The organism is Streptomyces sporangiiformans (assembly GCF_005768555.2).
GTDB classification, from domain to species: Bacteria; Actinomycetota; Actinomycetes; order Streptomycetales; family Streptomycetaceae; genus Streptomyces; species Streptomyces sporangiiformans.
Genome location: NZ_VCHX02000095.1, coordinates 1 through 57,209 on the forward strand (window position 1 = coordinate 1; position 57,209 = coordinate 57,209).

47 protein-coding genes, 1 tRNA gene and 1 pseudogene (1 of these 49 running past the window's edge) are annotated in these 57,209 nt (G+C 70.3%); 21 read left to right on the top strand and 28 right to left on the bottom strand.

Going from position 1 to position 57,209, the window contains the following annotated elements:
* From FGD71_RS10610 to FGD71_RS10620, 3 genes are all read right to left on the bottom strand, one after another.
* On the bottom strand, positions 1-2,862 hold a 2,862-nt coding region (locus FGD71_RS10610), incomplete at its 3' end, for a non-ribosomal peptide synthetase (RefSeq protein ID WP_119100159.1).
* An 86-nt stretch (positions 2,863-2,948) separates the two neighbouring features.
* The gene (locus FGD71_RS10615) at positions 2,949-6,827 is read right to left on the bottom strand and encodes an SDR family NAD(P)-dependent oxidoreductase (RefSeq protein ID WP_119100160.1); all 3,879 of its coding nucleotides are present in this window, start codon (positions 6,825-6,827) and stop codon (positions 2,949-2,951) included.
* Entirely contained in the window at positions 6,824-7,609 is a 786-nt protein-coding gene (locus tag FGD71_RS10620) for a thioesterase II family protein (protein ID WP_240436508.1), read from the bottom strand. Before FGD71_RS10620 ends, FGD71_RS10615 begins: the two co-directional genes overlap by 4 nt.
* 656 nt (positions 7,610-8,265) lie before the next feature.
* On the opposite strand from FGD71_RS10620, the gene FGD71_RS10625 reads away from it, so the two are divergent.
* A complete protein-coding gene (locus FGD71_RS10625; RefSeq protein WP_119100161.1) occupies positions 8,266-9,027 on the top strand; it encodes an AfsR/SARP family transcriptional regulator in 762 nt (253 codons plus the stop codon).
* Positions 9,028-9,264: 237 nt separating this feature from the next.
* Here the strand turns inward: FGD71_RS10625 and FGD71_RS10630 are convergent, their stop codons facing one another.
* Positions 9,265-10,830, bottom strand: coding sequence for a tryptophan halogenase family protein (locus tag FGD71_RS10630; protein WP_119100162.1), 1,566 nt, complete (start codon positions 10,828-10,830; stop codon positions 9,265-9,267).
* A gap of 350 nt (positions 10,831-11,180) precedes the next feature.
* Between FGD71_RS10630 and FGD71_RS10635 the strand changes: the two genes are divergently transcribed.
* Entirely contained in the window at positions 11,181-13,472 is a 2,292-nt protein-coding gene (locus tag FGD71_RS10635; RefSeq protein ID WP_119100163.1) for a S9 family peptidase, read from the top strand.
* Positions 13,473-13,552: 80 nt separating this feature from the next.
* Here the strand turns inward: FGD71_RS10635 and FGD71_RS10640 are convergent, their stop codons facing one another.
* A complete protein-coding gene (locus FGD71_RS10640) occupies positions 13,553-16,540 on the bottom strand; it encodes an AfsR/SARP family transcriptional regulator (RefSeq protein WP_119100164.1) in 2,988 nt (995 codons plus the stop codon).
* A gap of 385 nt (positions 16,541-16,925) precedes the next feature.
* Positions 16,926-17,294, bottom strand: a complete 369-nt coding sequence (locus FGD71_RS10645) for a hypothetical protein (protein ID WP_119100165.1) — start codon at positions 17,292-17,294, stop codon at positions 16,926-16,928.
* Between the two features lie 287 nt (positions 17,295-17,581).
* On the opposite strand from FGD71_RS10645, the gene FGD71_RS10650 reads away from it, so the two are divergent.
* The 3 genes from FGD71_RS10650 (at position 17,582) to FGD71_RS10660 (ending at position 20,251) form a co-directional block, all read left to right on the top strand.
* Positions 17,582-18,475 carry a 4'-phosphopantetheinyl transferase family protein gene (locus tag FGD71_RS10650; protein ID WP_119100166.1) on the top strand — a complete coding sequence of 298 codons (894 nt, stop codon included), beginning with the start codon at positions 17,582-17,584 and terminating at the stop codon, positions 18,473-18,475.
* 136 nt (positions 18,476-18,611) lie between these two features.
* Positions 18,612-18,935, top strand: a complete 324-nt coding sequence (locus FGD71_RS10655) for a 2Fe-2S iron-sulfur cluster-binding protein (RefSeq protein WP_119100167.1) — start codon at positions 18,612-18,614, stop codon at positions 18,933-18,935.
* Positions 18,935-20,251, top strand: coding sequence for an NAD(P)/FAD-dependent oxidoreductase (locus FGD71_RS10660; protein WP_119100168.1), 1,317 nt, complete (start codon positions 18,935-18,937; stop codon positions 20,249-20,251). Before FGD71_RS10655 ends, FGD71_RS10660 begins: the two co-directional genes overlap by 1 nt.
* Before the next feature lie 212 nt (positions 20,252-20,463).
* On the opposite strand, the gene FGD71_RS10665 is transcribed toward FGD71_RS10660, so the two are convergent.
* Positions 20,464-20,540 (bottom strand) — tRNA-Thr (locus tag FGD71_RS10665).
* A 255-nt stretch (positions 20,541-20,795) separates the two neighbouring features.
* Between FGD71_RS10665 and FGD71_RS10670 the strand changes: the two genes are divergently transcribed.
* The 3 genes from FGD71_RS10670 to FGD71_RS10680 all read left to right on the top strand — a co-directional run bounded on the left by FGD71_RS10670 (position 20,796) and on the right by FGD71_RS10680 (position 23,474).
* Positions 20,796-21,932, top strand: a complete 1,137-nt coding sequence (locus FGD71_RS10670) for an ABC transporter ATP-binding protein (RefSeq protein WP_119100169.1) — start codon at positions 20,796-20,798, stop codon at positions 21,930-21,932.
* A 214-nt stretch (positions 21,933-22,146) separates the two neighbouring features.
* Positions 22,147-22,629 (top strand): hypothetical protein, encoded by a 483-nt coding sequence (locus tag FGD71_RS10675; RefSeq protein ID WP_119100170.1) that lies wholly within the window; start codon positions 22,147-22,149, stop codon positions 22,627-22,629.
* A 113-nt stretch (positions 22,630-22,742) separates the two neighbouring features.
* Positions 22,743-23,474, top strand: a complete 732-nt coding sequence (locus FGD71_RS10680; RefSeq protein ID WP_119100231.1) for a nucleotidyltransferase family protein — start codon at positions 22,743-22,745, stop codon at positions 23,472-23,474.
* Positions 23,475-23,559: 85 nt separating this feature from the next.
* Here the strand turns inward: FGD71_RS10680 and FGD71_RS10685 are convergent, their stop codons facing one another.
* The 6 genes from FGD71_RS10685 to FGD71_RS10715 form a co-directional block, all read right to left on the bottom strand.
* Positions 23,560-25,440: a DoxX family protein gene (locus FGD71_RS10685; RefSeq protein ID WP_119100171.1), complete on the bottom strand. Its 1,881-nt coding sequence runs from the start codon at positions 25,438-25,440 to the stop codon at positions 23,560-23,562.
* Between the two features lie 143 nt (positions 25,441-25,583).
* Positions 25,584-26,528 carry a 23S rRNA (guanosine(2251)-2'-O)-methyltransferase RlmB gene (gene rlmB / locus FGD71_RS10690; protein ID WP_119100172.1) on the bottom strand — a complete coding sequence of 315 codons (945 nt, stop codon included), beginning with the start codon at positions 26,526-26,528 and terminating at the stop codon, positions 25,584-25,586.
* Between the two features lie 80 nt (positions 26,529-26,608).
* Positions 26,609-28,009 carry a cysteine--tRNA ligase gene (cysS, locus tag FGD71_RS10695; protein WP_119100173.1) on the bottom strand — a complete coding sequence of 467 codons (1,401 nt, stop codon included), beginning with the start codon at positions 28,007-28,009 and terminating at the stop codon, positions 26,609-26,611.
* Positions 28,010-28,326: 317 nt separating this feature from the next.
* Complete coding sequence (gene ispF, locus FGD71_RS10700; RefSeq protein WP_119100174.1) at positions 28,327-28,857, bottom strand: 2-C-methyl-D-erythritol 2,4-cyclodiphosphate synthase; 531 nt, start codon at positions 28,855-28,857, stop codon at positions 28,327-28,329.
* On the bottom strand, positions 28,847-29,602 hold the full coding sequence (gene ispD, locus FGD71_RS10705; protein ID WP_119100175.1) for a 2-C-methyl-D-erythritol 4-phosphate cytidylyltransferase: 756 nt from the start codon (positions 29,600-29,602) through the stop codon (positions 28,847-28,849). The genes ispF and ispD overlap by 11 nt, the downstream gene beginning before the upstream one ends.
* Before the next feature lie 298 nt (positions 29,603-29,900).
* Complete coding sequence (locus FGD71_RS10715) at positions 29,901-30,383, bottom strand: CarD family transcriptional regulator (protein WP_003953493.1); 483 nt, start codon at positions 30,381-30,383, stop codon at positions 29,901-29,903.
* Between the two features lie 743 nt (positions 30,384-31,126).
* On the opposite strand from FGD71_RS10715, the gene FGD71_RS10725 reads away from it, so the two are divergent.
* Positions 31,127-31,834 carry a copper chaperone PCu(A)C domain-containing protein gene (locus tag FGD71_RS10725; protein ID WP_119100177.1) on the top strand — a complete coding sequence of 236 codons (708 nt, stop codon included), beginning with the start codon at positions 31,127-31,129 and terminating at the stop codon, positions 31,832-31,834.
* A 176-nt stretch (positions 31,835-32,010) separates the two neighbouring features.
* Here FGD71_RS10725 and phoP read toward each other — a convergent pair whose 3' ends face one another.
* Entirely contained in the window at positions 32,011-32,682 is a 672-nt protein-coding gene (gene phoP, locus FGD71_RS10730) for a two-component system response regulator PhoP (protein ID WP_010985401.1), read from the bottom strand.
* Positions 32,683-32,687: 5 nt separating this feature from the next.
* A complete protein-coding gene (gene phoR, locus FGD71_RS10735; RefSeq protein ID WP_119100178.1) occupies positions 32,688-34,055 on the bottom strand; it encodes a two-component system sensor histidine kinase PhoR in 1,368 nt (455 codons plus the stop codon).
* A 287-nt stretch (positions 34,056-34,342) separates the two neighbouring features.
* Here phoR and phoU point away from each other — a divergent pair, with 287 nt between their 5' ends.
* The gene (gene phoU, locus FGD71_RS10740; RefSeq protein ID WP_119100179.1) at positions 34,343-35,020 is read left to right on the top strand and encodes a phosphate signaling complex protein PhoU; all 678 of its coding nucleotides are present in this window, start codon (positions 34,343-34,345) and stop codon (positions 35,018-35,020) included.
* 159 nt (positions 35,021-35,179) lie between these two features.
* Positions 35,180-35,332 (top strand): hypothetical protein, encoded by a 153-nt coding sequence (locus FGD71_RS47335; RefSeq protein ID WP_162931088.1) that lies wholly within the window; start codon positions 35,180-35,182, stop codon positions 35,330-35,332.
* A 114-nt stretch (positions 35,333-35,446) separates the two neighbouring features.
* Here the strand turns inward: FGD71_RS47335 and FGD71_RS10745 are convergent, their stop codons facing one another.
* Both FGD71_RS10745 and FGD71_RS10750 read right to left on the bottom strand, forming a co-directional pair.
* Positions 35,447-36,460: an ABC transporter permease gene (locus FGD71_RS10745; protein WP_119100180.1), complete on the bottom strand. Its 1,014-nt coding sequence runs from the start codon at positions 36,458-36,460 to the stop codon at positions 35,447-35,449.
* 40 nt (positions 36,461-36,500) lie between these two features.
* Entirely contained in the window at positions 36,501-37,541 is a 1,041-nt protein-coding gene (locus tag FGD71_RS10750) for a substrate-binding domain-containing protein (protein WP_162931089.1), read from the bottom strand.
* 286 nt (positions 37,542-37,827) lie between these two features.
* Between FGD71_RS10750 and FGD71_RS10755 the strand changes: the two genes are divergently transcribed.
* Positions 37,828-38,589 carry an ATP-binding cassette domain-containing protein gene (locus tag FGD71_RS10755; RefSeq protein ID WP_162931090.1) on the top strand — a complete coding sequence of 254 codons (762 nt, stop codon included), beginning with the start codon at positions 37,828-37,830 and terminating at the stop codon, positions 38,587-38,589.
* 165 nt (positions 38,590-38,754) lie between these two features.
* Here the strand turns inward: FGD71_RS10755 and FGD71_RS10760 are convergent, their stop codons facing one another.
* Positions 38,755-39,060: a hypothetical protein gene (locus FGD71_RS10760; RefSeq protein ID WP_240436510.1), complete on the bottom strand. Its 306-nt coding sequence runs from the start codon at positions 39,058-39,060 to the stop codon at positions 38,755-38,757.
* Between FGD71_RS10760 and FGD71_RS49635 the strand changes: the two genes are divergently transcribed.
* A complete protein-coding gene (locus FGD71_RS49635; RefSeq protein WP_276147132.1) occupies positions 39,053-39,184 on the top strand; it encodes a hypothetical protein in 132 nt (43 codons plus the stop codon). The two genes, FGD71_RS10760 and FGD71_RS49635, sit on opposite strands and share 8 nt — an antisense overlap.
* Positions 39,185-39,349: 165 nt before the next feature.
* On the opposite strand, the gene FGD71_RS10765 is transcribed toward FGD71_RS49635, so the two are convergent.
* Positions 39,350-39,880 carry an META domain-containing protein gene (locus tag FGD71_RS10765; RefSeq protein ID WP_240436514.1) on the bottom strand — a complete coding sequence of 177 codons (531 nt, stop codon included), beginning with the start codon at positions 39,878-39,880 and terminating at the stop codon, positions 39,350-39,352.
* A 178-nt stretch (positions 39,881-40,058) separates the two neighbouring features.
* Positions 40,059-40,820, bottom strand: a complete 762-nt coding sequence (locus tag FGD71_RS10770) for a phosphoglyceromutase (RefSeq protein ID WP_119100182.1) — start codon at positions 40,818-40,820, stop codon at positions 40,059-40,061.
* Positions 40,821-41,058: 238 nt separating this feature from the next.
* Here FGD71_RS10770 and FGD71_RS10775 point away from each other — a divergent pair, with 238 nt between their 5' ends.
* Positions 41,059-42,375: an MDR family MFS transporter gene (locus tag FGD71_RS10775; protein ID WP_119100183.1), complete on the top strand. Its 1,317-nt coding sequence runs from the start codon at positions 41,059-41,061 to the stop codon at positions 42,373-42,375.
* Positions 42,376-42,482: 107 nt separating this feature from the next.
* Here FGD71_RS10775 and FGD71_RS10780 read toward each other — a convergent pair whose 3' ends face one another.
* Complete coding sequence (locus FGD71_RS10780) at positions 42,483-42,932, bottom strand: spore-associated protein (RefSeq protein ID WP_119100184.1); 450 nt, start codon at positions 42,930-42,932, stop codon at positions 42,483-42,485.
* Positions 42,933-43,323: 391 nt separating this feature from the next.
* Here FGD71_RS10780 and FGD71_RS10790 point away from each other — a divergent pair, with 391 nt between their 5' ends.
* On the top strand, positions 43,324-44,265 hold the full coding sequence (locus tag FGD71_RS10790) for a Vgb family protein (protein ID WP_119100185.1): 942 nt from the start codon (positions 43,324-43,326) through the stop codon (positions 44,263-44,265).
* Between the two features lie 23 nt (positions 44,266-44,288).
* Here FGD71_RS10790 and FGD71_RS10795 read toward each other — a convergent pair whose 3' ends face one another.
* The gene (locus tag FGD71_RS10795) at positions 44,289-44,765 is read right to left on the bottom strand and encodes a DUF2000 family protein (RefSeq protein ID WP_420878263.1); all 477 of its coding nucleotides are present in this window, start codon (positions 44,763-44,765) and stop codon (positions 44,289-44,291) included.
* Positions 44,766-44,814: 49 nt separating this feature from the next.
* Here FGD71_RS10795 and FGD71_RS10800 point away from each other — a divergent pair, with 49 nt between their 5' ends.
* The gene (locus FGD71_RS10800) at positions 44,815-45,642 is read left to right on the top strand and encodes a helix-turn-helix transcriptional regulator (RefSeq protein WP_119100187.1); all 828 of its coding nucleotides are present in this window, start codon (positions 44,815-44,817) and stop codon (positions 45,640-45,642) included.
* 20 nt (positions 45,643-45,662) lie between these two features.
* Here the strand turns inward: FGD71_RS10800 and FGD71_RS10805 are convergent, their stop codons facing one another.
* From FGD71_RS10805 to mshA, 3 genes are all read right to left on the bottom strand, one after another.
* Positions 45,663-47,378, bottom strand: a complete 1,716-nt coding sequence (locus FGD71_RS10805; RefSeq protein ID WP_119100188.1) for a glycosyl hydrolase family 28-related protein — start codon at positions 47,376-47,378, stop codon at positions 45,663-45,665.
* Between the two features lie 138 nt (positions 47,379-47,516).
* On the bottom strand, positions 47,517-48,008 hold the full coding sequence (locus FGD71_RS10810; RefSeq protein WP_119100189.1) for a type III secretion system chaperone family protein: 492 nt from the start codon (positions 48,006-48,008) through the stop codon (positions 47,517-47,519).
* A gap of 124 nt (positions 48,009-48,132) precedes the next feature.
* Positions 48,133-49,470 carry a D-inositol-3-phosphate glycosyltransferase gene (gene mshA / locus FGD71_RS10815; protein WP_119100190.1) on the bottom strand — a complete coding sequence of 446 codons (1,338 nt, stop codon included), beginning with the start codon at positions 49,468-49,470 and terminating at the stop codon, positions 48,133-48,135.
* A gap of 225 nt (positions 49,471-49,695) precedes the next feature.
* Here mshA and FGD71_RS10820 point away from each other — a divergent pair, with 225 nt between their 5' ends.
* The 3 genes from FGD71_RS10820 (at position 49,696) to FGD71_RS10830 (ending at position 53,602) form a co-directional block, all read left to right on the top strand.
* Positions 49,696-50,556 (top strand): class I SAM-dependent methyltransferase, encoded by an 861-nt coding sequence (locus FGD71_RS10820; RefSeq protein ID WP_119100191.1) that lies wholly within the window; start codon positions 49,696-49,698, stop codon positions 50,554-50,556.
* A 295-nt stretch (positions 50,557-50,851) separates the two neighbouring features.
* Positions 50,852-51,937 (top strand): C40 family peptidase, encoded by a 1,086-nt coding sequence (locus tag FGD71_RS10825; protein ID WP_119100192.1) that lies wholly within the window; start codon positions 50,852-50,854, stop codon positions 51,935-51,937.
* Between the two features lie 363 nt (positions 51,938-52,300).
* Positions 52,301-53,602, top strand: coding sequence for a PP2C family protein-serine/threonine phosphatase (locus FGD71_RS10830; RefSeq protein WP_119100193.1), 1,302 nt, complete (start codon positions 52,301-52,303; stop codon positions 53,600-53,602).
* A gap of 114 nt (positions 53,603-53,716) precedes the next feature.
* Here FGD71_RS10830 and FGD71_RS10835 read toward each other — a convergent pair whose 3' ends face one another.
* From FGD71_RS10835 to FGD71_RS48705, 3 genes are all read right to left on the bottom strand, one after another.
* Positions 53,717-54,043, bottom strand: coding sequence for a DUF2516 family protein (locus tag FGD71_RS10835; protein ID WP_420878265.1), 327 nt, complete (start codon positions 54,041-54,043; stop codon positions 53,717-53,719).
* 150 nt (positions 54,044-54,193) lie between these two features.
* Positions 54,194-54,787, bottom strand: a complete 594-nt coding sequence (locus FGD71_RS10840) for a hypothetical protein (protein WP_119100194.1) — start codon at positions 54,785-54,787, stop codon at positions 54,194-54,196.
* 140 nt (positions 54,788-54,927) lie between these two features.
* Entirely contained in the window at positions 54,928-55,506 is a 579-nt protein-coding gene (locus FGD71_RS48705; protein WP_240436511.1) for a helix-turn-helix domain-containing protein, read from the bottom strand.
* Positions 55,507-55,725: 219 nt separating this feature from the next.
* Here FGD71_RS48705 and FGD71_RS10850 point away from each other — a divergent pair.
* Together FGD71_RS10850 and FGD71_RS10855 are read left to right on the top strand one after the other, a co-directional pair.
* Positions 55,726-56,227, top strand: a pseudogene (locus FGD71_RS10850) (NUDIX hydrolase).
* 303 nt (positions 56,228-56,530) lie between these two features.
* Positions 56,531-57,209, top strand: partial view of a class I SAM-dependent methyltransferase gene (locus tag FGD71_RS10855; protein WP_119100195.1) — the 5' portion only. Its footprint extends 155 nt past the window's final position; only the first 679 of its 834 coding nucleotides appear in the window; the start codon lies at positions 56,531-56,533; its stop codon lies beyond the right edge, outside the window.

The window sequence follows — 57,209 nt, forward strand, 5'->3', positions numbered from 1 at the left end:
CGCCGACGGCACCATGAACTCCGGCAACCGCCCCGCCACGAACTTCCGCAACTCCGGAACCGACACCCCAGCCGTCAGATCGACGTGCAGGTCGCCGATGCTCTCGGCGGCGCCGGGGTCGGTGCCGATGACGCCCACCGGGACGACGTAGCCGACGAGTTGTTTGGCGCCGGCCCGCTCGTGGACGGTCACCACTGCCTGGGCCACACCCGGGTGGGCGCTCAGGGCCGCCTCCACCTCGCCCGGCTCGATCCGCAGACCACGGATCTTCACCTGACCGTCGCCACGACCGACGTACTCCAGACGCCCCTCACGATTCCAGCGCGCCAGGTCACCCGTGCGATACATCCGCGACCCCGCCGGACCGAACGGATCCGGCACGAACCGCTCCGCCGTCAGCCCCGCCCGGCCGTAGTAGCCGCGTCCGACCGCACCGGCGACGTACAACTCGCCGACCACGCCCGGCGGCACGGGGACGAGCCCCGGGCCCAGCACATAGGCGCGCATGTTGCCCAGCGGCTCGCCGATCGGGACGCCGTGCGAGGCGTCCCAGTCCTCGCCCGCGTCCACCGTGAACGTACCGGCGTAGAAACTCTCGGTCTGGCCATAGCTGTTGACCACGCGCACGCCAGGGAAGGCCTTGCGGGCCCGCTCCACCAGCGACGGCGGCAGCGCCTCGCCCGCGAACACCAGCGTGTCCACACTCGTCTTGCCGACGATCTGGTCGAGCACCTCGGAGAAGACCGAGGGGACCGAGCTGATCACGCTGCCGAGCCAGCCCTCGCGCTCACCCAACTCCAGGACGTCACGCACCACTTCGACACTGCCGCCGGTGGTCAGCGCCGTCATGATCTCGAACACCGACACGTCGAAGTTGATGGACGTGCCCGCCAGCATCCGGGAGCCCGGGCCCACTCCGACGACGGTGGCGAGGCGCAGCACACCGTTGACCACGCCGTGGTGGGTGATCGCCACGCCCTTCGGGGTGCCCGTGGAGCCCGAGGTGTACATCACGTACGCCAGGTTCTCGGGACGCAGTTCCACCCCGAGGGCGTCCCCTGCGGGACGCGCGTCCCCGGCAGGACCCGCGTGTGCGCCGTCCAGGTCCAGATCGTCCAGGAAGACGGAGGGTATGTCGTGCTCCGGCAGCACCGGCGCGGTCTCGGCGTCGGTCAGCAGCAGCGCCGGGCGGGCCTGATCCAGCACCACGCTCAGCCGTCGGCTGGGGAATCGCGGGTCGATCGGCAGGTACGCGGCGCCGGACTTCATGATGCCGAGCATCGCCACGACCAGATCGGCCGAGCGCGGCAGCGCGAGCCCGACCAGGGACTCCGTGTCCACGCCCCGTTCCAGCAGGGCCCGCGCCAGGCGGTCGGCCCGCTGGTCGAGCTGCCGGTACGTCAGCGACACCTCGCCGCACTGCACGGCGAGCGCGTCCGGTTCCACGGCGAGCTGCTGCTCGAACAGCTCGGGGACCGTCAGCTCCGGCGTCGGCGCCGCCGACCCGGCGAACCGCGCGAGCTGTTCGCGCTCGCCCGGCAGCAGGACGTCCACCGACCCGACCGACCGGCCCGGATCGGTCGCGAAGGCCCGCAGTATGCGGAGGAAGCGTGCCCCGATGTGCTCCACCGTGCCGCGGTCGAAGAGGTCGGTCGCGTACTCCAGGACGCACCGCATGCTGTCGTCGGCGGGGTCGACGGCGAAGTTGAACTCCAGGTCGAACTTGGCGGTGCGGGTGGGAACAGCCTCCAGCGCGCCCGTCACGCCCGGCAGGTCCAGGTCGATGCGGTCGCTGCTCTGCCAGGTGAACATCACCTGGAACAGCGGGTGGTACGCGGTGGAGCGCTCGGGGTTGAGCAGTTCCACCAGCCGCTCGAACGGCGCCTCCTGGTTGTCGTACGCGGACAGGGCCTTGTCCCGCACCCGCCCGAGCACCTCCTCGAACGACGGGTTGCCGGACAGATCGGCGCGCAGCACCCATGTGTTGACGAAGAAGCCCACCAGGTCGAGGAGCGCCTCGTCGGTGCGTCCGGCGACGGTGTTGCCGAGGGGAATGTCATCGCCCGCCCCCAGGTGGTGCAGCAGGACGACCAGTGCCGCCTGCATCACCATGGGTGTCGTCGCGCCGTGCGCCCGGGCCAGTTGTTCCGCCGCCGCCAGCAGTTCCGGTTCGACGGCGAACTCCACCATGTCGCCGCGGTGGCTGATCACCGCGGGGCGAGGCCGGTCGGTGGGCAGCTGCAACTGCTGTACCGCGCCCGCGAGTTCGTCCTGCCAGTAGCGCAGCTGGGCGGCCAGGACGCTCTCGGGGTCGCTCTCGTCGCCGAGCACCTCGCGCTGCCACAGCGTGTACTCCCGGTACTGCACCGGCAGTTCGGGCCAGTCAGGCGCCTGCGACCCGAGGCGCGCCGCGTACGCGTCCGCCAGGTCCCGGGTGAGCGGCTCCATCGACTCGCCGTCGGCCGCGATGTGGTGGATGTTGAGGACCAGCACGTACTCCTCCGGTCCGGAGCGCACCACCGTGGCGCGGACCGGGATCTCGGAGGAGAGGTCGAAGGTGTGGGCGACCGCCCGCGACACCGCGGCGTCCACCTCGTCGGGTCCGGCCTCGACGAGGGGGACGTCCACGCGCAGTTCCTCGGCCGGCACGACCCGCTGCGCCGGCACTCCGTCGTCGTCGACGACGAACACCGTGCGCAGGCTCTCGTGCCGGACCACCACGTCGCGCAGCGCCGCCGCCAGCGCGTCCATGTCGAGCTTTCCGTGCAGGCGCGCCAGGAACGGGATGTTGTACGTCGCCGACGGCCCCTCGAAGCGGTCGATGAACCACAGGCGCCGCTGTGCGAAGGACAAGGGGATCACTTGGTGTCTACTCCTCGATCAGTCGTCCTGCCCAGACGGCTGCTCGGCCGCAGGACACCACTGGTGACGGGCTGTCGGTAGGCCGGTCAGCCGGCCTTGTGCTGTTCGATCACCGCGGCCATGCCCTCCACGGTCGGTCGCTCGTAGAGCTCCTGCGTCGTGACGCGCACGCCGAGCTTCTGGTCCGTGAGGGCGAGCAGCCGGGTGGCCCGCAGCGAGTTGCCGCCGAGCTCGAAGAAGGACTCGTCCCTGCCGATCTCGGGGCGGGCCAGGGCATCGGACCAGATGAGGGCGAGGGCGCTCTCCAGCTCGGTCTGCGGCGGCGTGAACCGCCTGGCCGGCCGGTCCGCGGCGGAGTCGAGCAGGAGCTGGGCGGCGTCCACGGCGCCGTAGGCGTCTCGCGGGATGCGGGAGACCTCGGCGACGCGCACCGGCACCGGGCAGTCGGCGGCGCTCGCGGCGACGGCCGCCCGCAACGCCTCCTGGTCGGCGCCGTCGGCGACGAAGGCGAGGAGGACCTCGCTCACCCGCAGTTGCTGCGGCACCAGCTCCTCGACCATCGCCGGATTCCTCAGATCCAGGCCGATGACCGTGTAGGGGCCGGGCAGCGCGGCCGCGTCGAGGAAGAGCCGCAGGCCGGTGTCCGGGTCGATGGTCCGGAAGCCGCGGTGCTCGGCCGCCGTGGACGACTGGCCCCGGTTCATGCCGACGCCGGTCCACATGCTCCAGGCGAGAGTGTGCACCTGACGCCGGCGTTCGTGGTGCCAGTGCTCGGCGAAGCCGGTGAGGAAGCTGTTGGCCGCGGCGTAGGCACCGAAGGAGTGCCCGCCGAACTCGCCGTTGACGGAGCCGAAGAGCACCAGCGACGCCTTCGGCCGCGTCTCGAGGATCTGGGCGATGGCCAGCGTGCCGGAGACCTTGGCGTGGTACTGCTCGGCGTAGGTCTTAGCGGTCTCGTTCACGAGGGTGTGCTGTTCGAGGTCGGCCCACTGCCCCGTGGGGTCGGCGGCGGCCAGGTGCAGTACGCCGTCGAGGGGGCGGCCCCAGCGGTCTTCTGCCGAGGCGACCGCGGTGTGCAGCGCGGCCGCGTCGGCGACGTCGAGCTGCTCGTAGACGACCTGTCCGAGGCGGGACAGTTCGGTGAGCCGGGCGGCTTTCTCGCCTTCGGCGGGCGAGCGGCCCACCAGCAGCAGGCGGATGCCGAAGCCGGCTACGAGATAGGCGGCGATGTCGTGGGCGATGCCGCCGAGTCCGCCGGTGACCAGGTACAGACCGCCCGGGGTCACGGGCTGCCCGGCCGGGCTCGCCGCGGCCCCCGCGGTGTCCTCGGTGTCCTCGGTGAGCGGGACCAGCTTCGGCTCCAGACGGCGTCCCTGGCGTGCGGCGACCAGCCCGGTGCGGTCGCGGTCGGCGAGTTCGGCGTGGACGGCCCGCGTCCAGGTGCCCGGATCGGCGGGCAGGTCGAGTTGCCGGACCGGCAGGGGGGCGGCCTCGCTGATCGCCGTGCGGACGAGACCGGGCAGGGCGCAGACACCCAGGTCGACGCGATCGCCCGGGCGTGCGTACATCGCGCCCGAGGTGAGGACGAGAACCTGCGGGTGCCCGAACTCCCCGTCGGCGAGCGCCGCGATCAGCGCGGTCAGCTCGGCGGTGGCGGCCGTCAGGCGTTCGGCGGGCTCCCCTTCGAGGGACAGCGGCAGTGCGTGGACGACGGAGGAGATCTCTCCGTGCTGTGCGGTGACGGCCGCCAGCAGCCGGCGCAGTGCCGCGCGGTCGGCGGCCGGCACGCGGTAGCGCACCGGTGACTGGGCCGCGAACACGTCACCCCTGCGGACCGCGACGACCGCCCCGTCGATGTCCAGGCGGTCCAGGTCGTCGTCCTCGGCGAGAACGAGCCGGACACCGGAGGCGCCGTTCTCACCGGCGGTCGTGCCCGCGTTCCCGGCGAGCTCCACCCACTGGCGCCCGAAGAACCAGGTGTCGTCTGCTGGTTCCTCGGCCGCGGCCCCGGTCACCCGGTCGGCGAACCGGCCGGCCCGGAAGTCGGCGACCAGCGCGGCCCGCTGGATCTTCCCGCTCGCGGTTTTCGGGAACTCCGCCTCGGTGACCGGGACGATCAGGTCGGGTGCGATCCCGGACTCGCGGACCAGGACGGCCCGTACCTCCTCGGTGGTCCGCGCCAGGGCGCCGGTGTCCCAGCTCACGGGTACGAAGAAGACGACGAGCTGGTCGGTGGCGGCACCGGGCTCGCGGACGCCCGCGGCGGCCGAGAAGGTGACGCGCACCCCGTCCACGCGCTCGACGACGCTCTCCAGCTCGTGCGCCATGTAGTTGATGCCGCGGACGATGATCTGGTCCTTCAGGCGGCCCGCGATCACGACCTCGCCGTCACGCACGAACGCCATGTCGCCGGTGCGGAACCAGCCGTTGTCGTCGTACGCCTCCCGGTTGGCCTCCTCGTTGCCGAAGTAACCGGCCATGACGGTGCGTCCGGTGATGCGCAGCTCGCCCATCCGGCCCTCGGGCAGCACCGTGCCGGAGTCGTCCACAACGCGCAGGCGCACGCCGGGGATCGGCCGGCCGACGCGGGACAGGACGACGGCGTCCGGGTCGCCCGGGTCGAGGTGGCGGATGGTGCCGGTGAGCGAGGCCGGGTCGATGGCGACGGTGCCGGCCGTACGGTCGTCGAGTGTCTGCCGGCTGTAGGTGACGCCGGAGCAGGTCTCGGACATGCCCCAGCACGGGGACATCGCGTCGGCGGGCAGCCCGTGCGGGCCCAGGAGTTCCAGGAACCGGTGGCTGGTCGAGGCGATCACCGGCTCGCCGGCGTTGCTGATCTCGCGCAGACAGGACAGGTCCCAGGAGCGTTCCCGGATCTCGTCCGCCCGCTCGTTGACGAGTGCGAAGGCGAAGTTGGGGGCCCAGGTGTTCGTCGCGCGGTAGCGGTCGGCCCAGTCGAGCCAGAGCAGCGGATCGGCGAGGAAGTGGTCGATCTTGGCGTTGACGTGCAGACAGCGCAGGAACACGTCGCGGACGTTGTAGTAGGCGACCGTGACGTGGTCGAACGGCATCCAGATGAGGCTGATGTCCTCGCCGGTGAGCCCGCAGTGCTGCGCGACCGCCATCGACCGGGCCACCACGCTCGCGTTGGTGTGCTGTACGCATTTGGGCACACCGGTGCTTCCGGAGGTGAGCAGGTTGAGCACCGGGGAGTCCGCCGTCGCCGGGAACCAGTCCTGGTCCGCGGGATGCCCGGCGAGCTCCTCGACCGTCAGGATGCGTACGTCCGGCTCGTCCCAGAGCTCCCGCACACCGGACAGGGCGCCCTCGGTGGCGGCGTCGGTGACCAGGACCGGGCGGCCGAGCAGATGCCAGGCACCCCGCAGCTTGCGGTTCGTCTCGTTGGCGGAGGTGTACGTGGTCGCGACGGCGACCGGGGTCGGCACGAAACCGCCGAGGACACAGGCCCAGAACGCGGTGAGGTAGCCGCGGTTGTCGTCGAACACGAACAGCGCGGCGTCGCCGGGCCGCAGGCCCGCGGCGCGGAAGCCGCCGAGGACGTGCTGGGCCTCGTCGAGCAGCTCCGGGTAGGTCTTCAGGACGTCGTCGTGGCCCGCGGTGATGTAGACCGTGCCCTTGTCCGGGGCCAGCTCGGCCGCCAGCCGCAGGCCTTCCTGGAGCGTGGTGGGCGCGCCGTCCGGGATGTCGATGTCTCCGCCGTACAGGTCGGCCGCGGGGAGGGCCGCTTCGTCCGCGGCAACCATGTCGGCCACATCGTCCGCGGCGGCCACCGGTGCCTCGGCCGAGCCCGGCCCCGGCTCCGGCCGTGGCACGGCCCGCACCGGCTCGGCCGCCCGCACGCCCTTGCGGGCGACGGCGGCCGCGTCGTCGACACCGGGTACGGCCCTGGCCGCGTCGGCAAGAGCCTGCAGGACGTCCTGTCCGAGCACATCGGGGGAGGTCATACGCTTCTCCGGTTCGTCGCGGGCGTCAGCACCTTGCGTCCGATGAGGGAGACCACCTCTGAGGACAACTCGAGGAAGTAGAAGTGGCCGCCCGGGTAGAACTCCGTACCGAACTCCCCGGTGGTGTGGTCGCGCCACCGCTTGACCTCGTGCAGCGGGGCCCGCGGGTCCGACTCGCCGGAGAGCACGGTGATCGGGCAGTCGAGCGGGGCGCCCGGCTCCAGGCGATGCCGCTCCCAGAGCGTGAAGTCCGCCCGCAGGGTGTAGAGCATGGACTCCATGACGTCGTCGTCCTCGGCGATCTCGGGCTCGATGCCGCCGAGTTTCAGGATCTCGGCGCGGAAGTCGTCGTCGGACAGCTCGTGCAGCCGGCGGACCTCGGATGCCCCCGGGGCCGGCTGCGCGGAGAGGAACAGGTGCTCGGGGCCACGGCTGCCGCGCGCCCGCAGCGCCCTGGCCAGCTCATACGCGAGGGTGGCGCCCGCGGAGTGCCCGAAGAAGGCGTACGAGCCGTCGAGCACCGGGCGCAGGGCGTGCGTGAGCACGCCGATCAGGGGACCCACTTCGGTGAACGGGTCCTCCGCGATGCGGTTCTGACGGCCCGGCAGCTGTACGGCAACCAACTCGATCTCCGGCGGCAGCAGTTCGGCCCAGTCGGCATAGGCGGGGGCCCCGGCACCGGCATGCGGGAAGCAGATCAGCCGGTGGGTGGCTCCCGGTCGTCTCGCTCGCCAGATGTAGGGGCTCTCGGGGGCCAGTTCCTGACTTTCCAACGGCATCATCTGCGGGCTACTCCTCGCTCGACTCACGCAGCCCGGGGCCACTCGCCATGGCGAGGCCGGCCCAGCACGCCGCTCAGTACGGCGGCGGCCTTGTGGCGGCGGTGATTCGGCAGCGTGATTCTGACAGCGGTGATCTGACAGCGTGATCTGACAGCGGTGATTTTGATCGGAAACCTGTGGAACGCGCGGCTCGTAAAAAAGGGGCGGAAGAGGGTCACGCCACCGTCGGCGACATCATTTCCCAGGCAGAAAGATTCAGCAAAGACGCCATCGCCATCAACGTATACGCTCCCCCCGTCGCGAAAAACTGTCAGTGCCGGGCCGGAAATCAAGCCCGCATGACGTCCCATACCTTCAGCCCTGCGAGCGGCCCGAGTCAAGCATCTTCAGCGCACCCGGGGACCGCCCGCCACGGCGCCCGAGCGCGCATGGAACCAGCTCCACAACCAATTCGACACAAGCACCGATACGGACCGGAGAACGGTGTCCTGCCGACAGGACACCGGCCGAGTCCCCCGGCATCCGCGGGATCATGAACTCGGCCTCATGGGCACCGACATGGATGTCGGCATGGCGTCATGGACACCGAAGCAGTCCCGGGCTAATTGATGGTGCGCAACACGGCGCTCTTCCCTGCGGATCTACGAGGTATTTCAATGGAGTTCGGCATTCTGGGACCCGTGTCCGTGCGGGCCCGCGGAGCGGAAATGCGACTGGACGGGGAGAAGCAGCGAACGGTCCTGGCGGCGCTGCTCATCGCCGAGGGCTCCTTCTTCCCGGACGCGGAGCTGAGCTGGTTCCTGTGGGGCGACCGTCCGCCCGCCACGCACACCGCGCAGATCTACAACTACGTCTCGCGGCTGCGCAGAACGCTCGGGCCCGAGGTGGGCATCATCCGCCGCCCGCACGGCTATCTGATGCGGATCGGCGCCGCCTCCTTCGACCTCCTGCGGTTCCGTGACCTGGCCGGACAGGGGCAGTCGGCGATTCTCGCCGGGAAGTACGAGGAGGCCGGGGACCTGCTGCGCGACGCCCTCACGCTGTGGCGCGGGCCGGTACTCGCCAACGTCTCGGAACACCTAGCGGGTTCGGAGGGACCCCCGCTCGAGGAGGCCCGGATCTCCGTACTGGCCGGACGCGTCGAGGCGGACCTCGCGGTCGGCAGACATCCGCAGGTGCTGCCGGAACTGACCCGGCTCGTCGCCCAGTACCCTCTGCATGAACGTTTCCGCGCCCAGCTGATGACGGCGCTGTACCGGTGCGACCGCCAGGCCGAGGCGCTGGCCCTCTACGACCACGGCAGGCGGCTGCTGGGCGACGAACTCGGCGTCGCGCCCGGGCCGTTGCTGCGCGAGATCCACCGCGCCATCCTCGCCTCGGACCCGTGTCTGCACCGCCCCCTGGACCAGTGGCACTGAGCCACTCGGCCACCCAGCCACTGAGCCACTCGGCCACTCAGCGGCTCGACCACTCGGTCACTCACCGGCTCAGCCAATCGGCCACTCAGCCACCCAGGGGCTCGACCACTCGATCACTCAGCAGCTCAGCCACACAAGGGCTCGACCACTCGGTCACTCAGCGGCTCAGCGGCTCAGCCACTCGACCACTCAGCCGCTCAGCCGCTCAGCCGCTCAGCCACCCAGCCACTCAGCCACTCAGCCACTCATCAGGCTCATCTGAGTGATGTACTCGTACGGCGTGGGCAGCGTGCCGACCAGGCCCTGCGCCTCGTCCCGTACGGCGGCGAACTCCCTGCGTGCGGCCGTGTCGTCGACCAGTGTGATGGCCGTCGACGGGCGCAGCGGGATCGCCCCGGTGCCCAGCAGCAGGGAGGCGTAGGCGTGCGGCGGCAGCCCCTGGTGGTACGGCGGGACGAGCTCCGCGCCCGGCGGACGCACCCGCCAGCGGGCGATGCGCTCCGCGAGCGCGTCGGGCACGGGCCGGGTCTTGGCGTCCCGCCAGTACTGCGTGTGATCGCGCGCGGCACCGTGGTAGTGCAGCGCCAGAAACTCCCGCGCCCCGTCCATCACCCGGCTGACGGAGGCGTTGTAGCTGTCCCGCAGTTTCGGGTGCCAGTCGGCGGCCGGGAAGTGCCGGACGAGCTGTTCGAGCGCGTGATGGACGAAGGAGGCCCCGGTCGCCTCCAGCGGCTCCACGCGGCCGCCCGGCGCCCCCACCGCCACGCAGTTGTGCTGCCACGCGCGCAGGCTGCGCCCGACGAGCAGCGGGGCATGGTCGGCCTCGACGCCGGCTGCCTCCGGCCCGACGGACTCGCGCAGCGTGCGCTCGGCCTCCTCGGGCGTGCAGTACTCCCGCGCGTACACGTATCCCGTGCCGATCCGGCTGAACAGCGGGATCGTCCAGATCCACCCCGCCCCCCGCGCGGCCACCGTCGTGTACGGCGGGATGCCGCGCGCCTTCATACGGGTGGGCACCCGCAACGTGACCACGCTGTCGTTGGGCAGTGTGTCCTGGTAGGACACGTAGGGCACCTTGAGCGCCTTGTGCAGAAGCAGGCCCCGGTCGCCGGTGCAGTCGACGAACAGGTCGCCGTGGATCTCCCCGTGCTCCTTCGTGACCACGTGCTCGATCCAGCCCCGCGCGTCCAGGCGCACCTCCAGGACTTCGTCGGCGAGGTACCGCACGCCCCGCCCCACCGCGTACCCAGTGAGGTACCGGGCCAGCGCTCCGGCCTCGAAGTGATAGCCGTAGGGGCCCGCGGCACCACCCCACCCGGCCGGCGCGTCATCCGGTCCGGCCGACGCATCACCCAGCCCCGCCGGCGATCCGCCCAACTGCCGTGGGCTGCGTCCGGCGTCGCACAGCCACGCCGCGACGAAACAGTCCCGGTCGAACCGCCCGCTGGGCCCGTTGTGCAGCCACCACTCGGTCAGGGGGAAACCGCCCACCTCCCGCGTGTCCTCGAACGGAAGGTAGAAATGCTGCTCGGGGCGGTTCCAGTCCTGGAAGCGGACGGCGAGCTTGTACGTGGCGTCACAGGCCGGCATCCAGTCCTCTTCCTCGAGGCCGAGGAAATCGAAGAAGCTCCGGATGTCACCGAGGGTCGTCTCGTCGTTCTCCGCGGCGGCGCTGCCGGACTCGTCCTCGACCAGCGTGACCGAAATCCGCTCGCGGAATGCCGCCTTCAGATACGCGGCGGTCATCGAGCCCGCGATGCCTCCGCCCACGATCACGACGTTTTCCGGGTTCTGCGTACTCACGACAGCACCTCAGTTCCTGTGTTCACTTGTGACGCAGTCCAGTTTCCGGCTCAGGCGGTAACTGTGGCATTCACTTCTATGCGGCCTCTACATCAGCGGCGCCTCGCGCAATTCTTCGGCGAGGGCCGGAGACTGACGCTTTCCTGACGTCCGCCCGATGTCCTGTCGACAGGACATCGGGCGGACGCCGGGCAGCTGACTGGTCAAGGGCGGGGTGCGGTGGCGATGATGACGAAGCCGGTGATTCCCGGACCGCCCCGCCAAGGAAACACGCCAAGGAAACACCGAGGAATTTCGCCGTTTCTCCCACGGCATCCCGGATTCAATATCCCCGAAGGAAGGGCATACCCATGCACAGGAATCCACTTGATGTGCAGGCCTATCGGACGGCGGAGCGGCTGCTGCGACACCACCGCAAGGAACTCGTCCTCGGTGACAAGGTGACGCCGCGGTGGATCGAGGACGGCGCCCGCTTCTGGTACACGTCGAACACAGCCGCCGGGAAGCGATACGTCCTCGTCGACCCGAAGGCGGGCACCCGGCAGGACGCGTTCGACCACGAACGTCTCGCGGTGGCGCTCGCGGCCGCGTCGGGACAGGACGTCGACGCGGCGGCACTGCCGCTCCCGGCGATCCAACCGACCGCCGACGCCGTCGAGTTCGACGCCTTCGGCGAGCACTGGCGGTGCCGCCTGGCGGACTACGTGTGCGAGAAGGCGGAGGGCGACGCTCCCGGCAACCCGCTCGAGGCGGCCGCCCCGGACCGCAAGCACGCGGTCTACCGCGCCGGGCACGACCTGCGCGCCCGCTCCCTGGACGGGACCCGGGACTGGGCGCTGACGTCCGACGGCACCGAGGACCTGGACTACGGCGCCAACCCGGACTACCTCATGTACTCCACCCTGCTGACGAAGCTCGGGCTGCCGCACCTGCCGCCCGCCGTGGCCTGGTCCCCCGACTCGACCCGGGTCCTGACCCACCGCACCGACCAGCGCGACGTCCGGCGTACGCACCTGGTGCGGGCCGCGCCCGCCGACGGCGGCGAGCCCGCCCTGCTGTCCCCGCGCTTCCCGGTGCCCGGCGACGAGCGGATACCCCTCGCCGAGTTCGTCGTGCTCGACGTCACGACCGGCTCGGTCACCGCCGCGCGGGCGGAGCCGGTGGCCATGTCGATGATGTCGCCGATCTTCCAGAAGTGGGCCTGGTGGGCCGAGGACGGCTCGGCCGTGTACTACCTGAGCCGGACCCGGGACGCGCACACCCTGAGCCTGCACCGGCTCGACCCGGCCTCCGGCGCCGTGCGGACCGTCCTGACCGAGACCGGCCCGACCCGTGTGGAGCCCGCCCAGCAGCAACTGCAGCCACCCATGGTCAAGGTCCTGGCCGGCGGGAGCGAGGTGCTGTGGTACTCCCAGCGCGACGGCTGGGGCCACCTCTACCTGTTCGGGGCGGAGAACGGCGAACTGCTCGCCCAGGTGACCTCGGGCCCCTGGGGTGTGCAGGAGATCCTGCACGTCGACGAGCGGGAGCGCGTGGTCTACTTCCTCGCCTCCGGGCTCGTCGAGGAGGACCCCTACCGCCGGTCGGTGTGCCGGGCCGGCCTGGACGGCTCGGGATTCACCCGGCTCACCGACGACGGCCTCGACCACGCCGTCACGGTCGCGCAGAACGGCGCGTACTTCATCGACTCGGCGTCCACGACCGGCACCGCACCGGTGATCACCGTGCGGGACTGGACCGGCCGCGTGCTCGTCGAGCTGGAGCGCGCCGACATCACGCGCCTGGAGGAGGCCGGCTGGAGCCGGCCCGAACGGTTCCGGGTGACCTCCGCCGACGGCAAGACCGATATCTACGGACTTCTGTATCTCCCCCACGGTTTCGACCCCACCCGGCGCTACCCCGTGCTCGACACTCCGTACGGCCTGCCGACAGCGAGCCGGGTGAGCCCGTCCTTCGACCCCGGCTACTACGGATACGAGGCCGAGGCCCTGGCCGCGCTGGGCTTCGTCGTGATCGCCGTGGACGGCCGGGGCTCCCCCGGCCGCGACAAGGCGTTCCACGACGCCTCGTACGGCAACCTGGGCGACGCCTGTGGCCTCGCCGACCACGTCGCGGCACTGCGCGAACTCGCCGCCACGCGGCCGTGGATGGACCTGGACCGCGTGGGCGTCACCGGCATGTCGTCGGGCGGGTACGCCGCCGCGCGGGCACTGCTGCGCCACCCGGACGTCTTCAGCGTCGGTGTCGCCGAGTCCGGCATGCACGACTTCCGGCATCTGGAGCCAGGCCTCGCCGAGGCGTACCACGGCCCGTTCGACGCGGAGGCGTATGCCGCCCTCTCCAACGCGGAGTCGGCGGACCGGCTCTCCGGGAAGCTCCTGCTGATCCACGGCGGCCTCGACGACCGGGTCCCTCCCCAGGTGACCCTGCGGCTCGCCGAGCGGCTGATCGCCCACGGCAAGGACTTCGAGCTGGTCATGGTCCCGGACGCCGACCACATCTACTTCGGCTACGAGCACTACGTGACCCAGCGCAAGTGGGACTTCCTGGTCCGCCACCTGCTGAACGCCGAACCGCCCGCGGACTACCGGCTCCCGCCGGTTCCGATCGACATGGAGGCGCTGGCGGAACTCTTCGGGTAAGCCTCCCGCGGTGCGAAGAGTGCCCGTGACCTGGATGCCCTCCAGGTCACGGGCACTCTTCGCGTACGCGCGCCAACGGGTCAGCCCACCAGGGCGCCCAGCGCCTGCTCCGCCCGCTGCTCCAAAGCCGACGCCCCGACCACGGCGAACTTCTCCTGGGCGGCGCGCAGATGGCGGCGAGCCGCATCCACCCGCCCCAGCCGGCTGCTCACATCGCCCAGCACCAGGCTGATCTGACCGGCCACCAGCGGGATCCTGCAGTCCTCCGCTATGTCCAGCGCATCGGCCAGCGTCGTCTCGGCCGCCTCCGCGTCCCCCTTGCCGAGACGGGTCTCACCGAGCCCGAGCAGCGCGTACGCGAGGCCGATCATGTCGGACTTCTCCTTGACGATCCGCACCGCGCGCAGGAACGCCTCCTCGGCCGCCGGCAGCTGTCCCAGGGCGAGATGGACCCGGCCGAGCCGGTGCACCGCCTGCGCCAGGACGCGCGTGCTGTCCGCGTCCCGCTCCGCGATCCGCACCGCGTCCACGGCGAACTGCATCGCCGACTCCGGCCGCCCCCGGTCGAGTTCGGTCTCCGCCATGTTGTGCAGGGTGTGCGCCTCGCAGTAGCGGTCGCCGACGTCGCGGAATATGGGCAGGGCCTCCGCGAAGCGCTCCATCGCGCTGTCCAGCTCGCCGCGCATGCGTTCGCTCGTCCCGATGGACCGCATGACCATCGCCTTGCCGTGGTCCTCCTGGGCCTCCTCGTAGAGGCGTAGCGCCTCCATGAAGTGGGCGATGCCGTTCTCCAGCCTGCTGTGGCCCAGTTCGAGGGAGCCCAGGAGGTAGCGCATCGCCCCTTGGCCGCGCAGGTCGCCCGCCGTACGGGCCGCCTCCAGTGCGTCCTCGCAGCATCTGCGGCAGTCCTCGCTGTAGTTGCGGGTGCCGAAGAAGATCGACGCGCAGACCGTCAGATCCCAGGCGAGTTCGGCCTCCCCCATCCGGGCTGCCTGCCGCACCGAGGCCACCAGGGCGAGCCGTTCGGCCTCGTACCACTCCAGCGGCACGGCGAGCAGCTCGTCCAGAAGTCCCGAGTCGATCCTCCGCCGCTGGACACCGCTGTGCACCCCGGTGCCGCTGCCGGCGTTCTCGCGCCGGTCCGCCTCCTCCGCGATGGTCAGGAAGGTACGCAGGAAACGGGTGGAGGCGGCCAGCCGGTCGGGCTCCGACTCCTCCTGCCGGGCGCGCTCGCGCGCGTACAGCCGCACCAGGCCGTGGAAGCGGTAGCGCAGCTGCCCGGTGGGGTCGATGCTGACCACCTCCAGGAACTGGGCGTCGACCAGGTCCTCGATGAGCCGCTCCGCGTCGAGCGCTTCCTTGTTGAGCAGCGCGGCACCGACCCAGGCCGTGAAGTCCGGTACGTCCAGCAGCCCGAGCCTGCGAAAGAGCCGGGCCGCCTCCTCGGGCAGATACCGGTAGCTCAGCGCGAGGCTGGCTCGGACCTGCGACTCGCCCTGGCTGAGCTCGTCCAGCCTGCGGCGTTCGTCGCTCAGCCGCGTCACCAGATAGCGCACCGTCCAGTGCGGCTTGGAGGCGAGCCGGGCGGCGGCGATCCGCAGGGCCAGCGGCAGCCGGTCGCACAGTTCGACCAGCCGGGCGGCATCGGCGCGGACGGTCGCGATCCGGCGCTCGCCCACGATCGCCGTGAGCAGTTCGACGGCCTCCGGCTCGGACAGCAGGCCCAGATGCACCCGGGCCTGCGACGGCCAGGTGACGAGCTCCTCCATCTGGTCCCGGCTGGTGACGAGCACACAGCACTGTCCGCCGCCGGGGAGCAGCGGGCGTACCTGAGCGTAGGTGCGCGCGTTGTCGAGGACGATCAGCACCCGGCGGTCGGTGAGCAGGCTCCGGTACAGCGAGACCCGCTCCTCCAGGTCGGTGGGCACCTGCTCACCGGGCACACCGAGGGAGCGCAGGAAACGGCTGAGGACGTCGTGGGCGGAGACGGGCTCGTGATGTTCGTCGTAGCCGCGCAGGTCGGCGAAGAGCTGGCCGTCCGGGAAGTGCTCCACAGCGCGGAAGGCCCAGCGCATGGCCAGACCGCTCTTGCCGATCCCGGCGGCGCCGGTGATCAGGCCGATGGTCGAGCCGCGGTCCTCGGCCTCCGCGGACACCAGGCTCTCCAGGGCGGCGAGTTCTTCCGTACGACCGGTGAAGGCCGGTACGTCGGGCGGCAGTTCGGACGGTACGGCGAGCGCAGGGGCCGGGGCCTGGGCCGCCTGGCCCGGCTGGGCCGGACGGCGCTCCACGGCGGGCGCCACGGGAGCGAGCGAGGGGTCGTCGCGCAGGATCGCGTCGTGGAGTTCATTGAGGTCCGGGCCCGGCTCGATGCCGAGTTCGTCGATGAACTGGGTGCGTGCGTCCCGGTAGGTCTCCATCGCGTCGGCGCGTCGGCCCGAGCGGTACTGCGCGAGCATCAGATGGTGCCGGATGCGTTCGCGCAGCGGGTGCTCGCGCACCATGGCGGCCAGCTCCGGGATGAGTTCCTGATGCTGGCCGAGTTCCAGGTGTACGAGGGTGGAGTCGTCGTAGGCGTTGAGCCGGTGCTCCTCCAGCCGGGCCGCCTCGTCCTCGATCAACTGCCCGCTCACCCCTGAGAAGGCGGGCCCCCGCCACAGGTCGAGCGCCTGGGCGTAGTTCTGCGCGGCCTCCGGAAGCCGGCCCTCCTTGGCGCACTGTTCGGCGGTCTGGACGAGGTCGGTGAAGTCCAGCGAATCGAAGCGGTGGCTCTCGGTGTTGAGCACATATCCCGGGTGGGAGGTGACGATGACGTCGTCGGTGGCGCCCGCGCTTTTGAAGATCTTCCGGAGCGCCGCGACGCATATCGCGACCTGAGTGCGTGAGGTGGGCGGCGGATTGCTGTTCCAGACCGTGTCCACCATCGTGTCGACCGGGACGACGCGACCGGGGGTGACCAACAGCAGGGCGAGAATGGCCCGTTGGCGTGCGCCGCCGAGCGGCACGCCCGCCTCGCCCGCGGTCACCGCGAGCGGTCCCAAGACCTTGAACCTGAGTTGTTCGCCCACCCCGGCTCCCCCCTGTCGAAGTCCCGACCTCCGGACGACAACCAATGTAGGTCACCAGGGGACCTGTTCCGGTCCGGAGCACTGGCCGTATGCGCAGGCAACAGCCGGTGGAATGCGGGGAGTTGACGCGGAGAGTTATACGGGGCGTTGGCCGGGCCGTGGACCGCCCGGGAAGAAGGGGGCGGGTTTTCTCGGACACTCCGGCGAAGAGCGGTCAGATCGGCGGGGGTTTGTCGATCACCCCTCGCGGCTCCGCTTCTCCGGATGGAAATCGCCGGGTGGAGTCAGGACCGGTGCGCAGAAGAAGGTGCGCGGAAGAACGTACGAGGAAGAAACAGCGAGCTGGTGGGAGCGGCGCTCCCGGGGAGCGGCAGCGGACTGCGGCTCAGCCCCAGCCGCCCGGGTCCTGCATGGTGCTGAAGCCGGCGGTGGAGGAGGGCTTCGACGAACCCCAACCGCCCGGGTCCTCCTGCACGGTGGCGGCCGACGAACCCCAACCGCCCGGGTCCTCCTGCACGGTGGCGGCCGACGAACCCCAACCGCCCGGGTCCTGCTGGGCGGTGGCGGCCGACGAACCCCAACCACCCGGGTCCTGCTGGGCGGTGGCGGTGACGTTGGACGAACCCCAGCCGCCCGGGTCCTCGACGCCGGCGCCGAGGGTGCTCACGGCGGTGCCGCCGACGGTGTAGATGGCCGTTCCGGCGACGAGCGCGACGATGGCGGACTTGGCTGCGACAACCCACTTGGTGTTCATCTTGATTCAGTCCCTCTCGGCAGGAGCCCAGTTGTCTGAGCTGCGCTTTTTCCTTCTGCCAAGAAAGTTAGGGAGGCGCGCTTTCGGGCTGTTATCGCCTCAGCTTCGCCCGCCGGGCAGGCCTTTAACTGGCGGGCCGGGGAGCGATAACAAGCGATAACGGGGCCCTGGGGGGAGGGTTTTCCACCCCCCGACAGCGGAGGATTTCCTGCTATCCCGGCACCGCGGCGGAGCGAAGACTCGGTAGGGCGGCAGAGGCTCTGCCGCGGTACGGAGGTGAAACCGCAATGACGCCATTCCCCGCAGCCGGCTCCGCGCCGGTTCTCGCCGAAGGCGCCGACGCACCGCAGCTCGCCGCCGAGTGCCACATCTGGTCGCTGCCACCGCTGCGCCACCCGTCGTCCTGGTTCGGTCTGCTGGACAGCACGGAGCTCCTGCGCTGCTCGTCCTTCGCCCATGAACTCGACCTGGCCCGGTTCGTCACGGGACGGATGCTCGCCAAGACCGCCCTGGCCTCGCTGGTGGGCACCAGCCCCGAGGCGATCCGCTTCCGCACGCGGTGCACGGAGTGCGGCGGCCCCCACGGCAAGCCGCACGCGGTGGGCGCGGGTGCGGGATGGGAACTGTCCATCTCGCACTCGGGCGACATCGTGGCGGTGGCGATCGCCCTGGGCAGCCCGTTGGGCCTCGACGTCGAACAGGCCGAGCCCTGGAGCGGCCCCGAACTGCCGCCGGAGTACGAACTGGTCCTCACCCCCGTCGAGCGGGCGGCGGTCGAGGCGCTCCCCGAGGAGCGGCGCGCCCGTGCCTGCCTGACCTACTGGACGCGCAAGGAAGCGGTCCTGAAAGCCACCGGAGAAGGACTCAACACGCCCATGACCGACTTCACGCTCTCCGGCCCGGAGGAACCACCCACCCTGCTGACCTGGCATCCACCGGACGCGACCCGCCCGGTCCCCGCGCTCGCCGACGTCAGGCTGGGCGAGGACTGCCACGGTGCGGTGGCCGCACTGGGTGTCCGCTCCGTGCTGCCGACCGTCCACAGCAGCGCCGAACTGCTGCCCGCGGGGCAGGCGGTGAAGAGGACGCCGCACGCGCATCCCGTGCGGATCATCTCGACGGAGCGACCGCCACCAGGCAGCACCGGCCGGGCGAGGTCACCAGCCGGCGCACCGCACTGACCGGACCGGCCCCGCGCAGCGCCGTCCGGGCCCGGCGAACCCCGCCTGCCCCGGACGCACCGCGCCCCCGCGGGGTGCCCCTCGACCCGCACCGACCCATCCACCGTCTTCGCCGACCCTCCCCGAGGAGTCCCCCATGCCCAAGATCACCTACGTCGCAGCCGACCGGGCCGAGCAGACGCTCGACCTCCCCCTGGGCACCACCGTGATGCGCGGCGCCCTCACCAACGACGTCGACGGCATCGTCGGCCAGTGCGGCGGCTACGCCCAGTGCGGCACCTGCCATGTCTTCGTCGACCCCGACAGCCTCGACAAGCCAGGGGAGATGGAGCCGGACGAGGACGACATGCTGGACTTCACGGCCTGCCCGCGCGAACCCAACAGCCGGTTGAGCTGCCAGCTCGAGGTCACCGAAGCCCTCGACGGCCTGATCGTCCACCTCCCCGAGCGGCAGACGTGATGAGTACGCGAGAAGAGGCCGGGCACGTCGTCGTCATCGGCGCCGGGCAGGCCGGCCATCAGACCGCCGCGTCCCTGCGCGAGTACGGCCACTCGGGCCGTATCACCCTCATCGGCGACGAGGGCGTCCTCCCGTACGAACGCCCGCCGCTGTCCAAGGCGTATCTCAAGGGGGAGGCGGACGAGAGCCGGCTGTGGCTGCGGCCCGAGACGTTCTACGAGCGCCATGCGATCGAGCGGGTCACGGGGACTGCCCTTGCTGTCGACCGGGCGGCGCGGACCGTGCGCCTCGACGACGGCACCGTCCACCGCTACGGGCACCTCGTCCTGGCGACCGGGGCCCGGCCCAGGGCCCTGCCGGTACCCGGCTCCGGCCTGCGCGGTGTACGGACCCTGCGCACCCTCGCGGACGCCGAGACCCTCAAAAAGGACCTCGCCGGCGCCGCGCACGTGGTCGTCGTCGGCGCCGGGTTCATCGGCCTCGAATTCGCCGCCGCGGCCCACGACCTGGGACACGAGGCGACGGTCGTGGAGGCGCTCGGGCGACCCCTGGCCCGGGTCGCCTCGGCACCGACGGCCGAGCACTTCACCCGCCTGCACGAGCGGCACGGCAACGAACTGCTCTTCGGGCAGGGCATCGCCCGCTTCCACGGCGACAGCGACGGCGCCGACGATGGCGACGGCGCCGGCGAAGGGCGGGTGGCCGCGGTGGAACTGACCGACGGCCGCCGGCTGCCCGCGGACCTCGTGCTGGTCGGTGTCGGGGTGACCCCGTGCACGGAACTGGCCGAGGCGGCCGGGCTGCGGGTCGCCGGAGGGATCGTCACCGACTCCCGGCTGCTGACGAGCGATCCTCATATCTCAGCGGTCGGCGACTGCGCGGCTTTCCCCCATGCGCGCTCGGGCAGGCACCTGCGGCTCGAGTCGGTGCAGAACGCCGTCGACCACGGCCGTCTGGTCGCCGACCGGCTCACCGGCACCACCAGGACGTACGACGACCTGCCCTGGTTCTGGAGCACCCAGTTCACGACGACCCTGCAGATCGCGGGGCTGGGCCACGACCACGACACCCAGGTGGTCCTTGGCGGGGATCCCGGAAACTCCGGAGCCTTCTCCGTCCTGCTCTTCCGCGGGGACGATCTTCTCGCGGTCGAGTCCGTCAACCGCCCCGCCGACCACATGGCGGCGCGCAGAATCCTCGGCAGCGGCATCCCGCTGACCCGCCGGGAGGCGTCCGCCGCCGGCTTCACCCTCAAGGGACACCTCAAAGAGCACCTCGGGGCACGGTCGGGCAGGCCTGTGCCAGTGACGGTGTAAGGGGCGGAACATGCCCCGCGCGTGAGGCACGTCCGCGATCCATCCTCCGCGGACCCTCGAAAGCCCCAAGCCGAGGGGACCGGCCCCGACCGGGCCGACCCGACCGGCACGCGGATGCGCGACGGCGCCCGACCGGCGCCGACGCATCCGCGGCATCTCGTTCCTGCTGGTGGGCCCCTTGAAAGGGCGCCCGCTGGAACTGCCGAAGCTGGTGGAGCCCCCTGTCGGATTCGAACCGACGACCTTCGCTTTACAAGAGCGGCGCTCTGACCAGCTGAGCTAAGGAGGCGGGTGGGCATGCCTGGCAGCAGCCCGTGCACGCGTGCGTGTCCGTGCAGTGTACCCACGTCACCGGTGGGCCCCGTCGAAAATTTCCGCGAAGTTCACAGCCTCCCGCCTACTGACAGAACAAGTGAACCCCGGGTACCGTCCTGAACCAGTTCACCTGCGTGGACTACACCACCACGGAACCACCCGTGGTGGCACACCACCTTTACAACGGATCGTCCGGCACGTTCCTGCCGGTGAAGGGGGCCCATTCACCATGGCCACTGTCTCGTTCGACAAGGCGACCCGGATCTACCCGGGCACCGAGAAGCCCGCCGTCGATGGTCTCGAAATCGAGATCGAGGACGGCGAATTCCTTGTTCTGGTCGGTCCGTCCGGCTGCGGCAAGTCCACCTCGCTCCGCATGCTGGCGGGGCTCGAGGACGTGAACTCCGGCTCCATCCGCATCGGTGACCGCGACGTCACGCACCTGCCGCCGAAGGACCGGGACATCGCCATGGTGTTCCAGAACTACGCGCTGTACCCGCACATGACGGTCGCCGACAACATGGGCTTCGCGCTCAAGATCGCGGGCGTCAACAAGGCGGAGATCCGGCAGAAGGTCGAGGACGCGGCGAAGATCCTCGACCTGACCGACTACCTGGGCCGCAAGCCCAAGGCACTCTCCGGTGGTCAGCGGCAGCGTGTCGCGATGGGCCGCGCCATCGTGCGTGAGCCGCAGGTCTTCCTCATGGACGAGCCGCTGTCGAACCTCGACGCCAAGCTCCGTGTCTCCACCCGTACGCAGATCGCGTCGCTCCAGCGCCGCCTCGGCATCACCACCGTGTACGTGACCCACGACCAGGTCGAGGCCATGACCATGGGCGACCGGGTGGCCGTGCTCAAGGACGGTCTGCTGCAGCAGGTCGACTCGCCGCGCAACATGTACGACCGGCCGGCGAACCTGTTCGTCGCCGGGTTCATCGGCTCCCCGGCCATGAACCTCGTCGAGGTCCCGATCACGGACGGCGGCGTGAAGTTCGGCAACAGCGTGGTGCCGGTCAACCGGGACGCGCTCAAGGCCGCCTCCGACAAGGGTGACCGGACCGTCACCGTCGGCGTCCGCCCCGAGCACTTCGACATCGTCGAGCAGAACGGCGGCGCCGCGCAGGCCCTCACCAAGGAGAGCGAGGACGCCCCGGCGGGCCTCGCCGTCTCGGTGAACGTCGTCGAGGAGCTGGGCGCCGACGGCTACGTCTACGGCAGCGCCAAGGTCGGCGACGACCTCAAGGACCTGGTCGTCCGCGTCAGCGGCCGCGCGGTCCCGGAGAAGGGCGCCACGCTCCACGTGGTGCCGCGTCCGGGCGAGACCCACGTGTTCTCGACGTCCACCGGTGAGCGCCTCTCCGACTGAGACGATGACACCCCATAGCGGGTGGAATCATCCAGGTTGACGGAAAGGGCCCCGCAGTCCACTGCGGGGCCCTTTGCCTTGTCGACAAATACCCCGGCGTACCGGTCATTTCGATCCACGTACGTCAACCTCGCGCCATGAATCGGGGGCCAGTCGTCCCCCGAATTGATTACCAAATGTAGCTAAATCAGCACTCCGCGCTACCCTCACTCGCGTGAAGCACTCCACTAACCCATCGACACGACACGGCCGTGGCGCCACCGGCCGACCGGGGCGGCGCGGCCGCGGCCCGGCCCACCGGATCGGCCGCACCCTCGCCCTCGTTCTGCCCGTCGTCCTGGTGCTCTCCGGGACTCTCGCGGTCGCCCGGGTCAACTGGTCGGGGAACGAGTCCTCGACCTCGGCACTCGCCGCCTCCGCCCAGGACGCCTCCCTGCCCGCCACGTCCCTCGCCCCGCAGGAGGTGCTGCGCGACAAGCTCCTGATGGAACTCCAGGAGGAGGACCCCGGGGTGGCGCTCACGCACCTCCAGGAGGCGGTGAACGGCCGTCCGTCCCTGGCCAGGCACTGCGCCTCCATCGCCCGCACGCTGGGCCGCGCCGCCGTCCGCATGTACGGCCCGTCCCGCGCGCAGTCGTACGCACGCCCCGTCTGCGACACGTCCTTCGCCACGGGCGTCGCCGCCCAGACGCCCTGAACACCGGGCCGCACAGTCAGGCGGCCGCACAGCAGGGCAGCCCCCAGCGGGGTCGCACGGACGCGGGAAGGATCCCCGCGATGCGCGAGCGGGGCGCCGCGTACAGTTTCGTCATGACAGATCCGAACGTCGCGTCGCGCCCCGTTCAAGCCGTTGTCCTGGCCGGCGGCCAGGGCTCCCGGCTGCGCCCCTACACCGACGACCGGCCCAAGCCGATGGTCGAGATTCCCGGCACCGGGACCCCGATCATCGGCCATCAGCTGGCCTGGCTCGCCGGGGAGGGCGTGACGGACGTCGTCGTCTCGTGCGGCCATCTCGCCGAGGTCCTCCAGCGGTGGCTGGAGTCGACCGAGTTCCCCATCCGCGTCACCACCGTGGTCGAGACGGAGCCGCTGGGCCGCGGCGGCGGCCTCAAGTTCGCCGCCAAGCATCTCCCGCACCCCGACCGCCCCTGGTATGCGACGAACGGCGACATCTGGACCCGTTTCTCGCTGCGCGACATGACGGACTTCCACACCGAGCGGGACGCGGTGGCGACCCTGGCACTGGCTCGCCCGCGGATCCCCTGGGGTGCCGTCGAGACGGACGACTTCGGTCACATCACGGACTTCATCGAGGCCCCGCCGACGTCGTACCAGGTCAACGCGGGCGTCTACGTCTTCTCCCCCGAGTTCACCGAGCTGCTCCCCGAGCGCGGCGACCACGAGCGCACCACGTTCCCACGGCTGGCCCGCGAGCGCCGCCTGGCCGGCTATCCGCTCCCGCAGGGCGCGTACTGGCGCGCCATCGACACGGCGAAGGACCTCACGGAGGCGGCGAAGGAGCTGGCGGCGCTGGGGCGTTGAGCCTCGGCCTCCTCACACACAGTACGTGGATGGGGCCCCGCACTCCTGTAGCGCGGGGCCCCATCTCCGTACGGGACAAAGGGTGTTACCCGAGGAGGCCACCCACCAGCCGGTCCGAGTTGCCGCCGCCCGAGCCGCCGCCCGAGCCGCCGCCCGAGCCGCCGCCACCGGAGCCGCTGCCGCCGCCCGCGCCACCGGAGGAACCCGTTCCGCCCGTACTGGCTCCGCCCGAGGAGGACGGGCCCGCACTGGTGCTCGGCGCCTGCGGTGCGGCCGACTGCCGGGGCGGGACCTGCCCGGTGCCCTGGGTCTCGCTGGGCCGGCCCGCGTCCGTACCGGCGGTGGCGGACTCACGGGCCGCGCCCGGGCTGCTCGCGGCACCGCCTGAGGGGCTTGCCGAAGTCGCGCCTCGCGTGGGCGAGTCGGCCGCCGAGGGGCTCTGGCCGTCACGCCGCTTGCGGGGCTCGTCGGGGAGCGGGGAGCCGGGGAGTTCGTTGCGCGGGGCCTCGCCCGGGCCGGGGACGACCACGCGGTCGGCGTCGCGGACGGCGCCGCCGAGCAACGAGCCGGTGAGCAGCGTGAGTCCGACGACCACGGTCGCGACGAAGCCGCCCCTGCGCAGTACGCGACGGCGCAACTCCCAGATCCCGGCACGCGGCCCGAGGGAGCGCCAGGCTTCCCCGCTGAGCCGGCTGTCGACGGAGTAGACGGGGGCACCCGCGATGATCAGCGGCGACCAGGCGGCGAGGTAGATGATGTCGGGCGCGTCGTAGACGGGGACGGTCTTCCAGCTGACGGTGAGGATGAGCGCGGCCGACAGCATCGCGCCGACGACGGCGGCGACCCGCTGCCACAGGCCCAGGACGGTGAGGACGCCGACGATCACCTGGAAGAAGGCGATGAGGAGTCCGGAGCCGACGGGGTGCTCCAGCGCGAACTGGCGCATTGGTTCGGCCAGTTCCCACGGATGCAGCGAGTTCAGCCACTTGACCATGGAGCCGCGCTCCCCGCCGTCGAAGTAGACGGGGTCGCAGAGCTTGCCCATGCCGGCGTAGATGGAGATGCAGCCGAGGAAGACGCGCAGGGGAAGCAGGACGACGCCGAGGTTCAGACGGCGGTCGGGGTAGTACGCGTGCCGCACGGAGCCGGCGCGGTGCGCCCTGAGCCGGGTTTCACGGCCGGACCCGGCCTGGTCCGAGCTGTCCTCCCCGTCCTCAGCCCCGTACCCGTCCCCGTATCCGTACTCGCACCCCTGCCCGTCCCTCTCCCCGTCCTCGTACGAGTGGCCCGCGAACTCGCCCTGCGTGTACGGGGTTTCCTCCATCTCCTCGTACGCGCTGCCTGCCCTGCGCATCTGGGGCAGCAGGGGTGTTGTCATGGGGTCGCGAGGGCCGCCGACCGTGGGCGTCGCGACGGTGGCGTCGGCGTCGTATTCGGCGTCGGCCCCGTATGCGCCGCTGGAGCCGTAGGCGCCGCCCTCGGTGTCGTACCCGTTGTCGTCGCCGTATCCGCCCGAGCGGTATCCGCCCGAGCCGTTTCCGCCGTATCCGCCGTATCCACCGGAGCCGTCGATGCTGATGCGCGGGATGACCTGGGTCGCGCCCGCGTCGCCCATCGGGTCCTCGGCGCCGTAGGGCACGCTGGTGCTCCGTACGGCCTGCAGCAGCCGGGTGGCGCCGGTGTCGTCGGGTGCGGATCTCCCGCTCCAGACGACGGGTGAGCGGCGGCGGGCGCCGACGGCCCTGCCGCCGACGGGGACGCGCGCGTTGTCCTGCGTGGAGTTCAAGTACCGTGCGGCGGGCGGGGACTGCGTGAGCGACGGAGTGTTGAGCTGCACACGGAAGCTCGCATGATTGACGATGACCTGCGCCGGATCGCTCGGCACCTTCACCATGCTCAGCGCGGGAGCGTCGTCGAAACCCAACGAGCGGTCCCCCGTGGGAGTGCGGGGTGTTCTGGTGTCCACACTCATCTAACCGAGTGACATGTCGTTAGGACACTGGTTTGGCCGGGCCGATCTGTCCGGACCGCGTCAAGATCACCCCGCCCGCCCGCATTGCCCCAGGGGGAGGCCTTTTCGGGCCACCCCCTGGCACGGACAACTCGGACTCAGGCGCGGCGCCGCGAGGCCTCGTACAGCACAACTCCCGCCGCCACACCGGCATTCAGCGACTCGGCACCGCCCGGCATCGGAATCCGCACCCGGAAGTCGCAGGTCTCGCCCACGAGTCGGGACAGGCCCTTGCCCTCGCTGCCGACGACGATGGCGACGGGGCCCGCGAGAGCTTCCAGGTCGCCGAGTTCGATCTCACCGTCGGCGGCCAGGCCGACGACGGCGATGCCCGCCTTCTTGTACGCCTCCAGGGCGCGCGTCAGGTTGGTGGCGCGCGCGACGGGTGTACGGGCGGCGGTGCCGGCCGACGTCTTCCAGGCACCCGCGGTCATGCCGGCGGCGCGACGCTCGGGTACGACGACGCCATGGCCGCCGAACGCGGTGACGGAGCGGACGACCGCGCCGAGGTTGCGCGGGTCCGTGACACCGTCGAGCGCGACGATCAACGGGTCCTGGCCCTCGTCGTAAGCGGCGGCGGCGAGGTCCTCGGGGTGCGCGTACTCGTACGGCGGGACCTGGAGGACGAGGCCCTGGTGGTTGAGGCCGTTGGTCATACGGTCGAGTTCGGGGCGGGGGGCCTCCATGAGGTGGATGCCGCCGCGCTCGCCGACGAGCTGGAGCGCCTCGCGCACCCGCTCGTCGTTGTCGATGAACTGCTGGACGTAGAGCATGGTGGCGGGCACGCCCTCGCGCAGCGCCTCGACGACCGGGTTGCGGCCGACGACCATCTCGGACGCGGACCTGCCACCGCGCCCCTTGGGGCCGGGGCGCCCCCCGGTCGCGCGGCGCACCTTGGCCTGCGCGGCGCGCTGCTTGGCGTGCCCCTTGCGCATCTCGGCGGGCGGGGTGGGGCCCTTTCCTTCCAGGCTCCGGCGCCGCTGGCCGCCACTGCCGACCTGCGCGCCCTTCTTGCCGGACATGCGACGGTTGTTCGCGGCCATGACCTACCTGTCTCTGTTCTCTGTGATGCGTAACTCTGTGGATGCGTGCGTCGTACTGGTGTCTACGAGTATGACGGTGCTCAGCGCGGGCCGAGCGACCAGCGCGGACCCTGCGGGCTGTCCTCGATGACGAGGCCCGACTGGTTGAGCTGGTCACGGATGGCGTCGGCGGTGGCCCAGTCCTTGCGGCCGCGGGCGGCCTCGCGCTGGTCGAGAACCATGCGTACGAGGGCGTCGACGACGCCGTGGAGGTCCTGGCCGTGGTCGCTCTCGCCGGCCCACTGCGGGTCGAGCGGGTCGAGACCGAGGACACCGAGCATGGCCCGGACCTCGGCGAGCCGGGCCACGGCCGCTTCCTTGTCGTCCGCGGCCAGCGCGCTGTTGCCCTGCCGGACCGTGGTGTGCACGATGGCGAGGGCCTGGGGAACGCCCAGGTCGTCATCCATGGCCTCGGCGAAGGCGGGCGGCACCTCGTCGGCGGGGGCGACCTCGCCCCCGGCCAGCTCGATGACGCGCTGCACAAAGCCCTCGATGCGCGCGAACGCCGACTCGGCCTCGTGCAGGGCCTCTTCGCTGTACTCGATGGTCGAGCGGTAGTGCGGGGTGCCGAGGTAGTAGCGGAGCACGATCGGCCGCCAGTGCTTGACCATCTCGCTCACGAGAACCGAGTTGCCCAGTGACTTGGACATCTTCTCGCCGCTCATGGTGACCCACGAGTTGTGCACCCAGTACTGCGCGAAGTCGTCGCCGAAGCCCTTCGCCTGGGCGATCTCGTTCTCGTGGTGCGGGAAGATCAGGTCGATGCCGCCGCCGTGGATGTCGAACGCGGAGCCCAGGTACTTGTGGGCCATGGCGCTGCACTCCAGGTGCCAGCCCGGCCGGCCGCGACCCCACGGCGTCTCCCAGCTCGGCTCGCCGGGCTTGGCGGCCTTCCACATGGCGAAGTCCCTCGGGTCCCTCTTCCCCGTCTCGCCTTCCTCGGAGGGCTGGCGCAGATCGTCCAGGTCCTGGTTGGAGAGGGAGAGGTAGCCGGGGAGCGAGCGCACGTCGAAGTAGACGTTCCCGTCGGCCTCGTAGGCGTGCCCGCGCTCGATGAGCGTGCGCATCATCTCGACCATCTCGGTGACGTGGCCGGTGGCGCGGGGTTCGTACGTGGGCGGCAGGCAGCCGAGGGCCTGGTAGCCGTCGTTGAACGCGCGCTCGTTCTCGTAACCGATCGACCACCACGGCCTGTTCTGCTCCGCGGCCTTCTTGATGATCTTGTCGTCGATGTCGGTGACATTGCGGACGAACGTCACGTCGTAGCCGCGGTAGTCGAACCAGCGGCGCATGATGTCGAAGTTGAGCCCCGACCGGATGTGCCCGATATGGGGGGCGGCCTGCACGGTGGCACCGCACAGGTAGATCGAAACACAACCCGGCGTGAGCGGGGCGAAGTCACGGATCTGCCGAGCGCTGGTGTCGTACAGGCGAATAGTCACCCCTCCAGGGTAGTGGGCCCCAGCCAGTGCCCCTACCTCCGGTGACGGAGCGAGCTCGCCCGGGTCCGGCGGGTGGGTGAGTGGGGGTGCGCCCTTTCAGGGAGCGCTGGACGACTTGACGACTGAGGTTGAGCAGGGCGCGACCCTTCAGGGGCGCGGGGAACTGCGCGACCAGCCACAACCGAACCCGCGCCCGAGGTACGAAACCCACCCACCCCCACCCCTCTCGCCCAGGGCGACTACGGGTACGGGAGGTCTGGGGGCGCAGCCCCCAGGGATGGGACGGGTAGGGGCGGCGGGGGCGAAAACCCCCGGGGTCAGCCCGTGCGCACGACGAGCGCAGTCGCGATCGCCATCAGCCCCTCGTCACGCCCCGGAAAACCAAGCCCGTCAGTCGTAGCCCCGGAGACCGAGACAGGCGCCCCCACCACACCGGACAGAAGCGCCTGCGCCTCATCCCGACGCTTGCCGATCTTGGGCCGTGGCCCAACGACCTGAACGGCGACGTTGCCAATCGTGAAACCCGCGTCACGCACGATGCGCACGGCCTCGGCAAGGAGCGTGACACCGGACGCACCGGCCCACTCGGGCCGCCCCGTACCGAAGTGCGCACCGAGATCCCCCAGCCCGGCCGCCGAGAACAGCGCATTGCACGCGGCGTGCGCGACGACGTCCGCGTCGGAGTGCCCGGCCAGCCCAGCCCCCTCGCCCTCCCATTTCAGCCCGGCGCACCACAACTCACGCCCTTCTTCGAAGGCGTGGATGTCGGTCCCGACGCCGACCTGCGGCAGCAGGACCTGCTGGGCAGACTCGGAGCTCTCGCTGCTCTCGGGACGCTCAGAAGCCATCGTTCGCCCTCCTCCGAGCCAGGACCGCCTCAGCGAGGACCAGGTCGAGCGGCCGGGTCACCTTGAACGCCTCCTCGTGCCCCGGCACGACCACGACCGGCTTGCCCACCTGCTCGACCATCCCGGCGTCGTCGGTGACAGCGTTCGTGACGGCCTCGTGGGCGTGCAGCAAGGTGTCCCGGTCGAAGCCCTGCGGCGTCTGCACGGCACGCAGCCGAGCCCGCTCGGGCGTCCCGACCACCGGCTCGGGCTCGAACGAGCCCTCGCCACGCGGCTCGACCTCCTTGACGGTGTCGGCGAGCGGCAGCGCCGGCACGACCGCCACGGCCCCGTCGCGTACCGCCTCGATGACCGCGTCGACCGTGTCGACGGGCACCAGCGGCCGGGCCGCGTCGTGCACGAGCACGATGTCGATGCCGGGCGGCAGCGCGTCGAGCCCGAGCTTCACGGACTCCTGGCGGGAGGCTCCACCGGGGACGACCAGGAAGTCGGTCCGCTCGGGCAGCGCGTGCGAGTCGAGGAGCGCCTTGACTTCGGCGGTGCCGTCGGGCGGAGCCGCGACGACGACCAAGGAGACGGCGCGGGACGCGGCCATGGCGCGCACCGCGTGGATGAGCATGGGAGTGCCGTTCAGCGCGCGAAGCGCTTTGGGGGCGCCCGGACCGAGGCGCACGCCTCGGCCGGCGGCCGGAATCACGGCCGCGGTACGGGCCCCCGAAGGCGAAGGGCGCGAATCGTCAGACATCGGTTCCTGTCAGGTTTGTGTGCTCGGCCGACATGGGTATGGCCACAGCGTGCCGGGCGCGACGCCTTGACCGGACCCTTCCGTGACATCTGGTCGAGCCAGCTGCCCGGGCCCGGCACGCCAAGTATCGGGGCCGGGAAACAAGTCGCAGCCTCCGACGTATGACCGTACGGTGTCCGGGTACGAACATGCCGCAGCGCCCGGCGACAGAAGTTACGTCATCGGGCACCGCGGCATTCAATTGCGCCGGACCGCTCGTTTCGCCCCTGGTCTGGAAGCGATCAGAGTGGGACGGGCGTCAGGACGCGAGGACCTCGTCGAGCAGAGCCTCGGCCTTGTCCTCGTTGGTGTTCTCCGCGAGCGCGAGCTCGCTCACCAGGATCTGCCGAGCCTTGGCGAGCATGCGCTTCTCACCGGCGGACAGCCCACGCTCGCGCTCACGACGCCACAGGTCGCGGACCACTTCCGCTACCTTGATGACATCGCCGGAGGCGAGCTTCTCGAGATTTGCCTTGTAACGACGCGACCAGTTCGTGGGCTCCTCGGCATACGGCGCGCGCAGCACCTCGAAGACCCGGTCCAGCCCGTCCTGACCGACCACATCACGCACGCCGACGAACTCCGCATTGTCCGCTGGCACACGCACCGTCAGGTCGCCCTGGGCGACCTTCAGCACCAAGTAGGTCTTGTCCACGCCTTTGATCTGACGAGTTTCGATGGCCTCGATCAGCGCGGCCCCGTGATGGGGATAGACCACGGTGTCGCCAACCTTGAACGTCATGTGACAGGTACCCCTTCCGTGGCTATCCAGGGTAACACGAGAACCGCGTCTTCTGAATGGCGTTTTCGCAGGTCAGGGCATATCTCGGGGCTTGACAACCACAACAGGAACGTGCTGCGAGGGGGCCGCGGAGGGCGGTATTCGCAGGTCGGAGCGGTTCCTCGGGGGAGGTGAAACGCGCACGTTACAACACCTCGGAGACCCACTCACGTGGCTGAACGTCCGGATTTGTCGGCTTCCCAAGGCGAGACTTCCGCTACTCCGTTCGATCCTCGGAGTCGGGTACGAGACGAATCCGGAATTGATCACGGTGACCGAAGATCAATTCCCCGGACCCCCCATGCATTCCTTACGGGAAATCCGCAAGCTGGTGCGGGAGTTACTCATGGGTTCAGTGAGGCCCTTGGGGTTCATGTGGTTCATGAGCTTCTGGGCTTCTAGTGGTTCATGGGGTTCTCGGGTTCTCGGGTTCTCGGGTTCTCGGGTTCACGAGGTTCTCGGGGTTGTTGTCGAGGTTCCCGGCTCTTATGGAATGGGCTGTGGGCTCCCCCTGCCCGCGAGGGCAGTCACAGAGGGCACGGTCCCGGCGCACGGGGCCGTCAGGCGCCGGTCAGGCCCTAGAGGCGGGTCGGGTGCGGTGGCCCGGGAACGGGTCGGTAGCCTAAGGCCGCTGACAGACACCGAGGGTGGCTTTAATAGGGAAGCCGCTCTGCTTCGCCCACGTTCAAGGAGTTGCCGCCGCCGTGAGCAGCAGCCTTCGACGCGGCTCCCTCGCCGCCGCCGCCATCGCGTTCTCGATCGCCTCGCTCGCCGCGTGCGGCGCCGGCAGCAACGCCCAGACGCTGGAGATCAAGCCGGACAACGCCGCGACCAAGGTCGGCGACATCAAGATCCAGAACGCTGTGGTGATCACCCAGCCCGAGGCCGAGACGCCGGGCCCGGCCGTGGTCTCCGCGACGCTGTTCAACGGCGGCAACACCGCCCAGACCCTGGAATCGATCAAGGTGGACGGCGTCGCACGGCCCGCCACGATCAAGCCCGCGAAGGGCTCCGGCTCGCTGACCATCCCGGCCGGCGGCTCAGTGATCCTCGGCGGCAAGGGCAACGCCTCCGCCGTGCTGGCCGAGGGCGAGGCGCTCGAGAACGGCAATGCGCAGCCGGTCACCTTCATCTTCAGCAAGACCGGTGACGTGAAGCTGGAAGCGTTCGTCGTCCCGTCCGAGGGCTACTTCTCCCAGTGGGGCCCGAGCGAGACTCCGGCGGCGCCGGGCAGCGGGACGTCCAAGAGCCCGACCCCCTCCGGATCGCCGTCGGGATCCCCCTCGGGCTCGACGTCCGAGCCGGGCTCGGGCCAGGCGGAACAGGGCGAGGGCGGCACCGGCGCCGGCGACACGGCGTCGTCGGGCGCGACTCCCACGGCTCCCGGCGAGGACGCGGCCGCCGGGCACTGAGCTCCGGCGCACGGCGACGGTTTTCCCGTACGCGGCGCTTCCCATACGTACGAAGGGCGGGACCCCTCTCCAGGGGTCCCGCCCTTCGGCACGTATGAGGTGCGGGTGGTGCGGCGGTGCGCCGGTTCGGATGGTGCGCCGGTGCGGATGGTGCGCCGGTGCTCCGGCGGGTCGGTCTACGGCTCGAACTTGTAGCCCAGCCCGCGCACCGTCACCAGATATCTGGGCGCCCCCGGGTCCGGCTCGATCTTCGCGCGCAGTCGCTTCACGTGGACGTCGAGCGTCTTCGTGTCGCCGACGTAGTCGGCGCCCCAGACGCGGTCGATGAGCTGCATGCGGGTGAGGACGCGGCCCGCGTTGCGCAGCAGCATCTCGAGGAGGTCGAACTCCTTGAGAGGGAGGTCGACCTTGGAGCCGGAGACGGTGACCACGTGGCGGTCGACGTCCATGCGTACCGGGCCCGCCTCCAGGGCGGCCGGGGTGACCTCCTCGGGCTCGCCGCGGCGGCGCAGGACGGCGCGGATGCGGGCGACCAGCTCACGCGAGGAGAAGGGTTTGGTCACATAGTCGTCGGCTCCTATTTCCAGGCCGACGACCTTGTCGATCTCGCTGTCCTTGGCGGTGACCATGATCACCGGGACGTTGGAACGGCCCCTCAGCTGGCGGCACACCTCGGTGCCGGGCAGGCCGGGCAGCATCAGATCGAGCAGGACGAGGTCGGCGCCGTTGCGCTCGAACTCGTCGAGACCATCGGGTCCGGTGGTCGCGATGGCGACCTCGAAGCCCTCCTTGCGGAGCATGTAGGACAGAGCGTCGCTGAAGGACTCCTCGTCCTCGACGACGAGCACTCGGGTCACGGAAGGACCTCCGGGGAATACGGTTCGTACGCGGATGAGACGGTGGTCGTCCCGTCGGGACGCCCGGCGTCGACGCCTTCGTCGAGGTCGGACACTTGATCTGGTGTGTGATCGGAGTCGTACTCCGGCGTGCGGTCGGACTCGTTGTCCGGTGCGTGGCCGGACTCGTCGTCCCGCGTGGTGCCGGACGAGCGGTCGGCCGAGCGGGTGCGGGCCGCGCCCGCCTCCGGCAGCCGCAGGGTGAAGGTGGAGCCCTGTCCCTCGGAGCTCCACACCGTAACCTCCCCGCCGTGCGAGGCGGCCACGTGCTTGACTATCGCGAGCCCCAGGCCGGTGCCTCCGGTGGCACGGGAGCGGGCCGGGTCGACGCGGTAGAAGCGCTCGAAGATGCGCTCCCGGTCCTTCTCGGAGATGCCGATGCCCTGATCGGTGACGGCGACCTCGATGAGGTCGCCGCCGGGCACGGTCACCCGACGTGCGGCTATCCCCACCCGCGTACGGGCGGGCGAGTAGTTCACCGCGTTCTCGACGAGGTTGCCGAGGGCTGCGGCCAGCTGGCCGCGGTTGCCCCAGACGCGCAGGTCGGCAGTGCCGCCGGCGGCCATCGTGATCTGTTTCGTGCCTGCCTGGTGGCGGCAGCGGTCGATCGCCTCGGCGACCAGTTCGTCCACCCGGATCGGCTCGGCGTCCTCCAGCGGGTCGTCGTTCTGGACCCGGGAGAGGTCGATCAGCTCCTGGACGAGGCTGGTGAGGCGGGTGGCCTCGATCTGCATGCGTCCGGCGAAGCGCTCCACCGCCTCCGGGTCGTCGGAGGCGTCCATGACCGCCTCGGAGAGCAGGGAGAGCGCGCCGACGGGGGTCTTGAGCTCGTGGCTGACGTTCGCGACGAAGTCGCGTCGTACGGCCTCGATACGACGGGCCTCGGTGAGGTCCTCGACGAGGAGGAGCACGAGCCGGGAGCCCAGCGGAGCGACGCGCGCGGACACGGCGAGGGCCTCACCGCGGCCCGTGCCCCGCCGGGGCAGGTCCAGCTCGACCTGCCGTATCTCGCCGTCGCGCCGGGTGTCGCGGGCCATCTGCCGCATCGGTTCGACGGCCAGTTTCCCGCCACGGACAAGACCGAGGGCGTACGCCGCCGAGCTGGCCTTGACCACGGCGTCGGACTCGTCGAGCACGACGGCGGAGGAACGGAGGACGGACAGGACCGTGTCCACGCCTGGCGGAAGCACCGGGTCCGTGTGCAGGGAGGTGCGGGTGGGGCGCTTCTGTTCGCGCTCGCTCCAGCGGAACGCCAGCATGGCGATCACACCGGTGAGCACACCGGCGATCGCTGCCGCTGCGGCGACCGCCGCGTTCACGTCCATGGCACCAAGGTTAGGCGGCCCGTACGCCCCGCTCACAGCGGTCGGAGGGTCGACTCGAACACTCGTCGCCCAGAGTTCACCCTGGAGATGAGGCTGGTTCACTTCGTCCGGGTGACTTCGAAGGAGATCACGCCGGAGAGAGGGTACGTCGTCGCCCAGAGTTCACCTTGGGGCCAAGGATGGTTCATTTGGGGTGGCGGAAACGGACGCGTTCGGCGCGGACCGTGGGAGCGTGGGGTTCACGAGCCCCCCGAACCCCCGAAGCAGACGTAGAGAGGGACATCCTGATGCGCGACGCGTACCACGAGGAACTTGACTCGATCGGCGAGGGCCTGGTCGAGATGGCCCGGCTGGTCGGGTCGGCGATCGGTCGCGCCACGACGGCGATCCTCGACTCCGATCTGAAGCTGGCGGAGAGCGTGATCGCGGGCGACCAGAAGGTCGACGATCTCCAGCACGACCTCGAGGCGCGGGCGATAGCTCTCCTGGCCCGGCAGCAGCCGGTGGCGACGGATCTGCGGATCGTCGTCACGTCGCTGCGTATGTCCGCCGACCTGGAGCGCTCCGGCGACCTCGCCCAGCACGTGGCGAAGCTCGCCCGCCTCCGTTTCCCGGAGCGTGCGGTTCCGCACGACCTGCACGCCACGATCCTGGAGATGGGCCAGCTCGCGCAGCGCCTGATGGCGAAGGCGGCGGAGGTCATCATCACGAAGGACGTCGACCTGGCGCTGCAGCTGGAGCAGGACGACGACGCCATGGACCTCCTGCACCGCACCCTCTTCCAGCACCTCATGGACGACCGCTGGAAGCACGGCATCGAGACGGCCGTGGACGTGACCCTGCTGGGTCGCTACTACGAGCGCTACGCGGACCACGCGGTGTCGGTGGCGAACCGTGTGGTGTACCTGGTGACGGGCGAGCACGCTGATGGGGGCCAGACCACCCCGGTGGCGGAGGAGGCGTAACGCTCCACGTGCGGGCGGGGTGCGGCTCGGGCGCGGCTCGGGCGTGACTCGGGCGCGGCCCCGGGTTTCGGCAGGCCGGCAAGCCTCAATGCGCCGTTGATGCGCCTGACGGCGCGGGCATGCAATGGGCGACAGGCACCAGCCTTCGAGGAGGGACCCATGGCCGAATCCCCCGCCACACCCGACCCCACCCAGGAGCGCGAGACCCAGCAGCCCGCCGAGATCAAGAGCCTCCCGCTCGTCGGCGCCTGCGGCTGCGGCTCGGGCTGCGGCTGCGGCTGCCAGTCCGGCAACCCCTGCCAGTGCGGCTGAGCGATCCGTACGTTCGCGCACCCGCATACACGTACGCATACGCGTGGGCCCCGTCCTGCAGACGGGGCCCACGCGTGTGAGACGGGGCCCACGCGTGTGAGGGGAACGCCGGAATCAGCGTGTGCCGCCTCTGCGGAAGACCTTGTCGACGCCGACCGCGACGATGACGAGGGTCCCGGTCGCGACGTCCTGGTAGAGGCTGTCGATACCCGCCTGGGTGAGGCCGGAGCGGAGCACGGTGACGATGAGCGTTCCGATGAGCACTCCGGCGACGCTTCCCCGGCCGCCGAAGAGGCTGGTCCCGCCGATGACGACGGCGGTGATGCTCTCCAGGTTCGCCGTCTGGTAGGCGTTGGGGTCGGCGTTGGGGATTCGGCCGAGGGCCTGCCAGGCGGCGACGCCGTAGAGGAGACCGGCGGTGATGTAGACCGACAGGACTGTGCGCGGCACGTTGATGCCGGTCAGGCGGGCGGACTCGGGTGCGTTGCCGACGGCGTAGATGTGCCGGCCCCAGGCCGTCTTGGTGAGCACGTACCAGAAGAACGCGTACAGCCCCACGAGCAGGAACGTTCCCCAGGTGACGAGGACGCCGCCGAGGTCGACGCCGTTCCCCCAGAAGACCAGCAGATCATTGGTCACCGGATAGCTGCGGGAGTCGGAGTAGAGCCTGCTCACGGCGTAGATGACGCTCAGGGCCCCCAGGGTCACGATGAAAGGGGGCAGGCCCAGCCGGGCCACGAGCAGGCCGTTGACGAGCCCGAGGAAAGTCGCCACGGCCAGGCCGATCAGCAGCGCCCCCGCGGCGTTGCTCCCCTCGAAGACGAGCTTGGCCATGACGATCGTGCCGAGGACCGCGATGGCCCCGTTCGCCAGGTCGATGCCCGCGGTGAGGATGATCAGGGACTGCCCCAGTGCCAGCGTGCCGATCACGATGGACTGCTGCAGCACCACTGAGAGGTTCTCCGGTGCCAGGAACGTGTCCGTCGTGACCGAGAAGACCAGTACGGCGACGGCCAGAGCCGCGAGCGGACCGATGGTCGGCGTGCGCAGCGCGTACCGCAGCGTGTCCCGCAGCGCGGTGCCCGGCTCGCTTTCGGCGGCGGGACGGGTGGTGCCGGGAGATCGCATGATCCGTTACTGATCCCTTCGCCCGGTCGGCGCCCGGAGGTCACCCCCAGCAGCGCTGGAGTCCCCAGTCCGTGTTCTGGGACGCCAGTCCCCGTACCGGCTTGTCCGTGATGAGTTCCGTGCCCGTGTCCGTGAAGCCGGACGGTTTCTTCCCGTTCCTGACGAAGTCGGTGACCGCGGCCACGCCCAGGTCGGCCATCCTGACCGGGAACTGCATGACGGTGGCCGCGTACTTGCCGGCTTTGACATCGCGCACGCCGTCGCATCCGCCGTCGATGGAGCCGATGGTCACCTGCCGGGCGAGGCCGCGTGCGGCGAGGGCCGTGTAGGCGCCGTCGGCCACCGGTTCGTTGATGGTGTAGACCGAGTTCACGTCGCTCGTACGCTGCAGCAGGTTCTCCATCGCGGCCTGCGCCCGATTGCGGTCGCCGTTGGTGATCGCCCGTCCGCGGATCTCCGGTGAGTCGTTCTTGATCCTGAAGCCGCTGAGGAAGCCGTCGTGGCGTTGCTGGCTGACCGTGGAGCCCTCCGTGCCGTCGAGCATGAACAGCTTGGGGTCCCGGTCGGCGAGCGCGGCCCTGACGTAGGCGCCCTGGAGGCGTCCGGCCTTGAAGTTGTCGGTCGCGTACGTGGCGTCCGCCGCGTCCTCCGGGTCCGTCGCGGTGTCCAGCGCGATCACCAGGATGCCCTGCCGGCGGGCCTCCGCGATGGCGCCCAGGATCCCCGTCGTGTTCGACGGTGTGATCAGGATTCCGTCCACGTGACGGGCGATGAGGCTCTCCATCGCGGCGACCTGGCCCTCGTTGTCGCCGTCGAACTTGCCGGACAGGGCAATGAGCTCGGCATTGTCCTCCTTCGCCGCGTCCGCGGCGGCCTTGCGCAGGGACACGAAGAACGGATTGGTCTCGGTCTTGGTCACCAGGCCGATCGTGACCTTCTGCGTCCCGTCGCCCCCTGTGGACTCCTGATTCCCGCCGCAGGCGGCGGCGCCGAGCAGCAATGTGCCCACCAGCAGGAGCGTCGCCCCCTGCCGGGGATGCCGTGGTCGGCTGCGCTTGCGGACGGTGTGGTGGTGTGCCATCGGTGACACCCTCCTCCGGCCGGGGCCAGCGTCGCGGGACCCCTACATCTACACCGTGTGTGTCCAGGTTGTTAGCAAATATCGCACTGTGCCACTTCGATCCACTCTTCGGCGGCTGGAGGGTTTCGTGCGCTCTTAGTTGCGTATGTCCCGATTGAGACGAAAGATTGTGATCGGAACAGGGAGAGCCCTGGCTCTGTCGAGGGGTGGCCGGACTCACCCGAGGTCGGGGCTGCACCGAGGCCACGCGGCGTCACCACGGTCGCGCGGAGAAGGTGAGGTTCGCGTGACTGGGCCGCCCCTGCTCGCGCTGCGCGGAGTCTCCAAACGGTTCGGCGCCGTCCAGGCCCTCAAGGACGTCGACCTGGAGATTCACGAGGGTGAGGTCGTCGCCCTTCTGGGTGACAACGGCGCCGGCAAGTCCACCCTGGTCAAGGTCATCTCGGGTGTCACCCCCGCCGACAAGGGCGTCATCGAGTGGCAGGGCCGTGCCGTCCAGATCAGGACCCCCCGGATCGCGCGGCGCCTGGGCATCGCGACCGTGTACCAGAACCTCGCGTTGTGCGACGACCTCGATGTCGCCGAGAACCTCTTCCTGGGACGGGAGCGGCGGTGCCCGGGTGTCCGGGGCCGCCTGTTCCGGTTGATGGACACCGGCGGCATGCGCAGGGAGGCACGCGGGCAGCTCGACGCACTCGGCATCCGCGTCCCCGATCTGCGTACTCCGGTCGCCACACTGTCCGCGGGCCAGCGGCAGACCGTCGCGATCTCCCGCGCGCTGCTCGGCCGCCCGAAGGCCATCCTTCTGGACGAGCCCACGGCGGCGCTCGGCGTCCCCCAGGCCAGCCACGTCCTCGACCTCGTCGACGAGCTCCGGGAGCAGGGCATCGGGGTGATCCTCATCAGTCACAACCTGGGAGACGTCAAGGCCGTCGCGGACGAGGCGGCGGTGCTGCGGCTCGGCCGCAACAACGGCTTCTTCCATGTGCCGACCACCTCGCAGGACCGGATCTTCTCCGCCATGGTCGGCGCCACGACGAACGCCTGACTCCGGCCGACATGCCCTATCGCCGCCGACTGTCTCCCGCTCGAAGAGATCGGCGTCGTTGGCCGAAACCGCAACTCATGACTCCTGAAACGCGGTTGTCGCAGGTCCCACTGGTCGGCAAACTCACCCCGCCGACGGAAAAGATCACGTCGGCAACGGGGCACTTCATACTGCCACTGGTGCGCCCGGGACAGAGGACACCGACGTGGAGTACGAGCCCCGGATGAGGTTCTGCTTCTTCACCTGTGTGACGTCCCCCGACACGGCCACTTGCACCGGCTTGTTGCAGCGCACCGTCCCGTGCAGGGTGGCCTTGCCGTTCAGGGTGCTCGCGGTGCCATTCAGCGCGACGGCGAGTCCGAGGTCGAGCTCGACCGGTGGGGCCGGGTTGTCGATGTGGACCTCACCGCGAGCGGCGGGGGTGCCTCCTTCACAGTGCTGCTCGAAATGGACCGCGAAGGCGGTGCCCACCGGCTCCGTCCCCTTCCAGAAGGGTGACGTCGAGGTCGAGGCGCGGGCTACGGCGACAGACCCGGACTACGCACAGGCGGTGACCGTCAGCGAGACAGTGGCGGTCCGCCTCAGCCGGGGCTGATCCTCACGCACCAGTCAGCGCACCGTCCGGCCGGGGCCCCGTCCTCCCGAGCAGCGGGGCCCTGGCCGGCTCGCCCACGCCGACCGTGCGCCCCTTCGAACTGACGGCCTCGGGCAGGGACATGTGCGCCGCCAGTGCGCGCCGCGGGCGGGGTCCGCTTACCTGTCAGGGGCGGGCCGTCTCCTCGCTCCCCTCGCCGAGGGTGATGCTGTCGCCCTTACTGCTGGTCAGCCTGAGGGTCTTGGTGCCGTCGCGCTCCTCGACCACGGCCTTGAGCGTGCCCGTGAAGACGCTGATGAACCGCTCCTCGAACTCCTGGACCGGACCAGGGCAGCCCATCATCGTCGAAGCGAGGTCGGAGACCTGCACGATGTCGCCGTTGATCTCGACGTCGGCGCCGAAGCTGTTGCAGCCCACGGTGCCGCCGGAGTCCCCTCCGCCGACGCCCGGCTCGGCGGCGCCGGGCTTGAACACCACGTGGGCCTCGTCGACCCGGAACTGGTCACCCTTGGGGAGGACATAGTCCTTGCCGTCCACGGTCACCTTCTGCGGCACCCAGCGGATGTCGGCGATGTCCGTGGCGCTCCCGTCTCCGACCGAGCCGCTCCCGCTATCGGACTCCGTGCCGCAGGCGGCCAGCACCACAGTGCCGGCCAGAGCCGCGGCGGCGTATTTCGCTCTTGTTGTCCGCTTCATGACTCTTCGACGCACGAGGCGGGCGGTGGGTTCGGTGCTGTTGCCGTCGGCGAGTACCTCGGGCACTCCGATCCGGGCCTGACGCTGAAGGTGTACGCGCACCTCATGCCGAGTAGCCGGGACCGAAAATGCCCCCGATCCGCGCCTTAAGCGCAGTTCGGGGGCATGATCACAGAACCTACTTCTTCTTGCCCTGGTTCTTGACCGCCTCGATCGCCGCCGCGGCCGCCTCGGGGTCGAGGTAGGTGCCGCCCGGCTTGACCGGCTTGAAGTCGGCGTCGAGTTCGTACGACAGCGGGATGCCCGTCGGGATGTTCAGGCCCGCGATGTCCGCGTCGGAGATGCCGTCGAGGTGCTTGACGAGGGCGCGCAGCGAGTTGCCGTGGGCCGCGACCAGGACCGTGCGGCCCGTCAGCAGGTCCGGGACGATGCCGTCGAACCAGTACGGGAGCATGCGGACGACGACGTCCTTGAGGCACTCGGTCCGCGGACGCAGCTCGGGCGGGAGCGTGGCGTAGCGCGGGTCGTCGAACTGGGAGTACTCCGCGTCCTGGTCCAGCGGCGGCGGAGGCGTGTCGTACGAGCGGCGCCACAGCATGAACTGCTCCTCGCCGAACTCGGCGAGGGTCTGGGCCTTGTCCTTGCCCTGAAGGGCGCCGTAGTGGCGCTCGTTCAGGCGCCACGAGCGGTGGACGGGGATCCAGAGACGGTCGGCGGCCTCCAGCGCCAGCTGCGCGGTGCGGATCGCGCGCTTCTGGAGCGAGGTGTGCACGACGTCGGGCAGCAGGCCGGCGTCCTTGAGCAGCTCACCGCCGCGGACTGCCTCCTTCTCGCCCTTCTCGTTGAGGTTCACGTCCACCCAGCCGGTGAACAGGTTCTTCGCGTTCCATTCGCTCTCGCCGTGGCGGAGGAGGATCAGCTTGTACGGTGCGTCGGCCATGGGCCTGAGCGTAATCGAACCCACAGATCGCTTGTACGCCTGCCCGGAAGGCGGACAACGGGCGGAGGGACAGGCGGGCAGGTCATCGCCCAGCGGCCGGACGGTTGACGGCATTTGCTAATTCAGTGGTCCCTCGGATCGCCTGCCCGTAAGTTGTGCTCACGGCTTGAGCCGCTTACTTCTGAGCCGCCTGCCTCTGAGTCGCTGCCTTCCGTCGTACGTCCGTGGGGGATTCCTGATGTCACGCGCCGCCCTGAAACGCGCAGTCCACACATCCGTATCCGGACTCCCCCGCGCGTTCTGGTGGCTGTGGGTCAGCACGCTCGTCAACCGGCTCGGGGCCTTCGTCGCCACCTTCATGGCCCTCTACCTGACGCTCGACCGCGGCTACTCCGCCTCGTACGCCGGTCTCGTCGCCGCGCTGCACGGGCTCGGCGGCGTCATCTCCTCGCTCGGCGCCGGCGTGATGACGGACCGCATCGGCAGGCGGCCGACCCTGCTCGTCGCACAGTTGTCGACGGCCGTCTCCGTCGCGTTACTCGGCTTCATGCACCACCCGCTCGCGATCGCGGGCGTGGCCTTCCTGGTGGGGATGGCGAGCAACGCCTCCCGGCCCGCCGTGCAGGCGATGATGGCCGACATCGTCCGGCCCGAGGACCGTGTCCGCGCCTTCTCGCTCAACTACTGGGCGATCAACCTCGGATTCGCCCTCTCCTCGATGGCCGCCGGCTTCATCGCCGAGTTCAGCTATCTCGCCGGGTTCCTGATCGAGGCCGGGATGACGCTCGTCTGCGCGCTCGTCGTCTTCGCCAAGCTGCCGGAGTCCCGGCCCGTGCGTACGGAGACGGAGAAGACCGCGGCGCCGGAGGTGGGCCTCGGCACCGTCCTGCGCGACGGCCGTTTCATGAGCGTGGTCGGCCTGTCCTTCCTCGTCGCGCTGATCTTCCAGCAGGGCATGGTGGGGCTGCCGGTGGCGATGGGCGAGGCCGGCTTCACGCCGGCCGACTACGGGATGGCGATCGCCGTGAACGGCGTACTGATCGTCGCCCTCCAGATCCCCGTCACCCGCTTCATCGAACACCAGGATCCGAGGCGGCTGCTCGTGGTCTCGTCCCTCCTGGCGGGGTACGGCTTCGGGCTCACCGCCTTCGCGGGCTCGGTCGGCGTCTTCGCGCTGACGGTGTGCGTGTGGACGCTGGGCGAGGTGATCAACGCGCCCACACAGACGGGCCTGGTCGTTCGTCTCTCCCCGCTCCACGGCCGGGGCCGCTACCAAGGCATGTACATGCTGTCCTGGGCGGTGGCCGGCCTGGTCGCCCCGCTGATGGCGGGCTTCGTCATCGACCGGTACGGGGCCGAGTGGCTGTGGGGGCTGTGCGCAGTCGTCGGCACGGGGGCCGCGCTGGGGTACGGGGCGCTGATGCGGAGGCTTCCGGCGCAGGAGCCGACCGCCGACGCGACCGCTGAGCAGGCCACCGAGGCGACCGCCAAGCCGAGCGCCGAGGCGACCGCCGCGCCGGAGTCGGCCGCGAAGCAGTCGGCCGGCGCGTCGTGAGCCGGTCGGAGGGCCCGCACGCGCACTCGTCCTGGCAGAACTCCGCGAGTTCTGCCAGGACGAGCCGGACCACTACGGGAACGTGATGGCCGGACAGGAGCGGCGGATCAACGGGTGAAGGTGACCCGGTGCTCCTTCAGGGCGCCGCAGTTGGAGCCGGACACCTGCACGTACACGTTGTCGATGTTGCCGCCCCAGTCGACGCAGTGGCCCTTGCCGTAGACGTAGGTCGGCCCCGCGTACGACCTGTACTGCCCGTAGTCCTCGTCCCACTCGTCGGTGTCGGGGACGTAGATCCATGCGGCCATGTCCACGGCGGTGCCCGGGTTGTTGCGGATGGTCGCGACGCAGTTCTTGCCGTTCGAGGAGTTGTACGTCAGGTAGACGGTGCCCCGCGAGCCGACGGGCGCCGAGTTCACGGTCTTGTAGCCGCTTCCGCAGACCTTCTGCGGCGTGGTGTCGGCCGCGGCGGAGGCAGGCGCCGCCAAGGCGGTCGTGGCCCCCACCGACAGGGCCGCTAATGCGGTGGCGGCCAGGACAGAACGATTGAATCGCATATTTCCCCCTTGTGGACTTTGGAGACGTTTGCTCCTGTCTGGTGTGACCCGCGGGGCATCCAAATGGTTGCGCCCCGTTCGCAAGAAAAATGTGAGACCCGGGCACCACGCTGTGGGCAGTCAACTGCGGTGGCACGCCGACGACTTGGAAGGAATTCCCTCGACAAGAAAATGGCGCCGTTCGTATGATCACGGCACGGCATCGCGTGTCGGTCACCGGCTGGGTGAGGCATGGAGGTGTCCGGGAGAAGCCTTCGGAGGCATTCCACTTTCATGGATCCCGCAGGGCACGGCATGGAGATCATCACGCGCCCGTACGGCAGCCACGAAGCGACGTCCACGGCGTCACAGGGACTACCGCCAGCGGATCTGTCCTTGTCGTTCCCGGTAGATGAAGAAGGTGCCGATTCTGTCCCGTCACACCCCCTCGATCGACCGCTTACCCGTCTCCGACGCCACAGCAGGCCCGTACGCCATCACCGCGGGCCCCGACGGCGCCCTGTGGTTCACCCTGGTCCACGCCGGTGAAATCGCCCGCCTCCCGCCCGGCGGCGGGCCCGACGGCAGGCTCGACGGCCGGATCGACCGCCACCGGCTCGACCCCGCGTCGTGCAGGCCATCGGTCATCACACCGGGCCCCGACGGTGCACTGTGGTTCACCCGCAGCCACGACCACCACATAGGTCGCATCACCGTGACCGGCCAGGTGTCGTCCTTCGCGGTTCCGACGCCCGGATGCGGCCCGTTCGGTATCACCGCCGCAGCCGACGGTGCCCTGTGGTTCACGCAGATGCACACCGACCGGATAGGCCGCATCGACACGGCCGGCCGGATCACCGAGTTCCCCCTGCCCGTCAGCGGTTCGTTTCCGTCCGCCATCGCGGGCGGTCCCGACGACGCGCTGTGGTTCACGCTCAACCAGGCCGACGCGATCGGCCGCATCGACCACCAGGGCCAGATCACGATCCACCCCCTTCCCACCGAGCGGGCGGCGCCGGTCGGCATCACGCCCGGCCCGGACGGTGCGTTGTGGTTCGTGGAGATCGGCGCCGGACAGATCGGCCGCATCGGTATGGACGGCCGGGTGACCGAGTTCCCCCTCCCGGACCGGTCCTGCCGCCCCCACGCCATCACCGCCGATCCGGTCACCGGTCTGTGCTGGTTCACCGAATGGGGCGCGGGCAAGGTCGGGTCCATCACCCCCGACGGAGACATCGAGGAGTACGACCTGCCCACACCGGACTCAGAACCGCACGGCCTCACCGTGGGCCCCGACCGCGCCCTCTACGTCGCCCTGGAAATCGGGGAGATCGCCCGACTGGAACTCCCCTAGAAGGCTGATGCCGTGCCGCCTCCTCAGGGGTGCATCCGCGCTCCCTTCACCACCTTGTCCACGGCGTTCCGCGGCCCGTACACCGCGATCCCCACGAGGTCCAACTCCCCCGTGGGCACGGCCCGTACGGCCGCCCGGTTGTCGCGGTCGTTGCCCGTGGAGAACAGGTCGGAGGTGAAGACCGACCGCGGAAGCACACGCGTCAGGGCGCGCGCGTGGGCCGTGGTCAGCTGCTCCTTGGAGCCCTCGAAGATCAGGACGGGCTGGCGGAACATCGGGAGATACGGGGTGCCGTCGGCGTCCTCGTACGGCTCTCCGATCACCTCGGGCAGCTCCGTTCCGAGCCCGCTGACCAGGAAGGCGGTCACATTCAGCCGCTGCCAGGGCTCCAGGTCGTCCCGCAGGAGTACGGCGATCTTGGTGTCGAAGCGGACGGGGCCGGTGACCGGGGTGGCCTGAGAGGTCTCGGTGCTCGTGCTCGCGCTCATGCTCGTGCTCATGCCCTGAGACTGCCGACCGCCCGCCCACGGCGTCTTGTACGTTTTTTGCATGGTGTCCCGGCAGCAGGCTCGGCGTGAGGTCTCGGCCTGGCGCCCGCGCGTCCCAGGTGTCGTGGAGGTGTTCCACGCCCACTTCACCGAGTACGCCTACCCCATGCACGTACACGACGCGTGGACCCTGCTGATCGTCGACGACGGCGCCGTACGCTACGACCTCGACCGGCACCAGCACGGCACCCCGCACGACACGGTCACGCTGCTCCCGCCGCACGTCCCGCACAACGGCGCCCCGGCGACCCCGCACGGCTTCCGCAAGCGCGTGGTCTACCTGGACGCGACCCAGCTCGACGACAGCTTCATAGGCCCCGCGGTGGACGGCCCGGACCTCGCCGACCCCGTACTGCGCAGGCGGGTCGGGCAGTTGCACACGGCCCTGAAGCACCCCGGCGACGAACTGGAGGCCGCGAGCCGGCTCACGCTCATCGGCGAACGGCTGCGCGGACACCTGCGTCCCCGGCCGACCGACGACCGGCTGTCGCCGAGGCCCGGCCCCGGCGTCGCCCACGCCCTCCGCGAACTCCTCGACGCCCGCCTCGTTCCGGGTATCGCCCTGGACGAGGCCGCCCGTCTCGTGCACGCCCACCCGGCCCACCTGGTACGGGCGTTCAGCGCCGCCTTCGGCATCGCCCCGCACCAGTACCTGATGTCCCGCCGCGTCGACCACGCCCGCCGCCTCCTCCTCGACGGCCTCCCTCCGGTCGAGGTGGCAACCGCGGCCGGTTTCTACGACCAGTCCCATCTGACGCGCCACTTCAAGCGGCTGGTGGGCGTGGCCCCGGGCCGCTACTGCGCCGGCCCGCGCGCGAGTTCCCGCTGAAGCTCTCCCGACAGGTCCCGCTACAGCTCGCCCAGCCGCTCCCGCGACAGCTCCCGCTGAGCCTCGTACAGATTCCGCGGCCATACGACTCCCCTGGTTCCGTACAACTCCAGGCGCGTGTTCAGGTCGCCGGAGAAGTCGGGTACGTCGATCTGGTCGAACTCGGTGCAGTGGTTGAGGCCGACGGTGGCACTGCGGGGGGCGAGGCCGTCGATTTTCATCAGGCCCGCCCGGTGGTTCGAGACGCGGATGTTCCAGTGGGTGAAGCGTGCCCCGAACAACGGCCCGGCGCTCGCGTCCCCTCCGTGGCGGCCATTGTTGTTGACCGTGATGTCCGTGCGGACGTTCGCGAAGGGCATGCCGCGGTGGGAGTCGAAGGTGCCCATCCGCATGTCGCCGCGCGACCAGACGTTGTGGGAGGAGAGGCCTTCCACGTTGATGCCGTGGAGTTGGGTGCCGGAGGGCGCGGGAGCGGCGCGCTCTTCGATCGTGAAGTCCTCGACCAGGTTGTCGTGCGAACCCTCGCGGCAGAAGTACGGGTGGTGTGAACCGCGGCCCGCGACACGGGTGTTGCGCAGGGTGCAGGCGGATGCTGCCACCAGGCCGAATCCGTTGTCCACATGGCGTACGACGACGTCGTCGGCCCAGCAGTCGTACGCGCACTGGAACGTGACGCCGTTGTGGCCCCGGTCGAGGAGGTGCGGGGACTGCGTGGTCTCGACGCAGTCCACGGTGAGGCCTTCGACGCCCGCGCCGGTGAGCGCCTCGACGGTGGTGGTGAGACGTGGGTCCCACTCGGGACGTACGTCGAGCGGAAGCGGGCGCTCCAGGGTGACCTTGTCGCCTTGGACGCGCACGATGCGCACGGGCCACTCGTAGGGGACGTAACTGGTCAGCTTCGTCTTGTCGTCCCAGGGGTACGCCTCCGGGCCCGGGCCGCCGCCCGCCATGTGCTGGAGGAGGGTGTGACCGGTGTCGTCGGCGAGGCGGAGGAGAACGAGCCGGCCCGCCTTCAAGCGCGTCGCGTCGGCGACGGTCACCGTCCAGGAGCCGCGGGGCGCCGGGGCAACCCTCGTCAGCGTCGTCCACTCGTCCCGCTTGTTCCCCGTCCAGCCCTCGAAGGGCCAGTCCTTCGCCTTGACGGCGGTGACGAGTGAGTCCCAACGGGCCGTGGAACAGAGCCAGATGAGGCCGCCCGCCCACGACCACGACGACTTGTCACCGCCGTACCGCGATCCGTAGGGGCCGATCAGCTCGCTGAGGTTCCTGGTCGCGTACAGCGTGGTACGGGCGCTGCCGGCCCCTCGCAGGACGACGTTCGAGTGGCCGATGCGGATCAGGCCGTCCACGCGATAGACGCCGGGCGGGATGAGAACCGTGCCGCCGCCCTTCCTCCCCGCGGCGGCGATGGCCCGGTTGATCGCGGGCGCGGCGTCGGTCGAGCCGTCCGGCCTGGCACCGAACGAGCGGACGTCGGCCACGACGGGGCGACGGGGGAAGTGCGCCGCCCCGGCGCGCTGACCGGCCCTGCCGACGTACGGGATCTGCGGGTGGGTGAAGGGGGACTTCACGAACTCCCGCCAGATGGCCGGGATTTCGGCCGCGTGCATGTCCTTTCTGGTTGCGGTGCCCGGTGTGGAGGCCCTCGCCGTTCCGCCGGTCACGGCGCCGGCCGTCACGGCTGTGGCGCCGGCGATCAGGCCCCGTCTGCTGATTCCCACGTGCTCGTTACCCATGACTCACCTCTCATGGATGTGAACTACGTTCAGAATTACGTCGGCGGTGAGCATGCCATCGCAGCACTGAGTAGGGAAGAGGTCACACAGGGCTGAATTCGGGCGGAGATACTGGCCTGTTTCAGGCTCCGGAACCCGCTAGTCGGCGGGACGCTGGGTCAGATGCGTGAACGCGTCCAGGTTGCGCGTGGACTCGCCGCGCGACACCCGCCAGGCGTACTCCTTGCGGATCGCGGACGCGAAACCGAGCTCGAGAAGGGTGTTGAAGCTGCCGTCGGCGGCTTCCAGGACCGAACCGAGGAGCCGGTCCAGCTCCTCATCGGTGACGGCGGCCAGCGGCAGTTTGCCCGCCACGTAGACGTCCCCCAGGGAGTCGATGGCGTAACTCACCCCGTACAGCTTGAGGTTGCGCTCGAGAAGCCAGCGGTGGACGCCCTCGGCGTTCTCGTCCGGGCGGCGGATCACGAAGGCGTTCAGGGAGAGCGAGTGCTTGCCGACGATCAGCGAGAGCGTCGTGGACAGCTTGCGGGTGCCGGGCAGCTTCACGACGTACGAGCCGGGGGACGGGCTCTCCCACTCCAGCTCGGCGTCGTTGAGGAACTGCTCGATGATCGCCCCTGCGTCAGCCATGAAGGGAGCGTACGACAGGGGCGGGTGCTCGATCCGCAAGCCCGAGCCGGAAGCCCGAGCCGGAAGACCAAGACGGGAGACCAAGACGGAAGACCGAGCCGGGAGCCCAAGTGCGGGCAGGCTCTCAGCCGTGGTGGGCGCGGAAGCGGCGGCGGTGGTCGTGCATCGCAGCCGTGTAGACGTCCGCCGTGGCCGAGGCCGCCGTGTCCCAGCCGAAGGACTTGGCGTGCCAGGCGGCTGCCGCGCCCATCCGGCCGGGCAGAGCCGGGTTGTCGGCGAAATCGCGAAGCACGCGCGCGTAGTCGACGGGATCGTGGCCGGAGACCAGGAAGCCGGTCTCCTTGTCGCGTACGGCGACGGGGAGACCGCCCACCGCGGCAGCGAGCACCGGAGTACCGGCCGCCTGCGCCTCTATGGCGACGAGTCCGAAGGACTCGCTGTAGGAGGGCATGACGAGGACGGACGCGGCCCGGAACCAGTCCGCGAGCTGCTCCTGGTCGACGGGCGGACGGAAACACACGACGTCGGCGATGCCCAGGCGCGCGGCGAGTTTCTGCAGCCCCTCGGGCTTGGCGAGACCGCTTCCGCTCGGGCCGCCCACTACGGGGACCACGATGTTCGAGCGGAGGTCGGGACGCTCCTCCAGGAGGACGGCGATCGCGCGGAGCAGCACGTCGGGGGCCTTCAGGGGCTGGATGCGGCCCGCGAAGAGCGGGATCAGTGCGTCCTGCGGGAGGCCGAGGCGGGCGCGGGCGGCGGCGCGGCCGTCGGCCTGGCGGAAGCGGTCGAGGTTCACGCCCGGGTGGACGACGGCGACCTTGCCGGGATCCGCCTCGTAGTGGCGTACGAGTTCGTCGGCCTCTTCGGAGGTGTTGGCTATGAGCCGGTCGGCGGCGCGGACGACCTGGGTCTCGCCGATGACGCGGGCTGCGGGCTCGGGGGTGTCGCCCTCGGCCAGGGCGGCGTTCTTGACCTTCGCCATGGTGTGCATGGCGTGCACCAGAGGAGCACCCCAGCGTTCGGCGGCGAGCCAGCCGACGTGGCCGGAGAGCCAGTAGTGCGAGTGCACCAGGTCGTAGTAGCCGGGGCGGTGGCCGGCCCAGGCCTGCATCACGCCGTGCGTGAAGGCGCACAGCTGGGCGGGCAGGTCTTCCTTGGCGAGGCCTTCGTACGGGCCGGCGTCGACGTGGCGTACGAGGACGCCCGGCGCGAGCTCCACGGTGGGGGGCAGGGCCCCGGTGGTCGCGCGCGTGAAGATCTCGACCTCGATGTTGATCGCGGCGAGGCGCTGGGCCAGTTCCACGATGTAGACGTTCATGCCGCCGGCGTCGCCCATGCCGGGCTGGTGGAGCGGAGAGGTGTGCACCGAGAGCATCGCGATGCGGCGTGGCCTGCGATGCAGCCTGAGCCGTGAGGGGGCCGCCGGGGAGCGACGCCCGAGCCTGCTCACGTATTGGCTCACCTGGCGATCCTCCTTGCTGCGGGCATGCCGACCGGAGGGACCGGAGCGCCCTCCGAAGGCGGGAACGCCGGAGCCCCCTGTTCCATTTCCTCTTTGCCGAATATTTGCCCATGATCGCTCAACCGTTCGAGATCATGGTGCGTAGGAGCCAGGACTCGAACCGGCCGCACGGTCCTGTACGACCGGCCGCACAGTCCCGCACAACCGGCACATACCCTCATACGCATGACAGCCCGTGCAGCGACCCTCCCCCACTCTCGGCTTCGCTCGAGCGGGGGGACCCCCATCGTGGGAACGGTGACGCGCGGGACCACCAACCCCAACCGGCTGCGGCGCATGGACCGCTGGATCGCGGCGGTCCACGGCGCCGAACTGCGCCGGGAACTGCGCCGGACCGGCGACGCCGTGGCGGTCGACCTCGGGTACGGGGCCGCCCCCTGGACCGCGCTGGAGCTCCTCCAGCGGCTGCGTACCGTCGCTCCACGCGCGCGCGTGGTCGGCGTGGAGATCGAACCGGCCCGGGTCGCGGCCGCGCGGCCGTACGAGCGTGAAGGGCTCGCCTTCCGGCACGGTGGCTTCGAGATCCCGCTGCCGGAGAGGCCGTTGCTGATCCGCGCGGCGAACGTGCTGCGCCAGTACGAGGAGGCGGAGGTCACCGAGGCCTGGGCACGGCTGTGCGCCCGCCTCGCGCCGACGAGCGGCGACTCGCGCGGCGGGCTCCTCGTCGAGGGCACGTGCGACGAGATCGGCCGTCGGCACGTCTGGGTCGCGCTCGGTCCGGAAGGGCCGCGCACGGTCACGTTCGCCACCCGCCTGGGCTCCCTGGACCGCCCCTCCGACCTCGCCGAACGCCTCCCCAAGGCGCTGATCCACCGCAACGTCCCCGGCGAACCGGTGCATGCCTTCCTGCGCGACTTCGACCGCGCCTGGGCGGCCGCGGCGCCGTACGCCTCGTACGGCGCCCGGCAGCGCTGGATCCGGTCCGTCCGCGACCTGAAGGCCGACTGGCCGGTGACGGACGGCGTGACGCGCTGGCGGCAGGGTGAAGTGACCGTGCGGTGGGAGGCGTTGGCGCCACGGGCATGACCGCGCGCGCCGAACCGGCCGTTCGGCACCCCGGCCACACCCCGGCCACACGCAGACCGCACCCCGACTTCACCTCGACTTCATCCCGGCGGGAACGATCTCGATGAGTCGTTCGTCACACTGGCGGGGAGATCATCGCCGTGTGGGAAAAATTGGCCGGGAGGGGATCGAGAGGGGCGCGTGGGAGTTCTTGCTCGCCTCTGTCGCACTGCATCTGTCGCATTGCGCGACGACATGGCACCATCCCCCGAGGCATCCGTAAGTTACTGACGGTAAATCAGCTTGGGGGCGGAGTATGGGATCGGGCAAGCGGAGCCTGACCACGGTGACCATGGCCCTGGCCTGCGCGGCGGCCATTCTGTCCGCGCCGGGGGTGGCATACGCGGATCCGTCACCGAGCCCCACACCGACGCCGACGCCCCCTCCCTCCTCAACGTCTGCGAGCCTCAAGGACCTTGAGGCCATCCGCAAGAAGCTGGAGAAGCTCTACCACGACGCGGCGGTGGCCACGGACGCGTACAACGCGGCGGAGGAGAGGACCGAGAAGCAGTCCGCGCAGATCGTCGCGCTGGCCCGCACGATCGTCAAAGGCCAGGCGAGGCTGGACAAGCTGAAGGACCGGGCGGGCGCCGCGGCCCGCGCGCAGTACCGCGGGGGCGGGCTGCCGCCCGAGGCGCGGCTGATGCTCAGCGACGACCCGCAGCAGTTCCTGGACGGCGCGGGCCGGGTGCGCCAGGGCGAGCAGGCCACCAAGGGGATGCTCGCCGAGATGGCGCGCACGCAGGAGGACTTGAAGCAGTACGCGAAGGACGCGGCCGCCCAGTGGAGGAAGCTGGAGGCCCACCGCAAGGCCAAGGCGGAGGCCAAGAAGAAGGTCAAGAAGCAGATCGCCGCCGCCGAGGAGCTCGAGTCGCGGCTGGAGAAGGACGAGAAGGAGCGGCTGGCGAAGCTGGAGCGGGAGGCCGCGGACAAGGCGCAGACGGACTGGCTGAGCTCCGGCGTCCTCGACGACATCAAGGGCGCGGCGACGGACCAGGGCAAGAGGGCCGTGGAGTACGCGACGGCACAGCTGGGCAAGCCGTACGAATGGGGCGCCGAGGGCCCGAAGACGTACGACTGCTCCGGTCTGACCTCGCAGGCGTGGGCGGCGGCCGGCCAGGGCATCCCGCGCACCTCGCAGGAGCAGTGGAAGCAGCTCGACCGCATCGACATCGAGGACATGCGCCCGGGCGACCTCATCATCTACAACTCCGACGCCAGCCATGTGGCGATGTACATCGGCGACGGCGCGATCATCCACGCCCCGCGACCGGGACGGACGGTGACGATCGCGGGTGCGGGCACGATGCCGATCCTGGGGGTCGTACGTCCCGACGCGTGAGGGCCGCCACACCCCGCAGCCCGTCCGGCAGTTGAGGACGGGACCGAAGGGTGACAAACGCGCGCACCAGCGGACAATCACCCCAAGAGAGCCCCGCCGAAGCCTCGCTGGGTGACGCGCCCCACGTGACCCTCAGCACGTTCCTCACACCCTCTCAACCCCGGAAACGTGATGTTCGTCATCAGGGGTAGAGCCGCACCCTGTCCAAATGCGTTGCGGGATGCGGCATATGACGGCGGCCGTTTTCCGGCCGGAGCGCCTTATGGCATTCCTTTGCGGCGGCAGCTGACGCTATGGTCCCCGTCGGTGGGTCGAGACCTCTTGCCCCACCGTGCCCTCGGGGGGAGGGAAGGAACGAAGACGATGCCCGTACCCGTACCGCGGCAGAGAGCCATCCCTGCCGTGGCAGGTGGTCAGGCTCGCGCCGCATCCACACCAGGCGGTTCAGCCGGCACCGCGCCCGGCACCGGCGGCGCCGCCGTCGGCACCACCGCCCCGTTGACGTTGCTCCTGATCGAGGACGACCCGGCGGGGTCGCTGAGCGTTCCTCAACTGCTCGACTCGGCCGGCAAGCCGATCCGGGTCCGTACCGCCCGCAACCTCACCGAGGCCGAGCGGCTGCTCACCGACGACGTCCACTGCATCCTGCTCGACCTCGCGCTGCACGCGCCGGGCCAGGCGGTCGAGGGGGACGACGAACTCGTCACGCTCAAGCACGTGCTGCGGCTCGCGCCCCGGCACGCCGTCCTCGCCCTCACCGCCTCCGGGGACGCCGAGCGCGGCGCGGAGGCGGTACGCGTCGGCGCCCAGGACTATCTGTTCCGTGACGAGCTGGACGGCCGGCTGCTGAGCCGGGCGATCCGGTACGCAGTGGAGCGGAAACGTTCCGACACGGCCGAGCGACGGCTCACGGAGTCCAGGCTGCGGGCTCAGGAGAACGCCCGCCTGGAGCGCGGCCTGCTGCCCACGCCCCTCCTGGAGGGCTCCTCCCTGCGGTTCGCCGCGCGCTATCGGCCCGGCCGCTCGCGGGCGCTGCTCGGCGGCGACTTCTACGACACCGTGCGCACCCCCGACGGCACGGTGCACGCCATGATCGGCGACGTCTGCGGGCACGGCCCCGACGAGGCGGCGCTCGGCGTGGAGCTGCGCATCGCCTGGCGCGCGCTGACACTGGCCGGCCTGTGCGGCGACGAACTGCTCTCGACGCTCCAGCAGGTCCTGGAGCACGAGCGCGAGAGCGACGAGATCTTCGCGACGCTGTGCACCGTGGACATCGCGCCGGACGGCCGCCGGGCCGGTCTGTGCCTGGCGGGGCACCCGTCCCCGCTGATAGCGCGCGCGGGCCGCGTCGCCGAGCTGCTGCCGTACGAGAACGGCGGCCCCGCGCTCGGTCTGCTGCCCCACGCCCGCTGGCCGCGCCAGCAGGTGGAGCTGGGCGGCGCGTGGAGTCTGATGCTCTACACGGACGGCCTGATCGAGGGCCGGATCGGCGACGGCAGGGAACGGCTGGGCCAGGACGGGATGGTGGACCTGGTCCGCCGCCAGCTGGCGCAGGGCCTGCACGGCGAGGAGCTGCTCCGGGCGACCGTGAACGAGGTCCGGGACCTCAACGGCGGAGAGCTGACGGACGACCTGGCGGTACTGCTGCTGGACCGCGTCGGCTGACTCGGTCGGGCCTGGAACGCGGGCTGAATGTGGGCCTGGAACGCGGGCCTGGAACGCGGGCCCGAAGTCCGGGCTGATTCGGGGGTGAAATCCGGGCCTGATCGAGCCTGGAGGTCACCGGCCGCCGTTGTAGGGCCCGTACGGACCGTCGCTGCTGCTTCCGCCGCGCCGGCCTCCGCCCGAGACCTGCTTGAGCGCGGGCCGAACGTCCACGAAGAAGACGATCGTGGCGATGAGCCCGGCGATCTGCAGGAACAGGATCGGCACCAGCAGGTTCACGGCCACCGTGACACCGAGGATGATCATCCAGAACATCTTGCTCTGCTTGTCCGCGGCCCGATACGCGTCGTCGCGGGCCACCGCCGCCAGCACCAGCGCCGCCACCGCGAGCACCAGCATGGCGAGGAAGAGCAGCGACATGAAGCCGCCGAATGCCGTCATCAGCACTGTGCCCACCACCCGTGTCGAGTCATCTCTACGCCGTCACCGTACCCGCAGAACGGGCTGGGGACTCCGATAGTGCCCGGAGTCCCCAGCCCGTTCGCGTGACGGCGAGCCGTCATATGTGTCTTTACCTGCCGGACCGACGCCTTACTTGCTGGGCGGCGTCGTCTTCTTGGCGGTGGTCTTGCGGGCGGCCGAGGCCTTCTTGGCCGGAGCGGCCTTCTTCGCCGGGGCGGGCTCGGTCTTGACCGCGACGGGCTTGTCGTTCTTGACCGAGGACGGTTCCGTCTTCGGCTCGACGGCCACGGCCAGTTCCTCGATCTCCTCGGCGGCCTCGCCGCGCCAGGTCTTCACGGTCTGCTCACCGTGCTCGGCGACCTTCTCGTACGTCTCGCGCGCCTTCACGGCGTACTCGGCGGCCACGCCGACACCGCGCAGGGCGAAGTCCTGAGCGGTCTCACCGATCTTCTTCAGGTCGGTGTCGAGCGTGCCGATGAACTCCGTGACCTTGGTCTGGAGGGTCACCTGCGCCTCCTTGGCGCGGCTGGCGGCCTTCTCCTGGACGGCGTTCGGGTCGATGTTGCGTACGGCGTCGATGCGGGCCGGGGCCTCGGCGCGGAGCTGCTCGACCATGCCGGGCACCTTCTTGGCCTGCTGGAGGGCCAGGTCGGCGGTGCCGGCGGCGAAGTAGAGCGGGGTCGGGTCGCTGAGGGTCTTACGCAGGTCTTCAGTGATGGCCATGGCGAGGGTCCTCCCGGAATCGCTGTGAGCGTGAGGGTTTTTCTTGCGGGTGGTTCGGGTGCTGTGCGGTCGGTGCTCCGCGGCCGTCGGCGCCCTGTCCGGCCCGGTCGACCGTGACCGGGCTCCGGCGGGCGGCCGGATCAGCTCGCGGGCTGCTGACCGCGCGCGTCGTCGCGGTCGATCTTGTCCTGCTGATCTTTCTTGACGCGCTGGTCCTTCTTGACGCGCTGGTCTTTCTTGACGCGCTGGTCGCTCTTGACGTGCTGGTCGTTCTGGAGATCGGCCTCATTGCCGTCGGCTGTACTGGCCTGGTCAACAGTGGCGTCCTGAACATCCGATATGCCCTGAACATCCTCGACCGACTTGATCTCGAACCCGTTCTCCTTGCGGAAGGACTCGTAGATCTGGAGCAGCACCTGCTTCTGCCGCTCATTGAGCGTGGGGTCGGCGAGTATGACGGCGCGCGTCTCCACCTCGACCCGGTCACGCTCGTCATCGAGGATCCCGGCCCGCACGTACAGCGTCTCGGCGGAGATCCGCAGCGCCTTGGCGACCTGCTGCAACACCTCCGCGCTCGGCTTGCGCAGTCCGCGCTCGATCTGGCTCAGATACGGATTGGACACCCCGGCGGCGTCAGCGAGCTGCCGCAGGCTCAGCTGCGCGTTGCGCCTCTGTTCCCGCAGATAGTCACCGAGATTGCCGACGTTGAGCGATGCCATGGCTCCACCCTGCACCACCGCCGCTAACTATTGCAAGCACCTGCTTGCAAAAGTGTGCCATGCCACGCGATCGCCACTGAGGCTGAGCACGATAGGTGTCGTATTTGCAGGGCAACTGTCGTCATCCGCGTGCGGCCTCCTGGTGCAGGCGCTTGGGGGCCAGCCTCCGCGGGTCGCCGAGAAGCGGCGTTGTCGGTGGGCTCTGCCAGGGTGTGCGTCGTGGATGAATTGGTGGAGCGTGTCGACGGTCAAGATCACGTGCTGGGGGTGGTCAGCCGTCGGGAGGCCATCCGGGAGGGTTGGCTGCATCGGGTCGCCGTGACGGTGTGTCGTGATGATCGTGGCCGGATCCTCGTCCACCGGCGGTCGGAGCAGGTGTCGCGCTTCCCCCGGGCTCTATGAGGTCGAGGTCGGTGGCGCCGCAAATGTCGGCGAGTCCTATGAACAGGCCGCCGCGCGGGAACTGGCCGAAGAGATGGGCATTCGTGCGCTGCCGCGCCTGCTGTTCACGTTCATCAACCGCAGCGGTTTGAGCCCTCACTGGCTCGGCGTGCACGAAGCCGTGGTGCCGGACGCCGTGGTCCCCGATCCCGATGAGGTCGCCTGGCATGGCTGGCTGACCGAGCCGGAACTCGGCTCGGCTTTGCTGGAGTGGCGCTTCACCACCGACAGCCACGAAGCCTTCAGCCGGTATCTCGCGTTCCGGAGCGCGCAGTCCTGACCTCTCCCGCCTCTCGGGCTGGGATGCCTGCTTGCGGCCAACGCGCCTTGTGAGAGCGGCTGATCGCCATGGCCGAACTCCCGGCGATCGCCGGCGCAGACCGCGCGACCGAACACCGCTACGTCGACGACTTCGCCCTCCGCCGACTCCCCGCCGCGCTCGCCACGGCCCGTCAGGACACCGTCACGGCGGCCATGGCACCGCTGGCCGAGATGTTCGCCGATGCCGGCGGCATGGTCCAGCTGAGCCGTGAGCAGGCTCGCGGCCGGGCCGGCGACTTCGAGATCATCGAGTACATCCTGCGTGCTCAGCCCGGAGGCGTGCCCGGCACCTGGGGCCACCACTTCGACGACTACCTCCTGCACGCTCCCATCACCGACCAGCACCGACCAGCACCGCAACAAGATCGCCCACCAGGCCGCGCTCATCGAGTCCACACTCGGGAGCGACCCGGCGGACGTCCCGAGCACGGCCCCGCGCGCCACCGGCCGCCGCATCCTGCTGATCGCGTCCGGAGGCGCCGCCGACCTGCGCCGGGTCGACCCGGCTCTCCTGCACCCCGCCGACCGCCTGGTCCTCAACGATGTCGACCCCGACGCCCTCCAGCACGCCCTCACACACCTGCCGCCCGCGACCCGTGTCCAGACCGCCGCGGCCCCCGACAACGTCCTGCGCACCGCCGCCCACCTGGCTGCCGACCACGGCCCCTTCGATCTGATCCTGGCCGGAGGCCACTTCGACTACCTCGAACGCTTCGCCCGAGCCCTGATCCGCACCACCCTGTCCCGCCTGTGCCGCCCCGGAGGCACGTTCTACTTCTCCAACATCGCGACCCCGAACCCGTACGCCGCCCTGATGACCCACATCGGCCGCTGGAACCTCGTCGAACGCACCCCGCCGACATCGAGGCCGACGTTCGAGCCGCCGCGCCGCCGGGAACCGTCGCCGGACTGGACATCACTGCCGATGCCACTGGCCTGGC

Bases quoted from the DNA above. Each gene is read 5' to 3' on its own strand.
- ispD (WP_119100175.1), bottom strand. From the start codon at position 29,602: ATGTCTGACGATTCGCGCCCTTCGCCTTCGGGGGCCCGTACCGCGGCC.
- FGD71_RS10835 (WP_420878265.1), bottom strand. From the start codon at position 54,043: ATGACGGCATTCGGCGGCTTCATGTCGCTGCTCTTCCTCGCCATGCTG.
- FGD71_RS10660 (WP_119100168.1), top strand. From the start codon at position 18,935: ATGAGTACGCGAGAAGAGGCCGGGCACGTCGTCGTCATCGGCGCCGGG.
- phoU (WP_119100179.1), top strand. From the start codon at position 34,343: ATGCGCGACGCGTACCACGAGGAACTTGACTCGATCGGCGAGGGCCTG.
- FGD71_RS10650 (WP_119100166.1), top strand. From the start codon at position 17,582: ATGACGCCATTCCCCGCAGCCGGCTCCGCGCCGGTTCTCGCCGAAGGC.
- FGD71_RS10680 (WP_119100231.1), top strand. From the start codon at position 22,743: ATGACAGATCCGAACGTCGCGTCGCGCCCCGTTCAAGCCGTTGTCCTG.
- FGD71_RS10790 (WP_119100185.1), top strand. From the start codon at position 43,324: ATGAAGAAGGTGCCGATTCTGTCCCGTCACACCCCCTCGATCGACCGC.
- FGD71_RS10625 (WP_119100161.1), top strand. From the start codon at position 8,266: ATGGAGTTCGGCATTCTGGGACCCGTGTCCGTGCGGGCCCGCGGAGCG.
- FGD71_RS10745 (WP_119100180.1), bottom strand. From the start codon at position 36,460: ATGCGATCTCCCGGCACCACCCGTCCCGCCGCCGAAAGCGAGCCGGGC.
- FGD71_RS10645 (WP_119100165.1), bottom strand. From the start codon at position 17,294: ATGAACACCAAGTGGGTTGTCGCAGCCAAGTCCGCCATCGTCGCGCTC.
- FGD71_RS10800 (WP_119100187.1), top strand. From the start codon at position 44,815: ATGGTGTCCCGGCAGCAGGCTCGGCGTGAGGTCTCGGCCTGGCGCCCG.
- ispF (WP_119100174.1), bottom strand. From the start codon at position 28,857: ATGGCTTCTGAGCGTCCCGAGAGCAGCGAGAGCTCCGAGTCTGCCCAG.
- FGD71_RS10780 (WP_119100184.1), bottom strand. From the start codon at position 42,932: ATGCGATTCAATCGTTCTGTCCTGGCCGCCACCGCATTAGCGGCCCTG.
- FGD71_RS10830 (WP_119100193.1), top strand. From the start codon at position 52,301: ATGCCCGTACCCGTACCGCGGCAGAGAGCCATCCCTGCCGTGGCAGGT.
- FGD71_RS10620 (WP_240436508.1), bottom strand. From the start codon at position 7,609: ATGATGCCGTTGGAAAGTCAGGAACTGGCCCCCGAGAGCCCCTACATC.
- FGD71_RS47335 (WP_162931088.1), top strand. From the start codon at position 35,180: ATGGCCGAATCCCCCGCCACACCCGACCCCACCCAGGAGCGCGAGACC.
- FGD71_RS10615 (WP_119100160.1), bottom strand. From the start codon at position 6,827: ATGACCTCCCCCGATGTGCTCGGACAGGACGTCCTGCAGGCTCTTGCC.
- FGD71_RS48705 (WP_240436511.1), bottom strand. From the start codon at position 55,506: ATGGCATCGCTCAACGTCGGCAATCTCGGTGACTATCTGCGGGAACAG.
- FGD71_RS10765 (WP_240436514.1), bottom strand. From the start codon at position 39,880: ATGAAGCGGACAACAAGAGCGAAATACGCCGCCGCGGCTCTGGCCGGC.
- FGD71_RS10750 (WP_162931089.1), bottom strand. From the start codon at position 37,541: ATGGCACACCACCACACCGTCCGCAAGCGCAGCCGACCACGGCATCCC.
- FGD71_RS10655 (WP_119100167.1), top strand. From the start codon at position 18,612: ATGCCCAAGATCACCTACGTCGCAGCCGACCGGGCCGAGCAGACGCTC.
- FGD71_RS10825 (WP_119100192.1), top strand. From the start codon at position 50,852: ATGGGATCGGGCAAGCGGAGCCTGACCACGGTGACCATGGCCCTGGCC.
- rlmB (WP_119100172.1), bottom strand. From the start codon at position 26,528: ATGGCCGCGAACAACCGTCGCATGTCCGGCAAGAAGGGCGCGCAGGTC.
- FGD71_RS10805 (WP_119100188.1), bottom strand. From the start codon at position 47,378: ATGGGTAACGAGCACGTGGGAATCAGCAGACGGGGCCTGATCGCCGGC.
- FGD71_RS10795 (WP_420878263.1), bottom strand. From the start codon at position 44,765: ATGAGCACGAGCATGAGCGCGAGCACGAGCACCGAGACCTCTCAGGCC.
- FGD71_RS10715 (WP_003953493.1), bottom strand. From the start codon at position 30,383: ATGACGTTCAAGGTTGGCGACACCGTGGTCTATCCCCATCACGGGGCC.
- FGD71_RS10670 (WP_119100169.1), top strand. From the start codon at position 20,796: ATGGCCACTGTCTCGTTCGACAAGGCGACCCGGATCTACCCGGGCACC.
- phoR (WP_119100178.1), bottom strand. From the start codon at position 34,055: ATGGACGTGAACGCGGCGGTCGCCGCAGCGGCAGCGATCGCCGGTGTG.
- FGD71_RS10635 (WP_119100163.1), top strand. From the start codon at position 11,181: ATGCACAGGAATCCACTTGATGTGCAGGCCTATCGGACGGCGGAGCGG.
- FGD71_RS10840 (WP_119100194.1), bottom strand. From the start codon at position 54,787: ATGGCCATCACTGAAGACCTGCGTAAGACCCTCAGCGACCCGACCCCG.
- FGD71_RS10820 (WP_119100191.1), top strand. From the start codon at position 49,696: ATGACAGCCCGTGCAGCGACCCTCCCCCACTCTCGGCTTCGCTCGAGC.
- FGD71_RS10810 (WP_119100189.1), bottom strand. From the start codon at position 48,008: ATGGCTGACGCAGGGGCGATCATCGAGCAGTTCCTCAACGACGCCGAG.
- FGD71_RS10775 (WP_119100183.1), top strand. From the start codon at position 41,059: ATGTCACGCGCCGCCCTGAAACGCGCAGTCCACACATCCGTATCCGGA.
- FGD71_RS10770 (WP_119100182.1), bottom strand. From the start codon at position 40,820: ATGGCCGACGCACCGTACAAGCTGATCCTCCTCCGCCACGGCGAGAGC.